Annotated in this window: 48 protein-coding genes; 19 read left to right on the top strand and 29 right to left on the bottom strand. The window is 58.3% G+C overall.

Annotated elements, in window-relative coordinates; translation table 11 throughout:
* Positions 1 to 177: 177 nt before the first annotated feature.
* Positions 178 to 1,629 (bottom strand): NAD-dependent succinate-semialdehyde dehydrogenase, encoded by a 1,452-nt coding sequence (locus ACN0XM_RS11795; protein WP_417567140.1) that lies wholly within the window; start codon positions 1,627 to 1,629, stop codon positions 178 to 180.
* Positions 1,630 to 1,800: 171 nt separating this feature from the next.
* On the opposite strand from ACN0XM_RS11795, the gene ACN0XM_RS11790 reads away from it, so the two are divergent.
* The gene (locus tag ACN0XM_RS11790; RefSeq protein WP_417567139.1) at positions 1,801 to 2,814 is read left to right on the top strand and encodes a histone deacetylase family protein; all 1,014 of its coding nucleotides are present in this window, start codon (positions 1,801 to 1,803) and stop codon (positions 2,812 to 2,814) included.
* 4 nt (positions 2,815 to 2,818) lie between these two features.
* On the opposite strand, the gene thiI is transcribed toward ACN0XM_RS11790, so the two are convergent.
* Complete coding sequence (thiI, locus tag ACN0XM_RS11785) at positions 2,819 to 4,270, bottom strand: tRNA uracil 4-sulfurtransferase ThiI (RefSeq protein WP_417567138.1); 1,452 nt, start codon at positions 4,268 to 4,270, stop codon at positions 2,819 to 2,821.
* A 110-nt stretch (positions 4,271 to 4,380) separates the two neighbouring features.
* On the opposite strand from thiI, the gene ppnN reads away from it, so the two are divergent.
* Entirely contained in the window at positions 4,381 to 5,763 is a 1,383-nt protein-coding gene (gene ppnN / locus ACN0XM_RS11780; protein ID WP_417567137.1) for a nucleotide 5'-monophosphate nucleosidase PpnN, read from the top strand.
* A gap of 29 nt (positions 5,764 to 5,792) precedes the next feature.
* Here ppnN and ACN0XM_RS11775 read toward each other — a convergent pair whose 3' ends face one another.
* A complete protein-coding gene (locus ACN0XM_RS11775) occupies positions 5,793 to 6,128 on the bottom strand; it encodes a c-type cytochrome (RefSeq protein WP_417567412.1) in 336 nt (111 codons plus the stop codon).
* Positions 6,129 to 6,345: 217 nt separating this feature from the next.
* Between ACN0XM_RS11775 and ACN0XM_RS11770 the strand changes: the two genes are divergently transcribed.
* Positions 6,346 to 7,449 (top strand): enoyl-CoA hydratase/isomerase family protein, encoded by a 1,104-nt coding sequence (locus ACN0XM_RS11770; protein WP_417567136.1) that lies wholly within the window; start codon positions 6,346 to 6,348, stop codon positions 7,447 to 7,449.
* A 15-nt stretch (positions 7,450 to 7,464) separates the two neighbouring features.
* Here the strand turns inward: ACN0XM_RS11770 and ACN0XM_RS11765 are convergent, their stop codons facing one another.
* The 3 genes from ACN0XM_RS11765 to ACN0XM_RS11755 form a co-directional block, all read right to left on the bottom strand.
* Positions 7,465 to 7,962, bottom strand: a complete 498-nt coding sequence (locus ACN0XM_RS11765; protein WP_417567135.1) for an ankyrin repeat domain-containing protein — start codon at positions 7,960 to 7,962, stop codon at positions 7,465 to 7,467.
* 72 nt (positions 7,963 to 8,034) lie between these two features.
* Positions 8,035 to 10,194: a tRNA(Met) cytidine acetyltransferase TmcA gene (locus ACN0XM_RS11760; RefSeq protein ID WP_417567134.1), complete on the bottom strand. Its 2,160-nt coding sequence runs from the start codon at positions 10,192 to 10,194 to the stop codon at positions 8,035 to 8,037.
* Positions 10,194 to 10,571 carry a DUF2237 family protein gene (locus ACN0XM_RS11755; protein WP_417567133.1) on the bottom strand — a complete coding sequence of 126 codons (378 nt, stop codon included), beginning with the start codon at positions 10,569 to 10,571 and terminating at the stop codon, positions 10,194 to 10,196. Before ACN0XM_RS11755 ends, ACN0XM_RS11760 begins: the two co-directional genes overlap by 1 nt.
* Before the next feature lie 287 nt (positions 10,572 to 10,858).
* On the opposite strand from ACN0XM_RS11755, the gene ACN0XM_RS11750 reads away from it, so the two are divergent.
* Together ACN0XM_RS11750 and ACN0XM_RS11745 are read left to right on the top strand one after the other, a co-directional pair.
* A complete protein-coding gene (locus ACN0XM_RS11750) occupies positions 10,859 to 13,180 on the top strand; it encodes an ATP-dependent helicase (protein WP_417567132.1) in 2,322 nt (773 codons plus the stop codon).
* Between the two features lie 161 nt (positions 13,181 to 13,341).
* Positions 13,342 to 14,541: an OmpA family protein gene (locus ACN0XM_RS11745; protein WP_417567131.1), complete on the top strand. Its 1,200-nt coding sequence runs from the start codon at positions 13,342 to 13,344 to the stop codon at positions 14,539 to 14,541.
* Positions 14,542 to 14,603: 62 nt separating this feature from the next.
* Here the strand turns inward: ACN0XM_RS11745 and ACN0XM_RS11740 are convergent, their stop codons facing one another.
* From ACN0XM_RS11740 to ACN0XM_RS11730, 3 genes are read right to left on the bottom strand one after another with little or no spacing between them, the layout of a single operon-like run.
* The gene (locus tag ACN0XM_RS11740) at positions 14,604 to 15,866 is read right to left on the bottom strand and encodes a methyltransferase (protein WP_417567130.1); all 1,263 of its coding nucleotides are present in this window, start codon (positions 15,864 to 15,866) and stop codon (positions 14,604 to 14,606) included.
* A complete protein-coding gene (locus tag ACN0XM_RS11735; RefSeq protein WP_417567129.1) occupies positions 15,863 to 17,134 on the bottom strand; it encodes a D-amino acid dehydrogenase in 1,272 nt (423 codons plus the stop codon). The genes ACN0XM_RS11740 and ACN0XM_RS11735 overlap by 4 nt, the downstream gene beginning before the upstream one ends.
* A gap of 17 nt (positions 17,135 to 17,151) precedes the next feature.
* Positions 17,152 to 17,982 (bottom strand): polyphosphate kinase, encoded by an 831-nt coding sequence (locus ACN0XM_RS11730; RefSeq protein WP_417567128.1) that lies wholly within the window; start codon positions 17,980 to 17,982, stop codon positions 17,152 to 17,154.
* A gap of 129 nt (positions 17,983 to 18,111) precedes the next feature.
* Between ACN0XM_RS11730 and ACN0XM_RS11725 the strand changes: the two genes are divergently transcribed.
* From ACN0XM_RS11725 to ACN0XM_RS11715, 3 genes are all read left to right on the top strand, one after another.
* Positions 18,112 to 18,921 carry a TatD family hydrolase gene (locus ACN0XM_RS11725; protein WP_417567127.1) on the top strand — a complete coding sequence of 270 codons (810 nt, stop codon included), beginning with the start codon at positions 18,112 to 18,114 and terminating at the stop codon, positions 18,919 to 18,921.
* Positions 18,918 to 20,126: an HD-GYP domain-containing protein gene (locus ACN0XM_RS11720; RefSeq protein ID WP_417567126.1), complete on the top strand. Its 1,209-nt coding sequence runs from the start codon at positions 18,918 to 18,920 to the stop codon at positions 20,124 to 20,126. The genes ACN0XM_RS11725 and ACN0XM_RS11720 overlap by 4 nt, the downstream gene beginning before the upstream one ends.
* Before the next feature lie 70 nt (positions 20,127 to 20,196).
* Complete coding sequence (locus tag ACN0XM_RS11715; RefSeq protein ID WP_417567125.1) at positions 20,197 to 21,813, top strand: Na/Pi cotransporter family protein; 1,617 nt, start codon at positions 20,197 to 20,199, stop codon at positions 21,811 to 21,813.
* Here ACN0XM_RS11715 and ACN0XM_RS11710 read toward each other — a convergent pair.
* The 6 genes from ACN0XM_RS11710 to ACN0XM_RS11685 form a co-directional block, all read right to left on the bottom strand.
* A complete protein-coding gene (locus tag ACN0XM_RS11710) occupies positions 21,783 to 24,062 on the bottom strand; it encodes a diguanylate cyclase domain-containing protein (RefSeq protein ID WP_417567124.1) in 2,280 nt (759 codons plus the stop codon). The genes ACN0XM_RS11715 and ACN0XM_RS11710 overlap by 31 nt on opposite strands.
* Positions 24,059 to 25,018, bottom strand: coding sequence for an ABC transporter substrate-binding protein (locus ACN0XM_RS11705; protein ID WP_417567123.1), 960 nt, complete (start codon positions 25,016 to 25,018; stop codon positions 24,059 to 24,061). The genes ACN0XM_RS11710 and ACN0XM_RS11705 overlap by 4 nt, the downstream gene beginning before the upstream one ends.
* Positions 25,019 to 25,122: 104 nt before the next feature.
* Positions 25,123 to 26,031 carry a lysine exporter LysO family protein gene (locus ACN0XM_RS11700; RefSeq protein ID WP_417567122.1) on the bottom strand — a complete coding sequence of 303 codons (909 nt, stop codon included), beginning with the start codon at positions 26,029 to 26,031 and terminating at the stop codon, positions 25,123 to 25,125.
* A gap of 30 nt (positions 26,032 to 26,061) precedes the next feature.
* Entirely contained in the window at positions 26,062 to 26,433 is a 372-nt protein-coding gene (locus ACN0XM_RS11695) for a hypothetical protein (protein WP_417567121.1), read from the bottom strand.
* Between the two features lie 12 nt (positions 26,434 to 26,445).
* Positions 26,446 to 26,766 carry a DUF2288 domain-containing protein gene (locus ACN0XM_RS11690; protein WP_417567120.1) on the bottom strand — a complete coding sequence of 107 codons (321 nt, stop codon included), beginning with the start codon at positions 26,764 to 26,766 and terminating at the stop codon, positions 26,446 to 26,448.
* Between the two features lie 273 nt (positions 26,767 to 27,039).
* Positions 27,040 to 27,279 carry a hypothetical protein gene (locus ACN0XM_RS11685; RefSeq protein WP_417567425.1) on the bottom strand — a complete coding sequence of 80 codons (240 nt, stop codon included), beginning with the start codon at positions 27,277 to 27,279 and terminating at the stop codon, positions 27,040 to 27,042.
* Between ACN0XM_RS11685 and ACN0XM_RS11680 the strand changes: the two genes are divergently transcribed.
* Both ACN0XM_RS11680 and ACN0XM_RS11675 read left to right on the top strand, forming a co-directional pair.
* On the top strand, positions 27,250 to 27,558 hold the full coding sequence (locus ACN0XM_RS11680) for an ATP-binding protein (protein WP_417567119.1): 309 nt from the start codon (positions 27,250 to 27,252) through the stop codon (positions 27,556 to 27,558). The two genes, ACN0XM_RS11685 and ACN0XM_RS11680, sit on opposite strands and share 30 nt — an antisense overlap.
* Positions 27,555 to 29,612, top strand: a complete 2,058-nt coding sequence (locus ACN0XM_RS11675; protein WP_417567118.1) for a GAF domain-containing protein — start codon at positions 27,555 to 27,557, stop codon at positions 29,610 to 29,612. The genes ACN0XM_RS11680 and ACN0XM_RS11675 overlap by 4 nt, the downstream gene beginning before the upstream one ends.
* A 91-nt stretch (positions 29,613 to 29,703) precedes the next feature.
* Here the strand turns inward: ACN0XM_RS11675 and acnA are convergent, their stop codons facing one another.
* On the bottom strand, positions 29,704 to 32,466 hold the full coding sequence (acnA, locus tag ACN0XM_RS11670; RefSeq protein WP_417567117.1) for an aconitate hydratase AcnA: 2,763 nt from the start codon (positions 32,464 to 32,466) through the stop codon (positions 29,704 to 29,706).
* A gap of 232 nt (positions 32,467 to 32,698) precedes the next feature.
* A complete protein-coding gene (locus tag ACN0XM_RS11665; RefSeq protein ID WP_417567116.1) occupies positions 32,699 to 34,522 on the bottom strand; it encodes an ABC transporter ATP-binding protein in 1,824 nt (607 codons plus the stop codon).
* Positions 34,523 to 34,665: 143 nt separating this feature from the next.
* Here ACN0XM_RS11665 and ACN0XM_RS11660 point away from each other — a divergent pair, with 143 nt between their 5' ends.
* Positions 34,666 to 36,120, top strand: a complete 1,455-nt coding sequence (locus tag ACN0XM_RS11660; RefSeq protein WP_417567115.1) for a hypothetical protein — start codon at positions 34,666 to 34,668, stop codon at positions 36,118 to 36,120.
* A 123-nt stretch (positions 36,121 to 36,243) separates the two neighbouring features.
* Here ACN0XM_RS11660 and ACN0XM_RS11655 read toward each other — a convergent pair whose 3' ends face one another.
* On the bottom strand, positions 36,244 to 37,692 hold the full coding sequence (locus tag ACN0XM_RS11655) for a rhomboid family intramembrane serine protease (RefSeq protein WP_417567114.1): 1,449 nt from the start codon (positions 37,690 to 37,692) through the stop codon (positions 36,244 to 36,246).
* A 326-nt stretch (positions 37,693 to 38,018) separates the two neighbouring features.
* On the opposite strand from ACN0XM_RS11655, the gene ACN0XM_RS11650 reads away from it, so the two are divergent.
* Positions 38,019 to 38,459: an OmpA family protein gene (locus ACN0XM_RS11650; RefSeq protein ID WP_417567113.1), complete on the top strand. Its 441-nt coding sequence runs from the start codon at positions 38,019 to 38,021 to the stop codon at positions 38,457 to 38,459.
* Between the two features lie 90 nt (positions 38,460 to 38,549).
* On the opposite strand, the gene ACN0XM_RS11645 is transcribed toward ACN0XM_RS11650, so the two are convergent.
* The 5 genes from ACN0XM_RS11645 to ACN0XM_RS11625 form a co-directional block, all read right to left on the bottom strand.
* Complete coding sequence (locus ACN0XM_RS11645) at positions 38,550 to 38,951, bottom strand: MAPEG family protein (protein WP_417567112.1); 402 nt, start codon at positions 38,949 to 38,951, stop codon at positions 38,550 to 38,552.
* 2 nt (positions 38,952 to 38,953) lie between these two features.
* Positions 38,954 to 39,196 (bottom strand): GlsB/YeaQ/YmgE family stress response membrane protein, encoded by a 243-nt coding sequence (locus ACN0XM_RS11640; RefSeq protein ID WP_117618732.1) that lies wholly within the window; start codon positions 39,194 to 39,196, stop codon positions 38,954 to 38,956.
* 95 nt (positions 39,197 to 39,291) lie between these two features.
* A complete protein-coding gene (locus ACN0XM_RS11635) occupies positions 39,292 to 39,990 on the bottom strand; it encodes a lysophospholipid acyltransferase family protein (RefSeq protein WP_417567111.1) in 699 nt (232 codons plus the stop codon).
* 48 nt (positions 39,991 to 40,038) lie between these two features.
* Positions 40,039 to 40,635 (bottom strand): class GN sortase, encoded by a 597-nt coding sequence (locus ACN0XM_RS11630; protein WP_417567110.1) that lies wholly within the window; start codon positions 40,633 to 40,635, stop codon positions 40,039 to 40,041.
* Complete coding sequence (locus tag ACN0XM_RS11625) at positions 40,632 to 42,632, bottom strand: marine proteobacterial sortase target protein (protein ID WP_417567109.1); 2,001 nt, start codon at positions 42,630 to 42,632, stop codon at positions 40,632 to 40,634. Before ACN0XM_RS11625 ends, ACN0XM_RS11630 begins: the two co-directional genes overlap by 4 nt.
* A gap of 341 nt (positions 42,633 to 42,973) precedes the next feature.
* Between ACN0XM_RS11625 and pdsR the strand changes: the two genes are divergently transcribed.
* From pdsR to ACN0XM_RS11610, 3 genes are read left to right on the top strand one after another with little or no spacing between them, the layout of a single operon-like run.
* A complete protein-coding gene (gene pdsR / locus ACN0XM_RS11620; protein ID WP_417567108.1) occupies positions 42,974 to 43,675 on the top strand; it encodes a proteobacterial dedicated sortase system response regulator in 702 nt (233 codons plus the stop codon).
* A 3-nt stretch (positions 43,676 to 43,678) separates the two neighbouring features.
* Positions 43,679 to 45,715, top strand: a complete 2,037-nt coding sequence (locus ACN0XM_RS11615; protein ID WP_417567107.1) for an ATP-binding protein — start codon at positions 43,679 to 43,681, stop codon at positions 45,713 to 45,715.
* Positions 45,716 to 45,731: 16 nt separating this feature from the next.
* Positions 45,732 to 47,039, top strand: coding sequence for a DUF3422 family protein (locus tag ACN0XM_RS11610; RefSeq protein WP_417567106.1), 1,308 nt, complete (start codon positions 45,732 to 45,734; stop codon positions 47,037 to 47,039).
* Between the two features lie 6 nt (positions 47,040 to 47,045).
* On the opposite strand, the gene ACN0XM_RS11605 is transcribed toward ACN0XM_RS11610, so the two are convergent.
* A complete protein-coding gene (locus ACN0XM_RS11605) occupies positions 47,046 to 47,831 on the bottom strand; it encodes an ATP-binding protein (RefSeq protein ID WP_417567105.1) in 786 nt (261 codons plus the stop codon).
* Positions 47,832 to 47,918: 87 nt separating this feature from the next.
* On the opposite strand from ACN0XM_RS11605, the gene ACN0XM_RS11600 reads away from it, so the two are divergent.
* From ACN0XM_RS11600 to cysK, 3 genes are all read left to right on the top strand, one after another.
* Positions 47,919 to 48,362 carry a methylglyoxal synthase gene (locus ACN0XM_RS11600; protein ID WP_417567104.1) on the top strand — a complete coding sequence of 148 codons (444 nt, stop codon included), beginning with the start codon at positions 47,919 to 47,921 and terminating at the stop codon, positions 48,360 to 48,362.
* Between the two features lie 68 nt (positions 48,363 to 48,430).
* On the top strand, positions 48,431 to 51,346 hold the full coding sequence (locus ACN0XM_RS11595) for a transporter substrate-binding domain-containing protein (protein ID WP_417567103.1): 2,916 nt from the start codon (positions 48,431 to 48,433) through the stop codon (positions 51,344 to 51,346).
* A 43-nt stretch (positions 51,347 to 51,389) separates the two neighbouring features.
* Complete coding sequence (cysK, locus tag ACN0XM_RS11590) at positions 51,390 to 52,361, top strand: cysteine synthase A (RefSeq protein ID WP_417567102.1); 972 nt, start codon at positions 51,390 to 51,392, stop codon at positions 52,359 to 52,361.
* A 38-nt stretch (positions 52,362 to 52,399) separates the two neighbouring features.
* Here cysK and ACN0XM_RS11585 read toward each other — a convergent pair whose 3' ends face one another.
* The 5 genes from ACN0XM_RS11585 to ACN0XM_RS11565 form a co-directional block, all read right to left on the bottom strand.
* Positions 52,400 to 52,978: a porin family protein gene (locus ACN0XM_RS11585; protein ID WP_417567101.1), complete on the bottom strand. Its 579-nt coding sequence runs from the start codon at positions 52,976 to 52,978 to the stop codon at positions 52,400 to 52,402.
* Between the two features lie 171 nt (positions 52,979 to 53,149).
* On the bottom strand, positions 53,150 to 53,665 hold the full coding sequence (locus ACN0XM_RS11580) for a hypothetical protein (RefSeq protein WP_417567100.1): 516 nt from the start codon (positions 53,663 to 53,665) through the stop codon (positions 53,150 to 53,152).
* The gene (locus tag ACN0XM_RS11575) at positions 53,665 to 53,988 is read right to left on the bottom strand and encodes a DUF883 family protein (protein WP_417567099.1); all 324 of its coding nucleotides are present in this window, start codon (positions 53,986 to 53,988) and stop codon (positions 53,665 to 53,667) included. The genes ACN0XM_RS11580 and ACN0XM_RS11575 overlap by 1 nt, the downstream gene beginning before the upstream one ends.
* Before the next feature lie 434 nt (positions 53,989 to 54,422).
* A complete protein-coding gene (locus ACN0XM_RS11570; RefSeq protein ID WP_417567098.1) occupies positions 54,423 to 54,680 on the bottom strand; it encodes a YdcH family protein in 258 nt (85 codons plus the stop codon).
* Positions 54,681 to 55,004: 324 nt separating this feature from the next.
* On the bottom strand, positions 55,005 to 55,775 hold the full coding sequence (locus tag ACN0XM_RS11565) for an SH3 domain-containing protein (protein ID WP_417567097.1): 771 nt from the start codon (positions 55,773 to 55,775) through the stop codon (positions 55,005 to 55,007).
* A 444-nt stretch (positions 55,776 to 56,219) separates the two neighbouring features.
* Between ACN0XM_RS11565 and ACN0XM_RS11560 the strand changes: the two genes are divergently transcribed.
* Entirely contained in the window at positions 56,220 to 57,464 is a 1,245-nt protein-coding gene (locus ACN0XM_RS11560) for a competence protein CoiA family protein (RefSeq protein ID WP_417567096.1), read from the top strand.
* Positions 57,465 to 57,671 lie beyond the last annotated feature (207 nt).

The raw sequence follows: 57,671 nt of genomic DNA, 5'->3' as shown, positions 1-57,671 counted from the left end.
TTTCTTTTGGGCTTGGGTTAGCCCTTTTTTTGAGGGGAAAAGCACGAGGGTGGGCCGCTGTTCAGGACACGCTACGAGCACATCCATGTGCGCTTGGGTGTGGCCATCCATGGCCACAGACAGTCCTGAACAGCAGCCCGCCCCCGCGCTTATCTCGCTTTTGAGATAGCTTCTCTACTAAAAGCCTCTTGGCACTGTTTGAGCTTCTACAAACTCAAACAGACCTTCCAGGCCACCTTCCCGACCAATACCTGAGGCCTTCATGCCACCAAACGGCGCTTCCGGCGTCGGGCCGGTGCCGGTGTTCCAGCCACAATGGCCGAAGCGAAGTCCGGCAGCCACGCGCTGGGCGCGCTCGGCATCGTTCGTGAACACGTAGGAGGCCAGGCCAAACTCCGTATCGTTACCAGCTTCGATGACTTCTTCTTCCGTGCGGAACAGGGCCATAGGCACCAGCGGACCGAAGGTTTCCTCGCGGTAGCAGCACATATCGCGGTTAACGCCGCTGACCACGGTCGGCGGGAAGAACAGATCATCGCCGAGGTCTTCCGGTTTTTTGCCTGCCACAAGACTGGCGCCTTTCTCCAGTGCGTCCGCAACGTGGCGTTTTACCTTGTCGTAGCCGGCCTGGTTAATCAGCGGGCCGAGATCCACATCACCGTTGATGCCGTCGCCGATGGTCATCTTGTTCACCCGCTCGGCCAGTTTTTCACCGAAGGCATCGGCCACTTTCTCGTGAACGAAGATGCGGTTGGCACAGACGCAGGTCTGGCCGCCGCCGCGGAATTTGTTGGCGATCAGGTTGTCGGCAGCGGCGTCCAGGTCGGCGTCGTCGAAGACAATGAACGGCGCGTTGCCGCCCAGCTCGAGGGCCAGTTTCTTGACCTGTTCGGCGGTGTCGATGATCAGCTTGCGACCCACTTCGGTGGAGCCGGTGAAGCTGAGCATGGGCACGTCCGGGCTTTCGCACAGCACCTTGCCGATCACACTGGCCTTGCCCATGACAAGGTTCACCATGCCATCGGGCAGATCGGTGTGTTTGTCCATCAGGGTGAACAGGGCAATCATGGTCAGCGGTGTTTCGCTGGCCGGTTTGATCACCGACGGGCAACCTGCCGCCAGAGCGGCGGAGAGTTTCTTGGCGATCATGCCAATGGGGAAGTTCCAGGGCGTGATCAGGCCGGTAACGCCAACGGGCCGGTAGTGGACCGTCCAGGTGCAGTCCTTGGGCTTTTCCGGGATGGTATGAGCATCCAGAGCCTGAATGTGCTTGGAGCAGTAGTCGAAGAAGCCGGCGGCGTAATCCACTTCGCCCTGGGCTTCCTGCAGTGGTTTGCCGTGCTCCATGCAGAGAATCCGACCGACCTCTTCCTTATTGGCCTTGAGCGCATCCCGGATGTCTTCCAGCCATTTGCGGCGGGTCTCGATCGGGTAAGGGCTGGTCAGTTTCAGGGCCGACTTGCCGGCGGCCACGGCCGCCAGGATGTCCTGCTCCGGCATGGACGGCACTTGTGCGATGACTTTACCGGTGGCGGGATTGTAGACATCAAAGGTGTTGCCTTCGGCGTTGTCTGTCCAGCGACCGCCAATGTAGCCAGTCATCTTTTCCAACAGGGGGGACTCGATCATATTGGCTCCTTTTCGATATTTGGCGGCGTCCCTTGCGGGACGGCATTGCGTCAGTAGCTTATGTCTTTCATAGTGAGTGTTGTAGCGTAGCCTGTAAAGTCAAGGGTGGGCTATTGATCATCCTCCGACTGTGCCTATACTCGGAGAATCAGACACTCAAGAGGCCGGACAATGAAAGCATTTTTCCATCCCGCACAGGACCAGCACATTCCACAGACTTACTTTACCCGGGGTCAGATGCGTCAGCCCCAGGAAGTGCCTGACCGCACCGGGCAGATGCTGGATGGCCTGAGGGAAATGGGCGTTTCAGTGCTTCAGCCGGCGGATCAGGGCGGCGGCCCGATCTCGAAGGTTCACGACCTGGGTTACCTGCGCTTTCTGGAGTCGGCCCATCGCCGATGGAAGAAGATGGAGGACTGGGGTGACGAGGTAATCTCGAACATTTTTGTCCGTTCCCCCAATCACCTGACCGGCATTTTGGCCGAAGCCGCCCGTTACCAGGCCGATGGCAGCTGTCCGATTGGCGAACACACCTGGCATGCCGCTTACTGGTCTGCCCAGAGTGCCCTAGGTGCGGCCGACGCGCTGATTGCCGGTGACCGCACGTCCTACGCCGTGTGCCGCCCGCCCGGGCACCACGCGCGGAGAGATGCTGCAGGGGGCTTCTGCTACCTGAACAATGCCGCCATTGCTGCCGAACACATGAAATCCCGGTTCCCGAAGATCGTGATTCTCGATACCGACATGCACCACGGTCAGGGCATTCAGGAGATCTTCTACGATCGTAGCGACGTGCTTTATATTTCGATCCACGGCGACCCCACCAATTTCTACCCGGTGGTCACCGGCTTCGAGAACGAGCGGGGCGAAGGCGACGGTTTCGGTTACAACATCAACATGCCAATGCCCCATGGCTCATCCGAGGACGATTTCTTTGCCAAACTGGACGACGCCCTGGCCGCCATCAAACTGTTCCAGCCGGATGCGCTGATCCTTGCCCTCGGCTTTGATATCTACAAGGACGACCCCCAGGCCAAGGTGTCTGTAACGTCAGAAGGCTTCTGCAGACTCAGCACCCACGTGCGAAAGCTGGGGCTGCCGACGCTGGTGGTTCAGGAAGGGGGTTATGACCTGGACACCCTCAGTGAGAATGTCCAGCAGTTCTTCAAAGGTCTGGCGGGCTGAGGTTTCAGGCGGGCGCGTAAACTTTCACGTTTTCGTGCCCTTCGGCCTTCAGGTGCCCCGCATGCATGCGGCTCATGGTGCCTCGATCGCAGTACAGCAGATACTGTCGATTCCCCGGCAGGTCCGCCATCTGCTGGTTCAGTTCGTAGAACGGAATCTGCAGGATTTCGTTGTTGGTGAGCTCCAGCGGCGACTGTTCCCCCTCTGAGGGATGGCGGAGGTCAATAATCACGTCGTCGACCGCCGGCGTCTGCACCAATTCCACCTCCTCGGGCGTAACGGTCGTTTCCAGCAATCGGTTCACCGGGGTTTCCTCACGGGCTGCAATGGCATTCGCCAGAACGGCTGCGTCCATCTGGGCTTCGTCTTCTTCGACCCGGTGCAATTTGGCACGGGTTGTGGGCTTCTGGGATATTACGCCGCAGTATTCCGGCATGTTGCGGGCGTAGGATTCGGTGCCGATTTCCCGGGCGATGCGGATGATCGATTCCTTGTCCATGGACACCAGCGGACGCAGGACCACTTCGTCACTGGCCCGATCCACCACATTCAGGTTGCTCAGGGTCTGGCTGGATACCTGGGCCACCGCATCACCGGTCACCAGCCCCATGGCATTGTTCTTGCGGGCAATCTCCGCGGCGGCCATCAACATCTGCCGCTTCAGCACCACCCCCCAGTGGCGGTGACTGACCGAACGCATAATCTCGGCCACAACTCCCTCGAAAGGTACGGAAATGAACTTGGCACTGTGGGAGGCGCCGTACCGATCCCAGAGGTAATGCACGACCTGGCGCACGCCAACCTCGTGGGCGGTGCCGCCCAGATTGAAAAACAGGAAGTGGTTCCGCAGCCCCCGCCGCATCATCAAATAAGCCGCGACCGAGGAGTCGTAACCCCCGGAGATCAGGGTCAGCACATTCTCAACACTGCCCAGCGGATAACCACCCAGCCCCCGATGCTTGCGGTGGGCAATGTGATACTGGTCGCCCTGCACTTCGATGCGTACTTCCACCTGGGGTGACTTCAGATTAACGCCAGTGGCCCCCGAAGCCTGCATGAGTGCAGCGCCGACCATCCGCTCCAGATCGATTGAGCGGAAGCTGTGCTCGCCATGGCGACGGGCCCTCACCGCAAAGGTCTTGCCGTTCAGTCGCTCAGAGAAGGCCTCAACGGCTTTTTCGGCAACATCCTCAACACTGACAAGCGGAAACGCCGCGATTTCCTGGATGGTGGAGATACCCGGAATACGCAAAAGAGCCTCAACAACCGGGCCAGACAGGCTACGGCCATCCGGCACGTCCACGTCCACCCGGTCCCAGCTGCCTTCAACACGAATGTCCGAATCCACCCGGGCAAGCAGCTTGCGGATGTTCTGCCTCAGATGGCGCATCTGTTGGCGGCGGACGGGCTTGCTTTTAATGGCGACTTCCGGAGCGGGACGAATCAGCAGTTTCATAAATTGCAATTTTGTCGGGTGGCGTATGAAAGGGAACGCTCTTAGTGTAACGTTTTGCCTCTGTGCCTCAAAATCAGGCATTGCCGCAACACTCAGGAGCTTCACCGTTAATGCAGGAAATGACCATCAATGCCCTGGTCTCCCCCGAGGGCAGCCTTGAAATTCTTTCCAATCACGAGGTCAACCGGCTAAAGGACCGCAGCGAAGGTGGTCTCTACCGTTTGTTCCGCCAGTGCGCACTGGCGGTTCTGAACACCGGGATAGAAACCGATGACTGCAAGGCCCTAATGGAATCCCATGCGGATTTTGACGTTCGGCTGGTACCGCAACCGCGCGGCCTGAAGCTGGAGCTGATCAATGCCCCCGGCCACGCCTTTGTCGACGGCCAGATGCTCAGGGCAATCCGGGAGCACCTGTTTTCCGTGCTCAGGGATATTATCTACTCACACTCTATTCCCCAGTCGGCGGCCGGGTTTCGCCGGGACGATCCGGAAGATCTCACCAACCTGGTGTTTCATATCCTGCGCAATGCCCGGGTGCTCGAGGCTGGCCGCCAGCCGGACCTGGTGGTGTGCTGGGGTGGCCACTCCATCGGCCAGGCAGAGTACCAGTACAGCAAGGAAGTGGGCCATCAGTTGGGCCTGAGAGCCCTGAGCATCTGCACCGGTTGCGGACCCGGCGCCATGAAGGGCCCCATGAAAGGGGCCACCATCGGCCATGCCAAGCAACGGGTGAAAAACGGTCGCTATATCGGCATCACCGAGCCCGGCATCATTGGCGCAGAAGCGCCGAATCCCATCGTCAATGAGCTGGTGATCATGCCAGACATCGAGAAACGTCTGGAGGCGTTCGTCCGCTGCGGCCATGGTGTAATTGTGTTCCCGGGCGGTGTCGGCACCGCTGAGGAAATTCTCTACCTGCTGGGCATTCTGCTGCACCCGGACAACGTCGACTTGCCCTTCCCGGTGGTGTTTACCGGCGAGAAGGAGAATGCCGAATATTTCGAGATGATCGACAAGTTCATCCGCAACGCCCTGGGCGATGAAGCGGCCAGCAAGTACGAAATCATTATTGACGATCCGGTGCTTGTGGCGCAGACCATGAAAAAAGGCATGAAGGAGGTTGAAACCTTCCGTCGCGCCATGCAGGACGCCTATTATTTCAACTGGATGCTGAAAATCGATCCGGTGTTCCAGTTACCCTTCGAGCCGAATCACGACAACATGCGCGCTCTTGAGCTCCACCGGGACCAGCCAGTGCATCTGATTGCCGCCAATCTGCGCAAGGCCTTCAGCGGCATCGTTGCCGGCAATGTCAAGGAAGGAGGAATCCGTCAGGTTCAGGAGAAGGGGCCGTTTGAAATTGCCGGCGACCCGAGCCTGATCAAACCACTTGAAGCAATGCTGGAACAGTTTGTGGCGCAAAACCGGATGAAGTTGCCAGGCTCTTCGGCTTATCGACCCAGCTATCGAATTGTCAGCGGAGCGGCCTGAGCCGCAACGCTGACAGGAGGGCAGGTCGCTTACTTGCCGCCGTCTGCCGGCAGGCTGGCGAAGTATGCCGCCAGATTCGCAATATCCTCATCGCTGAGGGCTGCCGCCTGACCCTGCATAATGGCGGCCTGGCCACCAGAACGCTCCTTGTTTTTGTAAGCCTTCAGGGCTGCTACGAGGTATTGCTCGTTCTGGCCCGCCAGGTTCGGATAGGTGGGGATCTGTGCCAGACCGTTCTGGCCGTGGCATGCAGCGCAAACCGCTGCCTTGGCTTTGCCAGCGGCGACGTCTGCCGCGGAAACTACAGCAGGGACTGCCGTGCCAAACGCGAGAATTCCTGCAACAGCGTAGTGTTTCAGATTCATTGTCATTAACCTCTCATCATCATTTTCAGATTTTCGACCGGCATTGAAACCGGACAGTAAACTGACTGGAACTTATAGCATAGAGCCGAAGAACCTCAAATGCGATAGATCAAGGACTTCTCTTCGACGTTGGTCCTCTTTTCTGCCGTGGCTATTAAAGTGACAGTACGACTGATTCCGTGCCAAAGATTATTTTCATTTTCCGGAGATACCCTCGATGTCTATAGAGGCCCAGGAACTTGCCTGTCGGGAAGGCCACATCGGCCTGCTGACACTGAACTCGCCCGCCACCCTCAATGCGCTTTCCGAAAGCATGATTGAGCAGGCCCAGAGCACCCTGGATCGCTGGGCCAGGGACGACCGGATCTGCCTGGTTGTTCTGCAGGGCGCCGGTGACCGGGCGTTTTGTGCCGGCGGCGACGTCCGGGAACTCTATGGTGCGATCATTGATCCCGCCGATCCCGAAAAGCCGTCCCGCTTCTTCACCCGCGAATACCGGCTGGATTACAGCATTCACCGTTTCCCGAAGCCGGTGGTTGGCATTGCCCGGGGCGTGGTTATGGGGGGCGGCCTTGGCCTGTTTTCCGGCTGCCGTTATCGCCTGATTACCCCGGACATTACTCTGGCCATGCCGGAAATCGCCATTGGCCTGTTCCCGGACGTGGGTGCCAGCTGGTTTCTGAACCGGCTTCCCGGTCGGCTTGGCCTGTTCATGGGATTGACCGGTGCTCGCCTGAATGCCACCGACACCCTCCGCGTGGGCCTCGCCGATCTGGCAGTCCTGCCAAAGGACTGTGACACTCTGCTGGCGCGGCTGCAGGAAGAGCGTTGGACCGGCACGACCGCCGCCGATGACAATCGCCTGTTCCGGCTGCTCAACCAGATCCAGACCCCCAATTACCGGACGCTGCCCGCCAGCCAGCTCGAACAGCACGAGCAATACATCGCCCGGCTGAGTTCCGGCGACGAACTGCCAGAGATCGTCGATCAGCTCTTGTCGGCAGAGGTCGACAGTGAGTGGTGGAATACCTGCATGAATACCCTCAGGACTGGCTGCCCGGTGTCGGCATGGTTGGTGTGGACACAGCTAAAGAAAGCCCAGCAGATGTCACTCCGGGATATTTTCCGGATGGAGCTGGCAATGGCGTCAGAATGCACCCGCAGACCTGACCTTAAGGAGGGTATCCGGGCCCTGGCCATCGACAAGGACCGCAACCCCCGATGGACCTATGAGCGGGTTTCGGATGTACCGGAGGCAGTGGTTTCAGCCCATTTCATGCCGGAATGGACCGATGAAAACGATCCAATGAGGCTGGAATAGCTACGCGGCATAAAGCTAGAGTGTAGCGCCTGCCTGTACCAGCAACATCTCCAGATCCCGGTGGTTGGTGGTGCGGGCCATGTCCAGCGCTGTCTTACCGCTATCAGCCCGGTAATTCACATCGGCGCCGGCGGCCAACAACATTTCAGCGGTCAGCAAGTCACCGCTGGCGACGATCTTCATGAGCAGCGATTCTCCGCCCTGGCTGACATTGACGTTGGCGCCGGCCGACAGCAACACCTTGACCACAGACAGATGCCCGTTTTCGGCGGCGCGCATCACCGGCGTAAAGCCGTCACGGTCGCGAGTGTTCACATTGGCACCGGCCGACAGTAACAACTGTACACGCCTTTTTTCGCCATCGCCGGCGGCCGAAGCAAGAAGTGCATCAGCTTCGGCCAAGGCCTGCGGGGTGAGTTTTACCGGCCGGCTCTGGGACGCACAGGCAGACAGAAAAGTGAGCAGAACAAACAAGATCAGCAAAGAACGGGGAGAGCCGGTTCCCTTGGCCATAACAAACAGTCTCTGAGGAAGGATACGTGGACCTATTCTGGTCAGGCGCCGCCAGGAATTAAATCGAGCGGATCACAACTCGGGCCCCTTTTCCAGAAGATCGCGAACCAGTTGGCGTAACCGGTCTTCGCCATCCTTTTGGCCCAGGCAAAGCTTCTCAGCCTGAAGCGAGGGCCATGACCTACCCTGAAGCACCGCGCGACACCACAAAGCCAGCGATTCCTGATCGCCCAGCCACACCATGACCCCCGGTGCCCGGCTCAGATCCCGTAACACAGGAACCGTCACCTGGAAGCCCCGGTGGCCGTTGGCAAAATGGTGCAAGTCCCTCAGGTCGTCGTTATCGGGCACCGGACCCGGTGGCAGATCGGCGGTAATGCCGGCCAGCAACCGTGGTTCAAGCTCCGGCCAGTTCGCCGGCACCAGCGTCAGCCAGTGGTCGGCCAGCCGATTGCGTATGCGCTCGGCCAGACCCGAACCTGCCTGACTGAGGCCCCTTAACATCTGCAACGGGTACTCACCGCTGGAAGCCTCCTGCTGCAGGCCGGCTCGCACCACCTTCAAGCCGCAGCTCTGCCAGAAGGCGAGTAAATCGGCGCTGCCGCCAAAACTGGTGCCGAGATAATCCAGTCCCTGGTCGCTGGCAAAAGCCCGTGCTGCCTCCACCAGACGGTTCCCGATACCCAACCGCCTCGACTGGTCCGCAACCGCGATACGGACTACCCGAAGGCATTCCAGGGAGGCTGCTTGGGGATAACCGCTGTGGCTGGCCAGCGACTGGGGTATCAAATGGCCCCTGATTCGGCGGGTACCGAGGCTGACTTGCTCTGCCAGTGCCGGTTCAAGCCCGCCTTCCTGTGCACACCAGAGCACACCGACCGTCCGGTCGCCGATCCGGGCACGCCAGCTACGGGCGGTCGGGTCGTCCATCCATTGCCGAAGGTCGGCAGGCGTAGTCCGGTAATGGGCATCCACCAGCAGACCGAAGGCCTCAGAAAGATCGGAATCATCTGCCTCTGACGGTTGCCAGGGTTCGATGATCAATTCCTCGGACGGGTCGGCGAGTTGCAAGGATTCGCCTTTACCGTCCGCCGCCAGCATGAACAATTGCGAGATCAGGGCGTCCAGGGGATCGTGCTCGGCCCAGCGCACGGGCTCGATCAGGTTCAGGGACTGCCAGTGCGGCGTTGACTGGTCCAGTACCTGGCGGAAGCGGATGGCAAAGCCACGGCCGGCGCCCTCATAACCGTGAACCGTGGTAGAGAACGCCACCCGGGGCCAGCCCAGAAGAACGGCCTTGAGCAGGGGCGCGGGAATGGCAGCAGCCTCATCCACCATGACCACCTCGGCCTCCGGGCGCGAAGCCAGCAGCGTCCGGATCGGGAGGTACCTGAGGCGCCCACCGTCGCGAGTCGTCAATTCCCCGGATCGGGCGCTGGCCAACTGATTCCCCAGTGCGTCGCGGGCATGTCGGAACAGGGTTTCCACGTTCTGTTCCGAGGGGGCAGAAACAACAATGTCCTGTCTGCCTTGTTGCAGCAATTCTGCTGCTGCCATGCCCAGGGCCGCGGATTTCCCTCGGCCCCGGTCCGCAGTCACCACCACCGGTCGGCGTCGGCGGCCTAGGCCAAAGCGAACCAGGCGCTGGACCAGTTGTTCCTGATCAGAGGTGGCTTTAATGGTAAAAGCGGTTTCCGGGATGGTGAGGGAGGGTAAAGGTGAGGAGAGCGCACCATTCGGGGTGATCCGGATCACCCCCTCGTGGTCTCCCAGAATGCGGGCCATTCGGCCAGCAAAGGGATGTTCGCCATCATGGTCAAGACCGGTTCTGGAATAATCCGGATCAAAAAAACGGCGCCACTGCTCAAGCGGAGGCATCAGCCAGAACAGTAAGCCGCCAGCGGTAAGTGCTCCGGAAAGCGCGGCGAAGGTATCCGGCGGATTGCCCTGCCAGCCGTCCCAGACAATCACCGGGAGTTCACGGCCGAGCCACTTTCGGGCGGCTGATGGCGCAAGCGGGGTCAGGCGATGGTCAGGCGTATCCGCAGCCGGTCCAGTCCAGACGCCGGCCCGGAAGTCCAGACCGGGCAGCAAGCTCGCCAGCCACTGAATCGCCGTATCACGTGTACCTTCGAGTAAAACAAGCCGGCGCTCGCCGTTGGCAGCGAGGGTTTGCTGGAGGTCACGCCAGGGTTTTGTGTCCGGCGCGTTGTTGTTGCCGACATGGTTCATCAGCTGAGGTCGGTACCCTGCGCCTTGAGGTCGTCGAGGGCGCACTTTTCGAGGGCGGCCTGGTGGGTGGCCCGCAACCGTACTCTTGGCGCGCAGCCAGCGTCGAAGGCTTCCTGCCAGCGGGCGGCGCACAGGCACCAGCTGTCTCCGGCTTTGAGGCCGTCAAAGCCGAATTCGGGCCTTGGGGTGCTGAGGTCATTGCCCTGGGCTTTGGAGTATTCGAGGAACTGGTCGGTGACGACGACGCAGACGGCGTGCAGGCCGAAGTCATCGGGGCCTACGTTGCAGCAGCCATCGCGGTAGAAGCCGGTAATCGGGTCTTTGCCGCAGGTTTCCAGTTTTTCGCCCAGTACGTTTACGGATTCTGACATTTCCATCTTTATTTAGGCCTTCTGGCTTGGGAGTTAGCGGGGCTTGGCGGGCAGCCAATTGGTGAGCGGCCTTCCAAAACACGCTCCTTGCGGCACCCCTCCGGGGTCCAGCCTGCAATCATAGATTGCAGTCGTTCGGCTGTCGCATGAAGCTTCGCTTCATAAACGCTCGGTCTCACCCATGTGACGCTTGGGCTCCGCCATCCATGGCTGCGCACAGTTTTGGAAGGCCGCTCACCAACTGGCTGTCATACCTGTGAGTTAACGTCCCCGCACTTCGAATTCTGGCAATTATGCGGCAGCGGTATCCGCTCTACCAGCCGCCCGGTACAATACCGGCCATGCCGACCGAACCCCAAATGCCCGATACCACCAACCTTCCGGATTATCTCACCGATGAGCAGCGGGCGATTATTACCGCCGGCTATGAGCATTCGGTGATTACTGCCGTTGCCGGGAGTGGCAAAACATCGACGCTGGCCTGGCGTATCCGGCACCTGCTGGAGCAGGGCCATGATCCCGACCGGATGCTGGTGTTGATGTTCAATCGCAGTGCCCGGGTGGATTTTGAGCGGAAGTTGCAGGAAGTAGGCAGTCAGAGTGGACTGGCTTTGCCGGAGATCCGGACCTATCACGCCATGGGGCTGCGTTTGTACAAGCGGTTTGTCCGGGAGGGGTATCTGCCGGGGTTTTCGGAGAAGATTCTGACGGATCAGGAGATCAGTTTTCAGGCCTGGCAGCTGACGCGCCGATTGGCGCCGGAGGATCTGGCGGATGAGATTCGGCGTAGCAAGAAGGATTTTGTGGAGACCGCGACGGGTTTTATTGATCTGGTGAAGACGACGCTATCTCCGGCTGAAATCGTGTTTGAGGAGCTGGGGTATTCCGACAAGCATCGGTACCTGATTGACCTGTTTCACAGTTTCGAGCAGTGGCGCAAGGGCCAGGGGCGGATCAGTTATGCGGATATGCTGTATGAGCCGGTGATGGCGATTCATCAGAACTCGCCGTTGCAGCGGCTGGTGGGTAACAAGATGGATCTGATTCTGGTGGATGAGTATCAGGACACCAATGAAATCCAGCACCTGCTGTTGCGTTATGTAGCCGGAGATCGGGCGCGAGTGACGGTGGTAGGAGATCCCGACCAGACGATTTATGAGTTTCGGGGCGCCAAGCCGGAGTTTATTCTCAAGCGGTTCAGTGACGAATTTGAAAGCCCACTGGAGCAGACGCTCAGTTACACCTTTAGGTACGGGCATCGGGTGGCCCTGCTGGCGAATCATCTGATCTGTCACAACACGGGGCGTAAGGATGTGCTATGTCACTCTCACCCGTCCACGCCGCAAACGGAGATTACCCTGCATCGGGCGGAGAGCGATGCCGATACGGTGTTGCAGATTCTGCAAGCCCAGTCTGAGCCTGCCCTTGAAGGCACCGCGATTCTGTTCCGGGTGTGGAGTCAGAGTGTGCCCATTGAGCTCAAGCTTTTGGCCCGGCAGATTCCCTACCGGATTGATGCCGGTAAGGGCGCCCTGTTCAGCCGGGAGGTGCAGGCCATTACTGCGCTGCTGACGGTCGTGACCGGGAAACTGCAGAACTTGCCTGACGAAGACCGGCTGGAGCTGGCCCGGCAGTTGTTGCGGTTCCCCCACGTCGGCCTGAAAGAGCCGGAGCTGGAGCAGCTGGCGCGGTTTCTTTCGGGTTTTTCCGGTGGCTGGCACGAGAGGTTGCTGGCGATGGATTTTGAAGCCCTGGCGCCAATGGCGGCCCGCAAACTGCGGAAGCTGGGTGAAGTCCTGGCCCAGCTGCGCAGCTACGGGGGCCCCGTGGCAGGTTTGATCAGCGTCTATGCCGAACACACGGACCTCTATGAGGGTATCCGGAGCCTGGCGCTGACCCATGAGAGTGCCGAGGAGCGGATCGATACCATCCAGGGCTTCCGGCAGTACCTGAAAGGCCTTGATGTACCCGCCGAGGGCGCCCTTGAACATCTGAAGGCCCTGAAGCAACAGGCCGGTGCAAAGCAGGATGGGGGTGTTCTGCTGTCCACCATTCACCGCACCAAGGGGTTGGAATGGCCAACCGTGGTCATTCCTGGTCTGCAGGAAAAATACCTGCCCTACAGTCCGCGACCCCAGGAGAATGCTCGGGCGTTTCTGGAGAGTGAGCGGCGGCTGTTGTACGTTGCCATGACCCGTACCCGACAGAACCTTCACCTGATCACCCGGCCCACCAGTGCACAACCGCACCTGGACGGCGATCAAGGCCCCAGTCGGTTTGTGGACGAGTGCTGCTTCGGGCTTGCCGAAGAGTTCGGGCGATGGCTGGATGAGCGCAATCCGGCCGAAATCGGAACCATCCGACTAATCGCGCCCCTGACCCCAGTCAGCCAGCGATATGCGACCCGTGAAGAGGTTACTCTTGAAGGTCAGGCAGCGACATCCGCGAACTCGATGGAACCTCTCTGGCACTGCAAGCGTCTGAGTCACGCAATTTTTGGCGCCGGTACGGTCGTTACCGAAGATGAAAGCTCGTTCGAGGTTTATTTCGATAACGGCGAGACCCTGAATTTCAGCAAGAAGAGTGCACACCTGTACTTCACCGCTCTGACCTGAACCGACTTCCGACACGTAAACGTCAGGGAAGTACAATTGCTGATGTAACAGCTTGTATCATTTTTTTGTTTTTTTTGGCCTACTGGCCTAAATTCCTAGGAAACAAGCACTTTTTAAAAAAGAAGTGCCGCTCCACAACGACAATGAACAGGAGGTTCTGCATGAACATCATGCGTCCGATTACCTTGGCTGCCCTGGCCGCCGTCCTCGCGACCCCGGCCATGGCCGATCGCCAGGAAACCATCTACATCAACCCATTTGCAGGCTTCCAGCTGTTTGACGACAAACGGGATCTGAGTGAAACCGGCACTTTTGGTGTCGGCGTGGAATACCGTTTTCACCCAAACTGGTCTGTGGAAGCGCTCTACTCCCGGGCCGATGCTGATCGCAAGTACGTCGCTGGCGAGTCGGAATTTGACGAACTGCGCCTTGACGGCACCTACTACTTTGCAGGCCCGGATGAAACCTGGAACCCGTATGTGTCCCTAGGGGCCGGCAATGCAGATTTCGGCACTGATGCAAGCGGTGTGCGAACTGCCGGCAGCAACCACGATGAAACCCGGGTAAACGTGGGCACCGGTTTCCGCTACAACGTCAGTGACGCCGTGTCGCTGCGCGGTGACCTCCGAGAGTTCCACGGCATTGACGAAAGCACCTTCGATACCCAGGTTTCTCTCGGCATCAGCTTCGCCTTTACCCGGACCATTGCCGAGGCAGCTCCCAAACCCGCGGATTCCGATGGTGACGGCGTTCCCGACTCCAGGGACCAGTGCCCCGGCACACCCGCGGGTACGGCCGTTGACAGCTCAGGTTGTGAACCAGATGCCGATCGCGACGGTGTGATAGATAGCCGCGACGATTGTCCGAACACGCCACGCGGAGCCGAGGTGGACAACCGTGGTTGCGAACTGGACAGCGATTACGACGGCGTCGTTAACAGTCAGGACCTGTGCCCGAACACCACAGCAGGTGCAGAAGTTGACGCCACCGGTTGTGAGGGTATCGTCGAAACCATCCAGACCTTCACCATCGAAGTTCAGTTCCCGACCAACAGCTCTGTTATCGGCAATGCCTTTGATTCAGAGATCCGCCGGGTAGCTGATTTTCTGAAGGAAAATCCGGAAACGATCGTGGAAATCGCCGGCCATTCCGACAGCCGCGGTGCTGCCGACTACAACCGGGCACTGTCCCAGCGCAGGGCTGAAGCCGTTGCCGGCCGCCTGACCGGCCCCCTGGGTATTGACCCGTCCCGGGTAAGCGCCGTCGGTTATGGTGAAGAGGCTCCGATCGCTTCCAATCAGACCGCGGATGGCAGGGCGGCCAACCGCCGGGTAGAAGCGCGCATTCAGATTCGCCGTTAATCAACAGCAAAGACCTGAATGAACCAAAAAGGCGCCTCCGGGCGCCTTTTCTGTTTTGAGGATCAGGCAGGACTGTCAATTACGGAAACTCGGATCGCATCAATAAGCAGATTTCGAGGCGTCAGGGCCCGATCACAGAATTGCCCAAGCCGCACCCGATAGCCCTGCTCCTCCAGAAAAACCGCGTAGTCCCAAACCACCCACAGCTCCAGCGGGCGTCGGAACAGGTGTCGCACCAGTTCATGGCGGCGAACCTGCGCCTGACGTTCTGCGCCAAACTCCAGCCAGGCATCGAAGTCCGTATCCCCGGGCATTTCAATGTGCCTCTTTTCGGCCGCCCAACGACAGAAGGCCGGAAACCCCTCGTGCATTAGCCGGGCGGGATGGGACGGCACCGGGAGATACTCGTCGCACCCCCTCAGGTCGCGCTGCAAGCCATCAAACCCCAGGCGCCACTGGCTCACCAAACTGGTCTGCGCACGCACCCGTGCCGGAGCCGTGACGGTCTCCCGGACCGCCAGGCGCAGGTCGCTACGGCTCGGCTGAAGCAGACCGCCATGGCCGGACGCTTTTTCCGAAAGCGGCCGGTATATTTCTTCACCGGCCAGATGGTAGCAGCAGGGTGAGATGCTCAACCTTGGCAACCCCGCTTCGCTGCCCCGCCGCAGCAATTGCCGATGCAGATCGCCGCACGCGTGCAGGGCAACCCCGTGTAGATCACCCGGAAGGGTCAGTTCCGAACTCATGACATCCTGACACGCAATCGATACCGGATCCCCGAACTGACGGGCAAGGCGGTTGCCGTCGCGAACCAGTTCCGGATTCCATTCATAACCCTGTATGTCGCCGGGGCAAAGCGGTGCCAGCGTCCGTGACAAGTGTCCCTTGCCGCAGCACCAGTCCAGGGCCGGGTGCTCTAGAGGCGCCAAGGAAGCTGAAAAAGCACCGGACTGGAGCCGTTTACGACCCGGCATATCGGTTGCCCGGACCTCCGGAAGAGTCGCTTCCGCCACCTTTGCCCCGGAGGGCGAGAGCTGTGGCACCTGGATCAGTTCGGCATAACCTGTCAGTGACGGGACAAACCTGGACGTCTGCCTCGCCAGTTCCTCCGGGGCCTCATTCAGATGTTCGCAGTCACTGTCGGAAAGCCCTGCCACCATGGCAGCCAGCTCCGGGTAGCTCCCAGCCCAGGCCGGTTCTGGAGTCATAAACGGGGCTGGCTGCCAGAACTCACGATGCTGCACCAGCCAATTGTTCAGTTCTTGCCACCGCTGGAACGCACTGTATAAAGGGGCCTTGGGCCCCATGCCGTGCTGGCCAATCACTCCCGGAACCGCCCGGGCCTGAAGGCGTCCAGACAGACCACGGGCTCTTCTCCGTCAATTACCTGAGCAATCACATTCGCACTGCCGGCGGATAGCGTCCAGCCGAAGGTTCCGTGGCCCGTATTCAGATACAGGTTTGCTCTTGGCCCCCTTCCGATAATCGCGGGACCGTCTGGCGTCATGGGGCGGAAGCCGGCCCAGGTTTCTGCTGCGTCGAGATCGGCAGACCCGGGGAACCTGGACTCCACGGATTTTCGGATAGTCGCCAGGCGGGCCTCGGGGATATCGCGATTGAAGTCGGCCAGCTCCACGAACCCAGTCGCCCGCAGGCGGTTTCCCAATCGGGTCGATACGACTTTGTAATTGTCGTCATGGATGGTCGAGACCGGCCCATGCTCGGGATCTTTCAGGGGAACGGTGATGCTGTAGCCCTTCACCGGGTAGATTGGCATTGTCAGCCCCAGAGGCTCGACCAGATGATTCGACCAGCAACCGGCGCTGATCACGAAGGCATCGGCATCCAGAGTTTCCGGCGTGCCGTCCCCTGCTTTCAGAATGATCGAGTTGATCCTGTAATCGTCGGCCACCAGTCGATCGGCTTCAACGTTGTAACGAATCGTCACGCCCCTGGTTTCGCAAGCTGTTGCCAGCTCGCGGGAGAACAGGTGGCAGTCGCCGGTACCGTCGGTGTCGTAACTGAGGGCGCCATAGAGTGGACCGTCGCCGACCATGCCCGGTTCGGCTTCCCGAACCTGCTCAGGGGTCAGCAGACGGGAAGGGATGCCCAGTTCCTTCAGAAGTTCATGCGTGGCTTGATAGCTTTCCAGCGCCCCCGGTGAGCTGGCCAGATGCAAGAGGCCCTGGTGGGCGCCATCGAACGCCAGGCCCAGTTCCTTTTCCAGGGCCAGAAAACGTTCCCGACTGTGGATGCCAAGACGAAGCATGGCACGCCGGTTCAGCCCGAACAGGCCCGGGGACCAAGCGTAACGCAGGGTCGCGAACATGAACTTGAGCGTCTCCACCGAAGGCGGTACTCGCAGCTTCAGGGGGCCATCCTGCTTGAACAGCCAAGGCAGTGCCTTGAGCACCATGGCTGGGTCTGCCCAAGGGTAGACCACACCATAAGAGCGCTGGGCCGCGTTGGCCTTGCTGGTTTCGCTTCCCGCAACGCTGTGGCGCTCCAACACCGTCACCTTGTGGCCCCTGCGATTCAACTCATACGCGGTGGTCATGCCCACTACGCCGCCTCCAACAACAACAATGTGCATGTGCCTCTCCCTTTTATTCACTTCACGCCATTTTTGGCCAACAGGCGGCGGTACTCTTGCAGCACGCCCTCGTCTTCTTTCGGGTACTCCGGAGCCAAGTGCTGCAACTGCTCAGCCAGTATTGCTGCAACGATGGCCCGGGCCTGGGGTTTCCTGTCACCCGGCACGATGAACCAGGGCGCCTCCTCGGTGTGGGTCGCGGCCATGGCTTCCTCGGCAAACGCCTCATACTGGTGCCGTTTGTCCCAGCCATCGATATCCGACTTATCGAACTTCCAGCGTTTGCGGGGTTTGTCGAGACGCTTCAGAAGGCGTTCGCGATGCTCGTCTTCAGACAGGTTGAGCCAGACCTTGATCAGCGTGGTGCGCTCTTCCACCAGGTGGCCCTCGAAGTTCCGGATTGACTGATACCGATTCCGCCAGTTGTAGCTGTCAGGCTGGTGAACCGGCCATACCCTTTCGGCAATGACCGCCTCGTGATGGCTGCGGTTGAACGCAACCATTTCGCCAAAACCCGGCAAAAACGGTGTTACCCGCCAGAGAAAGTCATGACGGGTTTCCGCACCCTGGGGCCGGCTGAACGACCAGGCATGGAAACCTGCAGGATCCGCGTAGGTTGCCAGGGTGCGGATCAGACTGTCCTTGCCACTGGTGTCCGGGCCGTGGGCGACCAGTAACACAGCCCTTGCCCGGTTGGCCCACAAGCGACGCTGATACTCACCAATTTGTTCGAGGCTGGCTTCGAGTCCGGGAAGTTCCTCATCATCGTCCCGTAGGGTCGGGTAATCCCGAAACCGGGGTTTCCTGGGTTCGAAAACAAAGGAACTGGCAAACGCCGATAATTTCATCAAAATGCTCCGTGTTACTGCCTATGGAGTTAATACAGGTCAACAATCGTACAAACTGGTAAACTCGCATGATCAAATTTTCAGAATAGCAGCCACAACGCTGGTTGCGATGGAGTGTAGTAGCTGGCAATGAGCAAAAAACGTCGCGAGATTCCCGTATTTGATCACCCAATCATTGAGACCCACTGCCACCTGGATTACCTCAAGGACCGTCCCCTGGAGGACACCCTTGAGCAGACGCAAGGCGTGAACATCGAGAAAGTGATCACCATAGCGGTGTCGCCGGACAATCTTGCCCGTGTCCGCGAACTCAGCCAGATTGCACCCTGGGTCTACGGCACACAAGGGATTCATCCCCATGACGCCGAAAGTTATTCTGATGAGGTGGAAGCTGAAATCCGCGCCCATGCTTGTGACGAAAAAATCGTTGCGGTTGGTGAAATCGGGCTGGATTACTTCTACGACAACGCCGACCGTGAGATTCAGCGGCAGGTTTTCCGGCGCCAGCTGCAGATTGCCTGCGATACCGACCGCCCTGTGGTTATTCACAGCCGCGACGCGGACGACGACACCATTGCTATCCTCACCGAATTCGAGGCCAGCCTCAAACGCCGGGGCGTGATTCACAGCTTCACCTCCGGCCCTGGCCTGGCACGCTATGCTCTGGATCAGGGCTGGTGCCTCGGTTTCAATGGCATCACCACCTTCAACAAAGCGGAAAACGTAAGGGACATCGTTCGAATGGCGCCCATTGACCAGATTCTGTTAGAGACGGACTCGCCGTTCCTAACGCCGGTTCCCTACCGTGGCAAGGAGAACGCTCCCTTCTACCTGCCGTTTGTTGCGGAAAAAATTGCCGAGGTGAAAAATCTGCCTCTGGATGAGGTTATTGCCCGGACCTATAACAACAGCCTGCGGACATTTTTCCCCGGACAATGATCAAACGCGTTCCTATCTCGGCACTCAAGGTCGGCATGTACATCACCGACCTGAACAACGACTGGATTCCCCATAACAGCCAGCGCAAGCGCGGCGTTATCAAGAAAGAGGAAACCGTCGAGAAAATCCGCCGGATGGGCGTGCAGTTTGTCTATATCGACGCTTCAAAGGGCGCCGATACGCAGGATTCCGAAACCGCCTCCGATGTGGACCACCGCAACGAATCTGCCCTCCAGCGTGCTGGCGAGCAGACACCGGGACTGCGACCACATGTCCCCCTTGCCGAAGAAATTGTGGTTGCCCAGAAGATTCACAGCCAGGCCCAGGGGCTTGTGGGCGATTTCATGAATAATGTCAAGATGAGCGCCGCCATCGACATTACTCCGATCCACCAGCTGGCCGACGAGCTCCAGCACTCGGTGTTTCGTAACGCTAACGCCCTGAGTTGTCTGGGACGGATCCGTGAGAAAGACAATTACCTGCTCGAGCACTCGGTCAATCTCAGCGTACTCATGTCCCTGTTCGGCAATCACCGCGGTCTGTCTGAGGATGTCCTGCATCAGACCATCGTCGGCGCCCTGCTCCATGACCTTGGCAAGATCCTGACGCCGGACGAGATACTGCACAAACCCGGCCGCCTGAGCCCGGAAGAGTTCGAGGTAATGAAGCTTCACGCCCAGCACTCCCGGGATATCCTGGCCAGCACCGAGGGAATTGGTGAGCTGACGGTGATCACCGCCGCCCAGCACCATGAGCGTCTCGACGGCACCGGTTATCCCGAGGGCCTCAAAGGCGAGGAGATTTCAGAATACGGTCGCATGGTGGCCATCACCGATGTCTACGACGCTATTACGGCAGACCGGGTCTATCACAAGGGCATGACCCCGACACAGGGCCTGAAAAAGCTGCTGGAGTGGAGCGGTGACCACCTGGACCCGGTGCTGGTCCGGCAGTTCATCCGCTGTATCGGGCTTTATCCGGTGGGTTCCATGGTGCTTCTGGAGAGTGGCCGGCTAGGTGTGGTGGTGGAAACCAACGAGGCGGACCAGAGACTGCCTGCGGTCCGGGTGATGTACCACACGAAGTTCCGGATGCCGATAACCGTGGCAACCATCGACCTGGCCAAACCCGGTACCCAGGACCGCATCCTGCGGGCGGTCGATCCCGAGGAATACCGGATCGATGTCCGGAAATTTCTGGTCTGACGGCCAACGGAGCCAGCCCCGGCTCTGCTAAGCTCAAGGTAATTCCACTTCAGGATCCGGGCATCCGGAAATGACAGCAACCATCTTCCAGATTCTGGGCGGCCTTGCCCTCTTCCTGTTGGCCATGGAGATGATGACCAATGGCCTCAAGAGCGCGGCGGGTCATCACCTGCGTCACATGCTTGGCCATTGGACCAAGACTCCTCTGCGAGGGCTCGCTTCCGGCTTCCTGATTACCGGGCTGGTTCAGTCCTCCGGCGCGGTCACCGTGGCCACCATCGGCTTTGTGAACGCCGGTCTGCTCAGTCTCAGCCAGTCCCTGGGCGTTATTTTTGGTTCCAATATCGGCACCACGATGACCGGCTGGCTGGTCAGTCTCGTGGGGGTCGGCTTCAACATCGAGGCCATTGCCCTGCCCATTCTCACCGTCGGCGTCGGGCTCAAGCTGGTGTCGGGAAGTTCACGCAGCAAGGCCTTCGGTGAAGCACTGGCCGGGTTCGCCCTGTTCTTTCTCGGACTGTCCATCCTCAAATCTTCCCTGGAGTCTCTGACCGGAGGACTGGACAACGGCCTCCTGCTGCAAAACGGTTATGGTCTGCCCGCCTTCATGTTGATCGGGTTTCTGGCGACGGTACTGACCCAGTCCTCCAGTGCTGCGCTGGCCATCGTGCTTACCGCTGCCGCCGGTGGTCTGATTCCGCTGGATAATGCAGCTGCGGCGGTCATTGGCGCCAACCTCGGGTCCACCTCAACTGCAGCTATCTCTGCTCTGAAAGCAACCGCTAACGCCCGACGTCTGGCCATTGGCCACATCCTGTTTAATGCCGTAACCGGTATTATTGCGCTCACTATCCTGCCAGTGATGCTATGGGTGGTTGCCCTGCTGACAAAATGGTTGGAGCTGGATGCCAACATTGCGGTTTCCCTGGCTCTGTTCCACACCCTGTTCAACGTACTCGGCGCCTTTATCATGCTACCGTTTATCCCCCGCTTTGCGAGGTTGCTGGGGCGGCTCTTCAGAAGCAAGGAGGAGGACAGCGCCGAGCCGCGGTTTCTGGATAATACCCTGGTAACCACACCGGAACTTGCGGTGGGCGCGGTTGACCAGGAGATGAAACGCCTCATCGGGCTTACCCGGGGTCTTTTGCGCGTCTGCCTTGACCGTGAAGACCTGAAACCTGCCCAGATAGCCCCGAAATCGGATGCCTGCCTGAGCCTCAATCAATCGATTGCCGACTATATCTCCAGGCTCCGCGCCGAGAAGATGCATTCCACCACAGTCGACGCTCTAACCAGAACCATTCGTACCTGTCGTTATCTGGCCGAGGCGACGGCCCTGGCACCTGCCCTGTTGCAATTGCGGGAATCCCGGAAAATGCCCCAGCTGGCGCCAATTTCGGCAGACCTGGAGGAGTATCTGGCTTTGCTAAGGAGCCTGGTGGCGGCCGATGAAGCGGTTCCGGAGTCGTTCAATAGGGCCGAAAAAACCTACCACACCCTCAAGTCACGAATGCTCGCCATGATCGTCCGAGGGGAGTTCTCTTCGATTGCCGGTGAGCGCACCCTGGACAGCCTGAGCTCAGTACGGCGGCTTTGCGACCAGTGGTACAAGTCCCTGGCCTGGCAGCCAGCAACGGAACTGCTTAATGGAACGCCTCAGGAGGCGAAATCGGAAAACCGGACATAACGATTGCGTCCTGTTTGCTTGGCCTCATACATGGCTTGGTCCGCCTGTCGCAGAAGCTGGTCGCCGTCGAGATCAGCGGTTTGCGGGAACAAGGTGCAACCGATGCTCGCCGATACCTCCACGCTGTGATCCACCACCCAGGCAGGCTCAGCTACCCCGGCAAGCAGGCGCACCAGTAAACTCTCCAGCGATACCTCGTCCTGGACATTCATGATAATGGCAGCGAACTCGTCACCTCCCAGTCGGGCCAGGGTATCCTCTTCCCTGAGGACAGCGCGCATGCGAGAAGCAATCTCAACCAGCAACTGGTCACCGGCCTCATGCCCAAAGGCATCGTTGACCGGTTTGAACTCGTCGAGATCTATGTAGATCACCGCAAGCTTGCCGCTCTGCCGACGGGTCAGGGCCATGGCTTGCTGCAGGCGATCTGCAAACAGCACCCGGTTCGGCAATCCCGTCAGCGCATCATAATGGGCCAAAATCCGAAGCCTCTGCTCCTGTTCCTTGAGGCGGGTAATGTCACTGAAGATGCCGACGAAATGGGAAACTTTGCCATGATCGTCACGGACGGTGCTGATGGTCATCGAAAGCTCCAGAGGCTCGCCATTGTACCCCCTGGTGGCAAACTCACCTGACCAGAATCCCTCCGCACGGGCACTGGAAAAAACACCGCTGCCCTCATCCAGCGGCAAGGGGGGTAAACGCTGATTGGTCCGCTTCCGTGAGCGACCGGTGATGGCGAGATAAGCGTCGTTGGCATCGATCACCATACCGTAGCTGTCGGTGATGAAGATCGCCTCATGGGCGTATTCGAAAACACTCGCGGTAAGGCGCTGGCGCTGTTCGGCCCGCTTCCGCCTCGTGATGTTGTACCAGGAGCATAGGATAAAGACTTCCTGCTCACCCTCACCGTGAACCGGCGCCATGGTTATATCAACCCACACCTCAGAGCCGTCGGAGCGGTGCAGCACCCACTCAAACTGCTCTACATGGCCATCGCCCACCCGGGTAATTATCTGCTCCATTTTCTGTCGGGATATCTGCCCATCGGGCTGGAATTCCGGAGAGAAGACTGCGAGATCCTTGCCGTAAATTGAAACGCCTGCGCTGTATCCCAGAAGATCGACTGCTGCTCGGTTGGCGTTGACAAAGACACCCCCCTTTATAAGCAACGCTGGCTGCGGCCAACCAGAAACCAGCTGTCTCAGACGCCTCTGTTCCGACGCGAGCTGACGCTTGCTCTTACCGAGCCACGCGGAACTGGCGAGCAACAGAATAACCAGAATCGCAACCGTGAAAACCCAGAGACGATATTGTTGTAGCACATCCACCCAGGTGACCTGTGACATCTGGTCGTAGGGTGCTACACGCAACGTCCGGGCCAGATATTCCACCGACTGATAATCCGCAGGCGGCGAAAACCCGGCAATGCCGGCTGCCAGCGCTACTTCGTCGTCCGGCTCGATGGAAAACAGCGCCGATGCAACCCGGCGGACAACTCGTTCGTTGACATGGGGCAAAGCCACCAGCGGCCACTCCGGGTATAGCCGCGTGGAGACAACGTAGGGGAAACCTGCCAGTTCCTGGCCGTTCAGGATTTTGATTTGCGAAAAAAGATCGGGGTTGGCTTTCGCCATTTGTTCCAGAATGCTGGTCCGTACAAAACCGACATCCGCATCACCCGACAATACCGCCCGGACCACCCTGTCGTGGGTACCGAGAAACCGAACCAGGTTCACCTTGCGGATATCAATGCCGGCATCCTGTAATTCCAGAACCTGAGTTTGGTATCCACCCAGAAAATGCATCCCCGGCGAGGCGATACTTTTGCTTCGCAGATCCTCAAGGCTGTTGATGTCTTGGCGCTGGGCGCCGGTGAAGATGACGCCACCAAGGCTGGACGTAGAATGGTCTCCGGAACGTCGAACGAGGGTCGCCAATACGCCGGTCAGGCTGCGTTCACTGCGGATTAACAGGAAGTGGCTTGGATTGGTCAGAAAAAAGTCCAGGTCGTTCGCGGCAACTGCGCGATTCATATTGTCCTGACTAAGCACGACCAATCGTACCTCCGCCCCCACCTCCCGGGAGAGATAGCGTGCCAAAGGCTCAAAGCGCTCACGGACAATGTTGTCAGGCCGATAGGCAAAGATTCCGAATGTCAGTGTTTCCCGGGCACTGGCAGCGGTGGCGGTCAGGCACTCAGTGACAACCAGTAGAATCAGGATCAGCACACTGCGGCGAGCCTTCAAGACAGACTCCTCGGGAGAAAAGATGGATCACATAGGCGTTGGAAGCCGGGCTCGTTCCGGATCATCCCTGTTCGGAGCATCAGTTCCGACAGAGAGCGGGCCATCGCTTCCACCCGGCCGGCCCTGGAGAGATAGCGCTGGTTCGCTGCCAGATCCGGCAGCATCACGGTCGCCAGTGCACTCTGAACATCCTCTGGCCGGATACCCTGATGGCCGGCTACCCGATACACGGCATCGTGCATGCTGCGAACCAGATGCTGTAACCCTCGGAAGTGGGCCATGACCAGATCCCGAACAGCATCCGTGTTTCCGTCCGCTGTTTCCCGAGTAACCACCAGCAGATCAAAAATGGTTTCCGGTATATCACTACTGTCAAAAAGCCGAACGCCACCATCCCGCTCCAGTTTCATCGCGAACGGTTCATAACAGACCGATGCGTCAACCTCGACCCGGGACCAGGCCCCTGCGTGCTCGCTGACAGGCAAATCGACCGGACTGACATCGGTCCAGGCGAGTCCCACAAGCTCAAGAATTTTCAATAACATGATGCCGGAGACCCCGCTAACGTCAACGGCGATCCGTTTACCCCGGAGTTCCGCCAGCTCGGTAATATAAGGCCGGGTGATCAGGGCATCCGCGCCAGCAGACACATCGGCTACCGCAACAACGACCAGCTCGGTACCTTCCGACCAGACCCGGATGGTTTCATCCAGCGTTAGCGCTGCTCCATGGAGCTTGCCTGACAATAGCCCGGCCATGGAATCCTTGGAGGAGGCGCCGGAACTCAGAACCACAGACTCCGGCAACCAGCCGAAATCCCGGGCGAGATACAGGGGTTCGTACCCAATCCATGGGTGGACCCCGAAGGCCAGGGGATCGGAGGTTCGGCAACCGGACAGTCCAGTCGCAAAGAGACCGGCGGTTATCGATAAACCAAGGAAGTCACGGCGCTGCATCGGGTTTCCGGGCAAAGTGAAGAAATTAACTTTTATCAATAACCACTAGTTTACTGTGTGACATATTACCGGCAAAACCGCAACTTGCCTTGCACCGCGTCAATTTATCCCAGAGCCAGAAACACCCCCATCAGTATCGGCGACAGAAACGACAGTAGAAAGCCCGAGGCAATGGCAACCGGCACGCAGGCCAGGCCACCGCTGCTGCGGATCACCGGAAGTGTGAAATCCATGGCTGTTGCACCACCGTAGCCAATTGCCATTGCCGGCCGGCCGGCGATCAGCAGGGGAATAATGGCCAGCGCAACAATCTCCCGGATAACATCGTTCAGGAACGCAACGCCGCCCCAGGCTGGCCCCAGGGCATCGCCAATCACGATACCGGACAGCGAATACCAGCCGAAACCGGACACCAGGGCCAGGGTGTCGTGCCAGGGCAATCCCAGCCAGGGCATGAGTGCGACTCCGGCCAACAGCGAACTGAGGGTCAGAGAGAGCGCAATACCCAGGCCCTGGCGGTTCATCAGCAGTTTGCGCAACGACAACCCCGCATTGCGCAACTGAAGGCCGATAAGAAACAGCAGCAGCATCAAGGCCCAGGTCGCCACCTGTTCCGCCATCGGCACGTCCGGCAACAGGTAATATCCGGCAAGCAGACCAGCCGTCACCGCCAGCAAGGGTTTCAGGCCGGCGAGAAACAGCCTTCGATAACCTGGGCTGATATCCCCCTCCGGGCGCTCAAGCGCCATCGGCTGCCAACGGTGGAACAACCACAGGCCAATCATGTTTGCGACAAACAGAACCAGCACCAGCGCCAAAACCTGGACTGCCATGCCACCAAGCTGTGACGCCAGGCCCTCCATCTGGCCGAGGCCAAGACCGAGCAACGCCAGTATGAAATAGACCAGGATCTCCACCGCGTAATGGATCACCGTCATGAGCCTGCGGTTTTCAAGCGAAAGGGCGAACCCCAGGAACAGGGGTGCCAGAATAAGCAATGCTCCGGTCAGCATGGGGTCCTCAAAAGGGGGTAAAGGCGGTTGTCAGGCCAGCGGATCGAACGGATCGGAATCGGCGTCAGATCTGCCTGCGTGCTCGGCGTCAGCCGTTCCAATCGTTCGAGCCAGTCGTTGGGCAGTAACAGACCAGACGGCATAATCGCCGGGGCAGGGCTCGTAACCCTTGCCCATCATGGTGCCAGCGACACTGCGCAATACCGATTCGGCGCGGGCCTGGGTTTTCCAGGGACCCCGGCGGAACTGGCCATCGGGGCGACCCTGGTCGGGTCCTGCCAACGCCACCAGGCCCCAGAGACCTTCGCCGACAGGGCGGATATGCAGCTCAATACGATGACCATCCATGACCATCACAAGCTCCCTGAGCGGACCGCGACCGTGAAAATAGTGGAGTTTCATGGCGCTTGGCGATCAGTGCAGAACATGGCCGGACCGATCCTGAACCAGCACCCAGGGCGCGATGACCACCGCCCACAGCTCGGCATTGCGGTCATACCAGGCTTGTGCGATGTCAGGCGCAACGTCGCCAACCCGGCCCTCATTCATCCACTGTTCAAAACGGGTCTTGTTGTCGGCTGCCAGCTCGGTAGCGACCTCCAGCAGATCCAGCTCCGGGGCCACTCTCACCACCTGGCCTCTGGCAAAATAGGTTTGCAGGTCATGCCAATGGATGCGGGAGGTTTCGAGATTCAGTTTGGCTTTAAGTTCGTCCCGGGACGGGGAGGATGACATGGCTACCTCTTTCATCAAACGATGGCTCAGACCGGCCAGACTACCGGAAATTACCCCCTGCCGCATCTGCCAGAATCCCTGCCATCTGTTCCGACAGGGTCATTGGGGCGAAAGGCTTTGGAATCACACCCACTGCGCCCAGGGCCCGGTACTCGTCGATTCCCGATAGCAACGAATGCGCATCGCCCGAATGAGATCATCATCGGATACTGGTTTCGTCAGGAACTCGTCCGCGCCCTTCGACAACGCCTCCAACTGATTATCCCTGTCGTCCTAAGATGATAAATAGATGATAGGAAGACTCAGCCAACGCGGTTCAAAGCGGATAAGGCGAGCCAGGGTTACCCCGGAACAGTCACCGATCTGTTCGTCCATCAGCACGATATCCGGCTGAAGGCTGAGATCAATAGCCAGAGACTCAATTCTCTGAGCCAGTTCAGGAATATCCGCCGGTTCCGGGAAGAAGCTGGCAAAGAGAGGTTCATGATTGCGGACCCTCTGCGACTCAGGCAAATCCTGTATAATTTCATCAGCAATGCCATCAAATCTTCTCCGCTGAATGGTTTTGTCCGAATCTGGTTCGAGTTGTCATCGGCTGGCCGCATCCGGGTAACGGTTTCGGATCAGGGCACGGGCGTTCCCAAACATTTCCTGCCTCGGGCTTGCCATTACCCGCGAGCTCTGGGCAGTCATGGAGGGGCAAGTCGGCTACAATTATCAGAAGGGTGCTCACTTGTGGGTGGAGTTGCCCGCCGCCAATCAAGAAATCCCAGCATGCGGAGGCAACCATGAAAACGCCTGAAATACCTTCAGACGAAGCTCACCGCCTATCGGCGCTGGATGAGCTGCAGCTGCTGGACACGCCTCCGGAAGAGCGATTCGACCGACTGACGAGGCTGGCGGCACGCACGTTCAATATTCCCATTGCGTTGGTGTCATTGGTTGATAGTGACCGGCAATGGTTCAAGTCCAGACATGGCCTGGAAGCACCGGAAACCGCGCGGGATATTTCCTTTTGCGGCCATGCCATTCTTCGCGAAGAAGCCCTGGTTATCGAGAATGCCCTGAACGATGACCGGTTTTCCGGTAACCCCCTCGTAACCGGAGCTCCCAATATCCGGTTCTACGCTGGCGCACCGCTACACGACCGCCATGGTTACCGAGTGGGCACCCTCTGCGTGATCGATGACAAGCCCCGGACCTTTAGCGAGGATGACAAAATCACCTTGCGGGATCTGGCCGATCTGGTTGAGCGCGAGTTCGGTTTCGGCGAACTTGGCAATTACTACGACGAACGAAATCGGGCCATGAACCTTTTGACCGAAATCGCGCTGGATAACGAGGGCGATGCCGGCCAGAGAGCAACTCGTGCACTGGAGGCCGCCTGCGAATATCTGGGAGTTGAGACCGGAATCATCAGCCGGATCACCGGCAATGCCTATACAGTTCAGTGGCATTTCACACGCCTCAGAGGGACTCTTGAAAACGGGACCACCTTTCCGCTCGAGCGAACCTACTGTTCTCTGATGCTGGTTTCCGGGGAGGTTTTAGCAATCGACAAAATGGGCGGATCCCGGCATCAGAACCACGCCTGCTATCAAGCATTCGGCCTGGAGAGCTATTTGGCGGCGCCCGTCTGGATTGACGACCGGATTTTCGGAACCGTCAACTTCTCGTCCCGGCATCCACGACCTCGTCCCTTCACGGCAACCGAAAAAATGTTCGTCACTCTACTGGCAAGGTGGGTAGCGGATATCGTGCATCAGCAGGAACATACGGAAACCCTGAACAAGCTGACGAATCAGATCCCCGGGATGTTATATCAGTACCGGCTCTGGCCTGACGGTCATAGCGCTTTCCCATATACGAGCCCTGGCATTCAGACGATTTTCGGCATTACCGCCGAGGACGCAGCCAAAGACGCGTCACCGGCTTTCGCACAAATCCATTCCGATGACGTTGCCGACGTTGCCGAATCCATCCGGGTTTCTGCCAGAAGCCTTGAGACATGGCGGCACAGGTACCGTGTCCGCTGGCAAGACAATGCCTGGCACTGGGTCGAAGGCTATGCCAACCCGGAGGCGCTGCCCGACGGCAGCGTACTCTGGCATGGCTATATTGCCGATATTCATGAGCGCCAGATGGTCGACGAAATGAAGAACCAGTTCATTTCCACCGTGAGCCACGAATTAACGACACCGCTTACCTCGATTGCCGGCTCCCTTGATCTGATATTGAGCGGAGCTACCGGCCCATTGACGGAAAAAACGACCAGAATGCTGGAAATCGCAAAGCAGAACAGCAAACACCTGAAACACCTTATTGGCGACCTGCTCGATATTGAAAGACTGGTCAGCGGCAACATGCCCATTGAGCCTGTGGAGCAGGAATTGGAGAGTGCTGTCCGACAAGCGCTGGAAGAAATTCAGCCCCTGGCTCACCGACGGGGTGTAAAGGTCGAACTGAGCCATGCCGATCACGAAATTTATGCAAGGTTTGACCGAAAGCACCTGGCTCAGGCCATTGCCAACCTTGTCTCCAACGCCATCAAGTTCTCGCCACAACAGGGTTTGGTTCAGATCACCGTCCGGCAGCTCGGCCAACAGGCAAGGCTGGAGGTGAGGGATCACGGAGCCGGTGTGCCGGAGAGCTTCCGGGACCAGATCTTCCAGAAGTTCGCCCAGGCGAACGCGTCGCCCTCACGGCCTCAGGAAGGAACCGGACTGGGTCTGGCCATTACCCGGGAACTAATGCATGCCATGGGGGGTGAAGTGGGCTTTGAATCCGAGGAAGGGCACGGCGCGTGCTTCTGGCTTAGCCTGCCGGTGGCCGCTGGCCAGGCCTGAGCCGTTTCCATCACAAAAAAACCGGCAGCGTTGGCTGCCGGTTCTTGGTGTCGGCCAGAAGCCCTAAAGGCCATCTGGCTTTCGGTTACCCTCAGGCGGACTTGAGCATTTCCCGCACCACGTAATGCAGGATACCGCCATGCCGGTAATACACCGCCTCGTTGGCGGTATCTATCCGTGATTTCAGGTCACAGGTCTCGGTTGCACCATCCTTGTATTTCACGGTCATCTTCAGGGTCTGGCCCGGTTTGATATCCCCCGACAGGCCTTCGATGCTGATGGTTTCCTCACCCGTGAGCTTCAGGCTCTTGCGGTCTGTGCCTTCGGGGAACTGCAATGGCATCACACCCATACCGATCAGGTTGGAGCGATGGATGCGCTCGTAGGACTCTGCCACCACGGCTTTGACCCCCAGCAGGCGGGTACCCTTGGCGGCCCAGTCCCGGCTGGAGCCGGTGCCGTATTCCTTGCCGGCAATCACCACCAGCGGAGTGCCCTGCTCCTGGTACTTCATGGCCGCATCGTAGATGGCCATCTGCTCCCCATTCGGCACGAACTTCGTGAAACCACCTTCTACGCCGTCGAGCATCTCGTTCCTGATCCGCACGTTGGCAAAGGTGCCTCGCATCATCACCTCGTGGTTACCCCGGCGGGAGCCGTAAGAGTTGAAGTCTTTCGGCGCCACACCATGCTCCTGCAGGTATTTGCCGGCAGGGGTATCCGGCTTGAAGGAACCGGCCGGTGAGATATGGTCCGTCGTCACCGAATCGCCCAACAGAGCCAGAATATTGGCGTCCTTTATGTCTTCGATGGCCTCAGGCTCTTCGCCCATGCCTTCGAAGAACGGCGGATGCTGGATGTAGGTGGATTTGTCGGACCATTCGTACACCTTGCTTTCCGGCACCTTGATGGCTTTCCAGGTAGCGTCACCCTCAAACACTTCACCGTATTCCTTGCGGAACATGTCGGTCTTGACCTTCTCCACAGCCTCGGCAATTTCCTGCTGACTGGGCCAGAGGTCTTTCAGATACACCGGGTTGCCGCTCTTGTCAGTCCCCAATGGGTCTTTCGACAGATCCAGCCGGACGTTGCCCGCCAGCGCATAAGCCACCACCAGGGGCGGCGAGGCCAGCCAGTTGGTTTTCACCAGTGGATGCACCCGACCCTCGAAGTTGCGGTTCCCTGAAAGCACCGACGCGACGGTAAGATCGCCATCCGTGACCGCTTTTTCAACTGCCTCCGGAAGCGGACCGGAATTGCCGATACAGGTGGTGCAGCCATAGCCCACCAGGTTGAAACCGAGTGTGTCGAGATCATCCTGCAAATCCGCAACCGCCAGGTAATCGGTGACCACCTTGGAGCCAGGCGCCAGGGAGGTCTTGACCCAGGGCTTGGTGCTCAGACCCTTTTCCACCGCCTTTTTCGCAATCAGGCCCGCAGCCATCATGACGCTGGGGTTCGAGGTGTTGGTGCAGGAGGTGATGGCGGCAATCACCACGGCGCCCGGGTCCAGCCGGAATTTCTCTCCGTTCATCTCCAGCGGCTGGCTGGCCGGGTGTTCGAAATAGGCGCTTTGGGCGCCAACCGCGGTCCCGCCGCCCTCGGATTCCAGCTTGGATTCCCGGTTGTCCGCAGGGCCTTCTGACGTCTCCATCAGCAGCTCAAAAGACGATTTCATATTCTTCAGAGCAACCCGGTCCTGCGGGCGTTTCGGGCCCGCCAGGCTGGCTTCCACCTCACCCATATCCAGTTCCAGGGTGTCGGTGTAGACCGGTTCGTGGCCGGGCTCGCGCCACAGACCCTGGGCCTTGGCATAGGCTTCTACCAGTTCCAGCAACTCCTCATCACGGCCGGTCAGGCGCATGTACTTGAGAGTTTGTTCGTCGACCGGGAAGAAGCCACAGGTAGCGCCATATTCCGGCGCCATGTTGGCGATCGTGGCCCGATCGGCCACCGGCATGTCTTTCAGGCCGTCGCCATAGAACTCAACAAATTTCCCGACCACGCCTTTCTTGCGCAACATTTCGGTCACGGTGAGCACCAGATCGGTGGCGGTGATGCCTTCACGGAGCTTGCCGGAAACCTTGAAGCCAACCACTTCCGGGATCAACATGGAGACTGGCTGGCCCAGCATGGCCGCTTCGGCTTCGATGCCGCCGACACCCCAGCCCAGGATGCCGAGGCCGTTGATCATGGTCGTATGGGAGTCGGTGCCCACCAAAGTATCCGGGTAGGCAATGGTCTTGCCGCCCTGCTCTTTCTGCCAGACGGTCTTGCCCAGGTACTCCAGGTTCACCTGGTGACAGATACCTGTACCGGGCGGCACCACGCGGAAATTGTCGAAGGCCTGTTGGCCCCAACGCAGAAACTCGTAGCGCTCCTGGTTGCGCTCCATCTCGATGGTCACGTTGTCCTTGAACGAGGAGGCATCGCCAAAGTTGTCCACCATCACCGAGTGGTCAATCACCAGATCCACCGGCGACAGCGGGTTGATCATGGCCGGGTCCTTGCCGGCCGCCTTCACCGCCTCACGCATGGCGGCAAGGTCGACAACCCCGGGCACACCGGTGAAATCCTGCATCAGAACCCTGGCCGGGCGAAACTGGATTTCGGTGTCGGAATGGCGATCTTTCAGCCACTGCATCATGGCATCGATGTGGCTGCGGTCGACCGTGGTGCCGTCCTCGTTGCGCAGCAGGTTCTCCATCAGCACCTTGAGAGAAAAGGGCAGGCGATTGAGGTCGCCGAGAGTGTCCGCCGCCTTGGGCAGGCTGTAGTAGTGAAAGGTCTTGCCGCCAGCATCCAGGCTGGAAAGGGTATTCAGGCTGTCTTTGCTGAGACTGTCATTCGACATGTGGTGCCTCCTTTTTCGTCGTTATTCGAACATTGCGGAAGGCTTTGGTGAAGCCCTTTCATCAATGTTCCAGCCGGAAAACCGCTCGGTACCCGAGAAACAGACTGATGGAAGGACTCCTCAACGTGAAGTCTCCTTTAACTATTGCAGCAATTAATGAGAGTTCAACCGCAGGCCGATGAATGTTTGGAATCACTGCGGTGAATATCAGACCAATGTCGGACGCCGATGACTACAGTTGCCGCTCGCCATAGAGTTGGGCATACAACCCTTCCAGGGCGATTAGCTCATCGTGATGCCCTTCTTCGATGATGCGCCCGTCTTCAAAAACACAGGCGCGATCTGCCCGCTTAACGGCACTGAGCCGGTGGGCGATGATGAGTGTGGTTCGCTGCTTGAGAAATGCTTCGAGATCCCGGTGCAGCTGGAACTCGGTTTCCGCATCCAGGGCCGAGGTCGCCTCGTCCAATATAACCACGGAAGGATCTGACAGAATCATCCGGGCAATGGCCAGCCGCTGACGCTGGCCGCCGGAGAGTCGGACACCCTGGCGACCAATGACGGTGTCCAGCTTATCGGGCATCGCCTCGACGGTGGGGTGCAGCTGCGCAATCCGCAAGGCTTCCCAAAGCTCTGCGTCCGGTTTGTCCCTGCCCAGGGTCAGGTTCTGGCGAACGGTGTCATTGAACAGCGCGGGGTGCTGGAGCACGGTAGCGACATGCTCACGGAGGCAGGGTAGACCGATCCGCTGAACCGGCACGCCGTCAATCAGCACCTCGCCCTGTTGCGGTGTGTACATGCCAAGAATGATCTGCACCAGGGTTGATTTGCCACCGCCGCTGGCGCCAACCAGCGCCACTTTCTCTCCCGGCGCCAGGTCCAGATTAATGCCCATGAGCACCTGCTCGTCGCCATAGCTGAAATGGATATTTCTGAGCGTCAGGCCAACGGTGTGGCGGTCGCGGAAGGGGTTTTCCAGCGCCGGGTAACGGGGTTCTTCTTTCAGCTCAAGTAGCCGGTTGATACGCGCCAGGGCCGCATTGGCGGCAAACCAGGCGTATTGCATGTTCAGCATTTCCTGAACCGGCGTCAGCATGAACCAGAGGTAGCCAAATATGGCGAACATCATGCCGATGCTCAGATCGCTGAACAGCACCGTAATCATCGCCGCACCCCGGAAGGCATCGACACCGAACTGGAACAGCGCAAAGCTGGCCCGGCTGGCGGCATCACTGCGCCATTCGAACTGGATCGCGTGGTCCCGCACGTTTCGGGCCCGGTCAATCAGCTGTCGCAGGTAGTGTTTCTCCCGGTTGGCGGCCCGCAGCTGATGGATGGCGTCCAGGGTTTCCGTGAGATCACCCTGGAATTCCTCGTAGGCACTGTTCTCGAGCCGTTTAAGTTCCTTGACCCGCTTGCCGATCAGAATCGTGGCAAAAATCACCAGCGGATTGAACAGCAGAATCAGCAGAGCCAGTTGCCAATGCACCCAGAGCAGTACGATCGCCGTGCCAAATACCGTGAGGCTGGCCACCAGGAACCGGCTGATGGTGGTGCCGAGAAACTGATCAATGGTGTCCAGATCGGTAATGAAATGGCTGCTGATACCACCGGAACCCCGGGTCTCATATTCCGACATGGCCACCCGCTGCAACCGACCCAGCAGGCGCGAGCGGACACGGAACACCACATCCTTCGAGACCTTGGAGAACTCCCGGGACTGCAGAACATTGAACGACAGCGCCCCAACCCGGAGCAGGAACGCGGCCAACACCATCAGGCCGATGTAAACCACCGGTATTTGCCAGCCAGCCGGCAACAGGGTATTCATCACCGGCAACACCGGGCCCGGCTGATCCAGCAGCACTTCATCCACCAACACCGGCAGTAGCAGGGGCACTGGCACGCTCAGGATGGTTGCCATAACGGCCAGCAGATTGGCGCGGACCAGCCGGGGCTTGTGCTTGAGCGCAAGCGCAAAGATCTCCCGCCAAGTGTATCGCTGCCGGGAACTGCTCGTGCTGATACCGGTTTCGCTATTCTGCTGGTGTTCCAAGAAACCTCCGGATAAAAAGCCTGATCGTTGGAATACGCCCGGGAACTGACAATAGTCTACCTGTTAACTGGTTTGCTGCGATCACCACCGACATCTGTCATCATGATCCACCGATTTTCTGATGGACCAGGACGCACGCACCTGTGAAACACGATTGCCACTATCACCCCGGCGAACCCGCCAAATGGCACTGCGGAGAGTGTCAGATTCACTACTGCAGTCGCTGCATGCCCGATGCCGACATCCGCCAGCGCCGCGCACTGTGCCCCAACTGCAACAAGGCCATGCGTTACCTGGGGGCGGCCACTGAAGTAGTCCCCTTCTGGCAGCGGCTCGGTGCGTTTTTCCGCTACCCCTTCCATACGGACCCGCTGATCGTTATTGCCATCTGCACCCTGGTGCCGGTGATTGCACCGGCCAACCTGATTGGCATCCTGATCTGGCTGATGCTTGCGCTTGCGCTTTTCAAATACACCTATGCGGTGATCAATCACACGGCGGAAGGCCACTTGAAACCACCGCCGGTGTCGGTTGCGTTTACCGGCAGCGGTTTTGATATCGTCATCCTGCAGCTTCTGGTTTTCGTTCTGATGGGCGGACTGGTGACTGCGGCGGCCATGCTCGGGGGCCCGATTCTGATGATGTTGGCCCTGGCCTTCGTGGTGCTGGCTCTGCCAGCCAGCATTATGGTTCTGGCCATGGAACGCTCGGTGGGTGCGGCGGTAAACCCTATGAATCTGGCGGTACTGATCTCCCGGATTGGCACCCCCTATTTCCTGCTTTATGGCTACCTGATCCTGCTGACCCTGGCCTCCGGCGCCGCCCAGGACTTTGCGGTCAATCAGTTCCCGATGTGGGTGGCCCAGCCACTGGCCGGCTTCCTGAACAGTACCTTCACATTGATCCTTTTCCACATGCTCGGGTACCTGCTGTTTCAATATCAGGAAGAACTGGGGTTTGCCTCGGATCTCCAGGATGAAACCGCCGGTCAGGATACCCACCAGCGGGACCGTACCGCACGTTTCGACGCCGACATCGACATGAACCTGAAAGACGGCAACTACGACCGGGTTCAGAGCATGCTGAAGGAAGTACTCAAGCGGGACCGGGACAACGCCATGCGGATTGGCCAGTTGTATCAGCTGCTTGCAGCACGTAACGATACCGCCGAACTGTACCGCTACCACCCAAGAATCCTCGGCTGGCTGGCTGATCGCAACGACGGTGAAGGCATTGCGAAATTGCTGAATTCCCTTCAGCAGGCGGAACCGGGGTTTAAGGTGGAAGACCCCGAACTGGCCGTTCGGTGTGCCCGTTCACTCTACTACCGTGGCCAGTTCAAACCGGCCCTGCGGCTGCTTCAGGATTTCCACAAACGGTTCCCGGACAGCGAACAGCTTGCCCCGGCTTATTTGCTGGCAGCTCAGACCTTGGCGAACGGTTTATCTCAGTGGGAGAAAGCGACGGCCTTTTTGAGGTTCATCCAGAAACGGTGCGTGAATCATCCACTGCATGAGCAGATCGCAACTTATCTCAGACAGGCGGAAAACAAAGAGCCTTTGAAGGGGCCCAAGGCTTCGTTTTCTGTTCAGGAGTAGGGCCGGGGATTGGAGGAGGCTTCCCAAAACCGTGCGGAGCCATGGATGGCGGAGCCGAGCGTACAGGGACGTATTCACAGCGTGTTTTGGGAAGCCTCCTCCAATCTCCGGCTTCCCCCAAGGTCAGCCCGCTTGCAAAAACTGCCGATAATGGCGGGCTTTGGGCGCCATCTGGCGTTTTTCAAACTCTTCCACCAATAACCGGCAGGCCTCCGTGGTCAGCACTTCATCGCCGGTGCTTCTGAGCCGTTCAAACGCTTTCTCCGCAACTTTGAAATCGTGTTGCTTCAGGCTGGTGAACAGCACGCGGTTGTGGTCTTCGGCTGCTAATGGCTGATAGCTCTCCCCTTTACCCAGGTATTCCTGCCAGATGGCAATCATCTGCTCTGGCTGACGTCGACTCAGGGCGTCATTCATCAGTTCCCGGGTGCGCTCACAGTAGTGCGGCAGGTCTGGCCGAAGTTTGGCCAGGTGGTAGAGATGTTCCAGCAGGATGGGTCGTTCCGGATAGTGCTCGCGCAAGGCTTCGAACTGGCGACGGGCCAGGTCGAACTCCATTCGTCCGAGGCTTGCCATGGCCTGGGCGTAGCCGGTGGTGAAACGGGCATCCTGTTCATCCTCTTCAGGCTCGAAGAATTCTTCGCGGACCTGCAGCCAGCTTTTGCCAAGCAACCAGACCAGGCCGGCGCCGGCTATCAGGCCTCCCGCATGAGCCATGTAGGCAATTCCGGTGGCACCGGAAAACCAGTAATCGTAGATTTCCTTGCCCAGCCAGACCGGCAGTATCGCAATGGCCGGCGCCCGGAAATAGTTGAAATAAACCCCGAGGAAATAGAAAAACCGGATTTTCTGTAAACCGTAAATGGCCACGTACATGCCCATCAGGCCAGATATTGATCCGGATGCGCCTATCAGAGGAGCATAGCTTCCGGTGGAGAACGCAGTGAATACCAGGCCGGACAGGACTCCGCACACCAGGTAGGCAAGCAGGAACTTGCCCGGGCCCAGAGCCTTCTCAACCGTGAAACCCAGCAGAAACAGGAACACCAGGTTACCGATGATGTGACCCCAGCCTCCGTGCAGGAACTGGTATGTAACCAGACTATACAGCGACAGGTCAGCGGGTATCAGCCCGAGTTGCTGTGCGCTCAGGGTCTGGATGTATTCCTGCTCAATGGCAACACGCCGCTCCTGCCAGTAGACCCGTTCTTCCGGCGCCCAGATCACATTCTGGTTTTCCTGCAGATACTGGTAGAACTCCCGGTCCATCAACAGGTTGATCGCCAGCCAGAACTTCTCGTTCTGCTCCCGAAGTTGCCGGAACTCCTGAAGTTCGTAAACCCGGCCCTCCTCGCCTTCGAACTGGATCTGGCGTTGCAGATAATCCTCGTAGGCCGGTGCCTCCAGGAGCTGGAGATCGGCATCCAGATATTGCTCAACCGCCAGCTCAAGCTTGCGGCTGTCGCCTCCCTGGTAGAACAGGAAAACCAGCAGACAGGCCATCATCAGACCCAGGGTGACCCAGGGCGGGCGTTTCCAGTTAACGGAGTTCTCGGCCGGGATAATCAGCATGGGCGGTCACAATTCATCATAATCTGTCCCTGGAAGTGTGTTTTTTACCACAGCCACGCCTTCTTTTCGCGCTCAAATGGAATCCGGCGCAACGGTCACCCTGGGTCATTACCAGAAATGTGCACTGCCCCACAGAGTCGTTAGGGCTGAAGGCACCGCCAATGGCTGTCATTCCATCGTCACAGAAATGACATTAAATCGATGCCACCAAGGGTGGTGTGCCAGGGACCTTATCGACCATTCGCCAATTGCCGTTATTCCTGCTCCAGCCAATAGTAAACAGGAATAACAAGAAAAACCGGATACCCGAAACAAGGATTCTGAAAATGACCGTACTCGTACTGGACAACCCGGAGCTGATTGCCAAAGCAGCGATAGCAGCCGGCTTCAACCCCGCGGCCTTTGAGGCCGGCAGCAAGCGACCACACCGGATGAAGTTTCATTACGGCTTCAACAAGCATTCACTGGACACCGATGACATTGCTTTCCTGGAACAGCATGCCGCTTACCTTAGGCAGCATCCTTCGGTCAGCGTCAGGATTCATGGCCACTCGGACAATTTCGGCACCGCGGACTACAACGCATTTCTGTCCCGGTTACGGGCCAACGCGGTCGCACGAATTCTTATGCAGGAAGGTGTGGCTGAATCCCGGATTTTAATGGCCCACTGGGGGGCATCCCGCCCGCTGGCAACACCGGAAGACCACGCAGCAAATCGGCGCGTTGAGCTGGAGTACCTGACCCTGGATGTTGCAAGGGCGCTTTAGCACGGCACCTATCGAATCAAAACTCTTGACCAAAAAGGGGGCCTGAGCCCCCATTTTGTAATCTCTACGGCCTTCCCCACAGCACAATGTTCAGCCGTATACCTGCCAGACATTCCACAGCAATAGTACCGCAGTAATCAGTATGGCCAGCCAGGTCAGCATAATACCGACCATGCGAGCCTTGTGAGGACCGCCCCGGCCATTAATCATACCAAAGGCGTGTAAAAGACGGCCGACGACCAGCGCCATCCCCGTCCAGTAGATCAATCCACTGGCCACACCGTTTAGCTCTGCGATACCCAGCATGATCAAACCAAGAGGGGCATACTCGATCAGATTGGCATGAGCCCGCACTGCGACCTCAAAATCCCGATCGTCGGTAACACCAAGTCCCTTGCGGTATTTCAGGCGGAATTTAACGACCTGAGCCGACAACACCAGCAAAAGAATGCCAATAACTGCGGCAAACACTCCGGTTATGGGTACGATCATACTCAGGCCTTCTTGATTGCGCTAACGATGGCCAGCAGCAGTATTGCACCAACGGTTGCGGTCACCAGTTCACCGACGGCGCCCTGGGCTGCCAGGCCCAGCAGGCGAAATACGAAACCGCCGAGAAAGGAGCCCACAATACCAATACCGATGTTGGCCAGCACACCAAAGCCGCGGCCTTTCATGATCAGTCCGGCCAACCAGCCGGCTACACCGCCGATAATCAGAAACAGAATCAGATTCATCTCTTGCCTCTCCCTGAGGGTCGTTGAACGAAACGAACATTCCCGCAAAGACTGCCCTGTTTCCTCTGGTGCTTCAAGCACTTCCGGCGCCCGGATCAGAGGGCAGCGATGGCTTCCGCCATCTGCTGGTGACACCGCGCCATCAGCTCGGGAATATCGTCAACGGTCAGGCCTTCGGTCTCAATCGGAGGCAGTATCCGGACCGCCACCGATTCACGCCGTCCGCTCCAGCCGATGGCTTTGTCCTCATATTCCTGGGCACACACCATGGTAATCGGCGCTCCGGAGGCAATGGCGGCGTGGAAGGCACCTTTCTTGAACTTCTGTAGGCCCCGGCCCCGGCTACGGGTTCCTTCGGGGAACACCCAAAGACTCTTGCGGTCTTTCGCGATGGCACTGCTGGTGGCCTGCATCACGGCGATCGCTTTATGGGAGCGGCCACGATTCAGGATGACGTTGCCACCAAGCCAGAACACCTGGCCAAAGAACGGCACCCAGACCAGGGCTGACTTTCCAACCGTCACGGTGCGTGGCGGCAGCAAGTCGCCCACCACAAACAGATCGTCATTGTGCTGGTGGTTGGCGATGACCACCGTCGGCCGGTCGGCCGGCATGTTTTCACGCCCTTCCAGGGGCCTTTCCATGCCAAGAATTGTCCGACCTACCCGGGCCAGAGCCCCGGCCAGCAAACGGTTGTTATCCGGGTTGAATGGCCGGGCAACGTACAATATCAACGCAAACAGACAGATAACCGGCACGCTGAACCATGCCAGGAATTTTCTAATAACGCCCATGTAACACAACTCTGCAACCAAATTATGGCGCACAAGTGTACGCCAACCTTATATCCCGGCAACAGTATCAATTTGTTCCGTCCGGTCACCGTTCCCAGCGGCCCGGGCCTTCACAACATACCTGAGCGGCCCCCCTGCATCGATGCTGTCGAACGGGTAGCAGGTCACCAGCAACAGGGTCCCTTCCGCCAACTGCTGGGTGTCGATCAGCTCTGAACGGCTGTCCACCACCCTGGCGCTTTCAACCCGATAACTGCGCCATCTGCCCATGCGGTCCTGTAGCCTGAGTTCATTGCCAGTTTCCAGCACCTTCAAAACGCGAAAATGGGTGTCCCGGTGCCCCGCGATGATCACCGCCCCGCCATCCTCTCCGGCGCCAGTTAACTGGCCGGGCCCGAACGCCAGACTCTCACCGTGAGTGTCGGCCAGAACGATCATCGAATCGTTCAGCTCCGGGATGGCCAGGCGGGCAACCGGCCAGGTATCTGCCCAGGGCCAGGGCCGGGATTCCGTTTGTCGGGCCTGACTCTCCGCCCAGGCAATCTCCAGCAGCTCCTGTGCAAGGACTGCCTTGAGGGGAATCCACAACCCGAATACCAACACCGTCGCTGAGCTGGTCAACAATAAAAGCAGCAGTCTGGTCACTGGAATGCCCTCCTTTGCAGCAGCACAATCGCGACAGAGAACATCAGCCCGACCAGGCCAAGAGCGATCAGTAAGGGCGCGGCGGTTGCGGTTTGCGGATAGCGAAGCATGCCCGCCTGGCTCCCCGCCGGCAGCAGGGTTGGCAGGTTGTCCGAGCTCAGCGGCGACTCCGAAGTTCGAACCGGCGTTGTATCTACCGCCACAAAACTGGTGTAGGCCGACATCACTCCGTGCGCGAGCGCCAGCGCCGTAATAGCGGCTTTATCCGGCTCCCGGCCAGCGACTCTGGCTTCATCCTGCAGACTGTCGATTTTCTCCCGGGCCCAATGGCGATCGAGCCCGGTTGCCGGCGCTGCCTGCTGCAGATCCAGAGTTCTCACCCAGCTCTGGCCACCCGGCAGCCGACCCGACACCTTAAGCTCACCCATGGCCGGAACGCCACGGGCCACATGAATCAACGGTTCGCCCTGAAACAGATCACCCGCGCGCCGGGGCAGACTCTCAATACCCGTGTCCTCGCCGGGCCACTGCACCTGGATATCGGTCAGAACCGGCGACTCCATGGCCGAGAACAGCGCTTGCAGAGGCCCACTCACATCCGACGGCGAATGAATCGCGGTGTAGCTACCTCGCCCCCAGCGTGCGGCTTCCCGCATGAAATGCCGGTTCGGGGCTGAACCAATCCCTACCGTAAACAGCCGCTGGTTACCCAGCTGCTGACGAATCTGACGAAACAGCCTTGCTTCATTGCCCACCGCACCGTCGGTAATGAAAATCACCTGGCGCACCCGTGGGGGCTCCTCCTCACTGCCCTGGCGATCCTCCAAAGCCAGGGACAGCGCGGGTGCCATTTCGGTGCCACCATCGGCCCTCAGACGATCCACATACTGACGGGCACGGGCCAGGTTGTTCGCGTCGGCAATCTCCGGCTGCATGAACAGAGCGTGGGTCTGGCTGTTGAACTGGATAACATTGAACCTGTCCCGGGGTGTCAGGGTCTGCAGCCCGGCCTGCAAGGCACTTCGAGCCTGGCGGATGGATTCTCCGGCCATGGAGCCGGAGGTGTCGATCACGAACACCAGCTCCCTTGGCAAAACGCTTTTGCCGGTTTGACCAGGCACCAGCATTGCCAGCAGATAGTCCTCTCCCTGGGATGACTGGTGAAACACCGCCGCAGAAGGTTCCCGCCCCGACAGCGGCCGCCAACGCACCACAAAATCCCGATCCATCAGGATCTTACCCTCAGCCGGGTGCACCGTGACCGCCTGACCCTCCTGACTGGTTACCAGTGGGTGGGATGGACTGGAAACCTCCTCAAGCGGCAGTCCGGCATCAACCAACAATTCAATCGACGCCCGATGGCTGCCCCTTGCCACATCCCCGGGGTTGACGGTAAAGGGGCTGATCGCATCGGCATCTGCCACCTGCGTCGTGGCCACAGCCCAGCCACTTTGCCACTGACCGGATGAAGACTGGATGGGTGCTCCCGGCATATAACGGGGAGTCAGCGTGGTCGGAAGACTCAGCTCAAATACCCCGGCCTGATACCCCACCAGCTGCTGATACTTTAACTCCACCGTCACCGTCTCCCCGGGTGGAATATTCGCCACCCGGGCGGTAAACAGATTCGGACGCTGCTGCTCAACATTCACCGCATGCTTTCCAGCGCTCTTCGCCTTATCGTAGGTCTGCTTCGCAACCTCCTTCGGCTGAACCTTCCCTTCAATGGTCCGCTCCCCCACCTTCATGGTCAGGCCATACACACTGGCCTTTTCCGGAAGCGGAAACACAAACACCCCCTCCCGCCACTGGTCACTGGTGTTCCGGAAACTTCGCAACAGCCGGGTGTCGGCAATCAACCCGCTGACCCGAATGTCGAACTCACTGTCGAGCACCAGCGCCGGTTCCTGCCATTGACCCTGGCCGTCTACGAAGTGCAACTGTCCGACGTTGGCTGTTTCATTCGCCTCGGCATAGAGAGGGTGAACAAACAACATCAACAGGACCGAAAACCATAGGCTGATCCCCTCCAAGAAGCGCTTGGATCGAAGTCGCTGAGGGCCCGCAATAATAGAGGCAGGTCTGCGGAGCGTCGAACTCCTACTTAAAACAGGGGAGTTAAGCCGTAAACAAGAGAACATCATGAGAGAATCCTTTTGACTGCATGACTGAGCGAAACACCCCTATTTCAGCAATCCGGAAAGGAACTCCCATGGCAGAATGTGACAAACCGGCCACAAAAAAATGACGAATTATGACAACAACCCCATCCGCCCTTGTTCTGAACACCTGCCGTGGTTAAATAGACACTCACCGGCCAGGGGAAACAGCCGACACCATGAAGAAACACGTTGTTCTGATTGAAGACGAACCCGCCATCCGCGACAACTACCGCGCCGCTTTCGAGCGCCGGGGCTACCGGGTGTCGGCCCATGGCGACCGGGCATCGGCGTGGCAGGTACTGCGACTATCACTGCCGGATCTTGCCATTATTGATGTCGGTCTCGGAGACGAGCCGGAAGGCGGCTTTGCCCTTTGCCAGGACCTGCGTTCACTGTCACAAACTCTGCCCATCATCTTCCTGACCGCCAGAGACAGTGACATTGATTCCGTGCATGGCCTGCGCCTCGGTGCCGATGATTACGTCACCAAAGACATGAGCCTGGACCACCTGCTGGCCCGGGTTACTGCCCTGCTGCGCCGGGCAGATGCCTGGGCCGAGGCCCTACAGAAACCAGACGACGTTCTGCAACGGGGCCAGCTCACCCTCAACGTGGATCGCATGACCGTCGCCTGGAATGATGCGCCCATCGACCTCACCGTGACTGAATTCTGGATGCTGTATTCGTTAGTCCAGCACCCGGGCCATGTCCGCAGCCGTGAACAGCTGATGGAAGCCGCCAGCACCGTGCTCGATGACAACACCGTCACCTCCCACATCAAACGCATCCGGCGCAAGTTCCTGCAACTGGATGACACCTTCGATGGTATCCAGACCGCCTACGGTATGGGCTATCGCTGGAATGCCCGTGAGGTCTGAGCTTTGAACCTGAAGCGCCAGCTACTCGTTGCCAGCCTGCTGATGCTTCTGATTCCCTGGGCAGGCCTGCAGTTTGTTCTGGAGCTGGACGATGCCCTGCGACAACAGGCCCGGCAACAACTCCGGGAACAGGCTGAACGACTGGCCGAGACCGCCGGCGATCTGATGATCGGCATGCCCGCGGTGGCCTCTGGTGAACCCGCGATTTACGTTGAACCTCTCACCAGCACTATCAACCTGGACGGCTACGGCGACGACTGGCCGGGATACGACGACGTAAACCCACTCCGCAACTGGCAGAGCAGCAACGCGTCCGGCTCTGGCCTGCCCGCCCTGCATTGGCAGGCCGCCACGGATCAGCAAAACCTGTATCTGCTCATCCGTATCAGTCCACGTCAGCCGGTGTTCTTCAACCCCGGTAATCCGGACCAGCCCCACGACCGGCTCAGCCTGTGGCTCAAGCCCGATACCCAAAACGTTTCGCCGGACCAGCCACCGCTTTCCTGGCTGATCCGCACGCCCGCGCCAGGGCAGGTTTATGGCCTTATCGGGGCCACCTTGAAACCGGATTACCGGGTTTCCAGTTACTGGCAGGGGGCGGGCGATGGCTGGCAACTTGAGCTGAAGCTACCCATGCCAGCGGGCCGCAGCCGGCTTGGCTTTGCGGCCCTTTGGGGAGAGGGAGGGGCAGAGACGATGACGGTCTCAACGCCAACCGATCCTCTGCCGGTGCTGGTCAGCCGAAATCTGGTCCTTGAACGGCAAATTGAATCGCAGCTGAACCGGGGCCAGCGCGCCCGTCTGGTGGAGCCGGCAGGCTGGATTATTGCTCGGCAGAGTGCCGCTTCTGCCACCTCAGGACCGGAATTCGACGCCCTCAGCCCGCTTCAGGTAATTGAACAGATCAGTCTCAATGCACTCCGGGCGCTGGTGCGTTTTTATCAACCGGAACCTACCGCCATCAAGACCGGCGGCAACCAGATAGACACTGACACCCTGCCCAGCGAGGGTCTGGTTCGCCACGAGGACGACAGCGTCTGGTTAGTGACCACCCGGCCAGTATTCGGGGGCCGCACACTGGTACTGGAGCAATCTCTTGATCAGCTCCTGACGCTGTCAGGCTCTACGCTCGGCTCAGTCATTGCTCGTAGTACCTTCATTATCGTGGCTCTGACACTGGTGCTGCTCGGCTACGCCAGCTGGCTGTCCTGGCGAATAACCCGGCTGCAACGGGCGGTCAGTGCCAGTATTGACGAAGATGGTCGGATAACCGGTACGGTACCGGATTCCCACGCCAAGGATGAACTGGGCCAGCTGCAAAGGCATTTCAGCCTGGTGGTGGATCGCCTCCATGGCTATAACCGCTACCTCGAAAGCTTTTCCCGGCGATTATCCCATGAACTGAAAACACCGGTTGCCGTGGTGCGCTCGTCGCTGGAAAACCTCAGCCATTGCGAAACCGAGGGGGAGCGCAGGCAGTATATTGAGCGGGCAGCCTCCGCCACCGAACGGCTCCGGCAGATACTGCACGGCATGAGTGAAGCCGCCCGCCTGGAGCAAAGCCTGGACCACGCCGACAAGGAACATTTTGACCTGGCCGAGGTCGCAGCTCAGGCCACTGCTGCCTACCAGGCACTGGATAGCAGCCACAACATCCGCTACTCGGGTCCGGAAACGGGCCTGCAGCTCACCGGTTCGCCGGAACTGATCGTGCAACTGCTCGACAAACTGGTGGATAACGCCCGGGATTTCACACCGGAAGGTGGTTTGATTGAAGTCGGGCTGGAAACCACGGCGGAAGGCCTCTGCCTGTCGGTTTTCAACGAGGGGTCCAGCCTGCCGGATAGCCCTGCAACTGACATTTTCAGCCCGTTCGTATCACTGCGGGAAGGACGGGAGCAGGGGCACCTGGGCCAGGGCCTGCTAATCGTCAACCTGATTGCCGACTACCATGGCGGGCGCGTTGATGCGCAGAACCGCACCCAAGGTGGCATTGACGGCGTCTGCTTCCGCGTTATCATCCCGGCAACCCATTCTTGAAACAGGACAGCACGCCGTGAGCGCACGACTGGACTCCCTCGACATCCATCCGCTTCGGAACGATCTCTATAAGGAGCTGCACTCACGACCATTCCAGGTGCTACCAACGCCGGCCCGGGTCACTCAGATAGCGGTGCTCACCACCCCTGAGCAGCGCCAGCAGCAGTTCCGACACCTGCAGGAGTTGCACCGGTTACTGGGCAAGCCAGTGCCGGAGCAGGAAGTCGGCTGTTTTGAGCACACCTTTGGTTCCCTTCGGGTGCGGCGTGAAATGCACATGGAGTTTGCCTCCTACACGTTTATTAACCTGGCCAGCAGCAGCGACACCCCCTTCACCGAAACAGGGATTACACCGCTGCCGGAAGGCTGGCTGGAACAGTTGGCCGGCACTGTGATAGCCGCCTTTCACCTGGAAATACGACCGGCCGCCGAAGGCACCGGAGGGGACCTGGACTATGTCCGCAAGCACTTCGAAGGTATGCGCCTGATTGGCAGCAGTCCCCAGGAGGGCGCGGCCCGGGTGTGGGGGACGTTCAGGCTGCACAGCGACGGATTCGGCCGATTCATGGTGATGAACCATCACATGTCCGACAGCCAGCTTGGGCGCCTTACCCAGCGGCTTATGGAGATTGAAACCTACCGCCTGATGTCGCTGCTGGCTCTGCCCGTTGCCCGTGAAATAACCCCATCGCTGAATGATATGGACGAAAAGCTGGCGGTGATCACCCAGTCTCTTGCCGAAAATCAGGACGTCGATGAAGAAAAACTGCTGGCCCAGCTGACCAACATCGCTGCCCGCATCGAGGCCTTCCGGGCCCGTTCCACCTTCCGTTTTTCGGCCACCCGGGCCTATCATCGGCTGGTGCTGACCCGGCTGGACGAACTTCGGGAAGATGAGCTCTCCGGCCACCTGACTCTTACCGAATTCATGACCCGTCGGCTGACACCGGCGGTAAAAACCTGCGAAGCAGTCAGCGAACGCCTGGAAGATCTTTCACGCCGGGTAGACCGCGCCTCGGACATGATGCGGACCCGGGTGGAGCTGGCCATTCAAAGCCAGAACCAGCAGCTACTCAGCTCCATGGACCGACGCTCCAAGATCCAGCTGATGATGCAACACACTGTGGAAGGCTTCTCGGTGGTTGCCATCACCTACTACCTGATTGGCCTGCTCAAGTTCGGCCTGGACTCGATTTACCAGGCAGGTTTTGCTTTCAATAAGACGATGGTTCTGGGTATCGCCATTCCGGTTGTGATGGCTCTGGTATTCCTCGGGGTTCGGCTGGTGCACCACCACTTTATCCGGATGGCGAAACGGCAATAACCCCGGCTAACGCCCGGAACCCTCGTCTCCGGCAAACTGCCGGTAAAACTGTTGAGCCGTACGGCCATTGCGGACCCCCTTGGCGGTGGCGAAGCGGATGGCCTCCTGGTGCAAACGTTCCCGGTCTGCCACCCGTGGAAACAGCGCATCCACCGCTTGCAGGTAAACCTCCTGTGAAAATGCGTAAAACGATAACTGCAGGCCGAAGCGATCCGCCAGGGACACCTGTTCCTCTATCGCCTCGGCCGGATGCAGCTCACCATCGCGCATCTCGCTTTTGAGATTATCAGACATGAATTCCGGCATCAGGTGCCGGCGATTTGAGGTGGCGTATACCCGCACATTCTCCGGAGGTAGTTCCAGAGAACCTTCGAGCACACTTTTCAGCGCCTTGTAGCCAGTCTCGCCGGCATCAAACGACAAATCATCGCAGAAGATGACGAACCGGAACGGCGAGTCGCAGATCTCATCGACGATTTCCGGCAGATTCACCAGGTCGTCCTTGTCGACCTCAATCATTCGCAGGCCGCGTTCCTGATAGCGATTCAGCAGCGCCTTGATCAGCGAGGACTTCCCCGTGCCCCGGGAGCCCCAGAGCAACGCGTTATTGGATGGCTCGCCGGCCAGAAAGCGCTCGGTGTTGCGGGCAAGGGCTTGTTGCTGCCGGCTGATACCGGTCAGATCCTGCCACTGCACCGGATCGAGCCGGCGAATGGCCCGCAGGCCCGAGCGATGACGACGCCAGACCGCCGCTGAAGTGGTTTGCCAGTCAATAGATACCGTTCCGGACATACACCTCTTTCCTATTCCGTCCCGTGTCAGCCTGTGAAACACTGAACACTCAGTTGATAACCGGTTGAATAGGAGACTTTACCCCAAATGGCCGTAAAATCCGTTGCTCTGGTGGCACACGACAACAAGAAAAAGGAACTGGTGGACTGGGTCGCGGACAACCGCACCCGCTTTGCGCCGCTCAAACTCTATGCCACCGGCACCACCGGCCGGCTGTTGCGGGACAACCTGGAGCGGGACGACATTCATTGCCTGCTCAGCGGCCCGTTAGGGGGAGATCAGCAAATCGGCGCCAAGATCGCCGAAGGCGAAATCGATCTGCTGGTGTTTTTCTGGGACCCCCTTGAGCCCCAGCCCCACGACCCCGACATCAAAGCCCTGCTGCGGATTGCCGCACTCTGGAACATTCCCGTGGCCTGTAACCGGGCGACGGCGGAATTCATCCTGACGTCCGCCTACATGACCGACGACCTGCATCGGCCGAAAAAGCCGGATTTCTCCGATTATACCGGCCGCTCGGTCAGCGCCTGAGACGGTAGGCAATGCTGGTGGATATGACTACACTGAAAACATAGTCGTATAGGACTGCCGGCATTGCAATGAGCTCCATCGCTACCCCCCTCCGATTCCAGTGCATGTACCTGGCCATCGCTGCGCTGTTCGCAGTGGCGTGTCTGCTTGTCGTTCCGGCGGCAAACGCCGGCCAAACAGCTGAGACGGTCACCGTAGGCATTGTGGCCGACAATAAGCCCTATTCCTTCAACGAGGGTCTGGGCGCCTCCGGTTTTTCCGTCGATATCCTGCGGGAAGTGGCCGCGCAATCTGGTCTCAACCTCACCTTCAGAGCTGGCAGCTGGTCCGAGGTTTACGGCGCCTTCATGCGTGGCGAACTCGACGTAATCGATGGCATCTCTTTCCGGCAGGACCGGGCGGAGCAGATCCTATTCACCAAGCCCTATCACATTCGCCAGACCTACCTGATGCAGGACACCAAGAACCCGATCGGCGCGGTAAATTCCCTTGAGGACCTTCGGGGGCTGCGGGTGGGAGTTGTCAGGGACATCTATTACCGTGACGTGCTCTCGGACAATGGCATCACGCCCAACAGCTACGACTCCCTGTACAGTCTCATCCGCGCCCTGGCATTCGGCTGGGTGGATGTGATTATCGGGCCGCGCCTGACACTCCAGTATTACGCCAACGAGGCCGACTTCCGGTTTCTCGCGATTGTCGGCGAAGCGCCGCTGGGAGAGCTATCCCGGGAAGATTTCCGGATAGGGGTGCTAAAAGACAATCCGGCCCTGTTCGAAAAGATCGATCGTGCCTTGCAGCAGATTCCCGAAGCCCGCAAACAGACCTTGCTCGAACGCTGGCAGGAGTATGGTGGGGCCAGTCTCTCCGGCTCGGAAAATTTCGCTCCGACCCCCGGGCAACGCCGATTCATCAATGAAACGGGGCCGGTACGTGTCGGGCTGATGCGGGATTATGCTCCCTACAGTTTCGAGAGCGGCACTCGCATCCAGGGCCTGACGGTAGATGTTCTCAACCGCTTGTCAGACCTCACCGGTCTGCAGGTCATTCCCGTCGGCGGTCAGTGGGTTGAGCTGCTGCAACTGTTTCGCAACGGTGAGATTGATCTGCTGGCAAACATGTCGGCCAACCCGGAACGTCAAGCCTTCAGCCGGTTCACCGAGCCCTATCACAACATACCCAATGTCGCGTTTACCAGAGACCAAACACTGACCCTGAACAGTCTTGAGGATCTCAAGGGGGTGCAGGTTGCCCTCGGCTCCGGCATCTATTACGAACATCCGGTACGGGAGGCTTTGGGAGACAACGCCCGGGTCTTTACCGCCCAGGATGCCATGTTCGAAGCACTGGCCCGGGGCCAGGTGGATGTGGTTCTTGCAGCACTGCCCAACGGCAACTACTGGATCAGGGAGCTTGGCATTGCCGGAGTCCGAATCGCGGGGGAGCTGGTGCTGGAGGACCTTCCCGGTGAGGACCTGCGCTTTGGCGTACGCCCCGAACTGGCGCCACTGGCCGACATCCTGGATCAAGCCCTGTCTGCCATCAGCGCCGAGGAAATGCGAACCATTGAGAACCGGTGGCTCGGGGCCAGTAACGGCAGGCAACATCCGGCCAAGGGCGAGGTTACCCTGAACGACGCCGAACTGGCCTGGCTCAAGTCCCGGGACCAACGCGTGTCCGTGTGCATCGATCCGGAGTGGTTGCCTCTTGAGGGCACCGATTCGGCAGGCAACCATGTGGGCTTGTCGGCCGAGGTGTTCCGGCTGTTCTCCGAGCGCTCCTTGATCCGGTTCGAGGTATTCGCCACGGATAACTGGCGGCAGTCCCTGAAAGCCGCAAGAAACCGCCAGTGTGACCTCCTCACCATGGCCATGAAGACGCCGAACCGGACCGAATTCCTGAACTTTACCGATCCCTACCTGGAAGTGCCCAATGTGGTGCTCGGCCGAATCGAAGCGCCCTTCATCGAGCGAGTGGGCGATTTACGAGGGCTACGGGTGGGGGTCGTCGAAGGTTATGCGTTTGCGGAGCTGCTCGGGAACCGTTACCCATCGCTGGATCTGGTTGAAGTACTCAACGAGCAGGAGGGATTGCGGCAACTGCAGAACGGTGTGCTGGATGGTTACATTACAACCCTGGCGACCGCCAGTTACCACATGCAGGAGCTGGGGCTGGCGGACCTGAAGGTTATCGGAAGAATTCCCGCCGACTGGTCGCTGGCTGTGGCAGTGCGTAACGACGAACCGGTTCTGCTTGGCATCATGCAAAAGCTCGTTTCCAGCCTGACGACTGAGGAACGGCAAAGCCTGGAAAGTCACTGGCGGAATATCAGGCTGGAACAAACGGTGGACTATACGCTGGCCTGGCAACTGCTGCTCGCCGGCACCCTGGTGACGGCCCTGCTGGTCTACTGGAACCGAAAACTGGGCCGCCTGAACCGGGAGCTGGCAGTGGCCAATGAAACCCTGGCCAGGCTCAGTATGACTGACGACCTGACCCAACTGGGCAACCGAAGCTACTTTGACCAGGAGTTTCGCAAGAGCTTTCAGTGGTGCCAGCGCCACAACTCCGGTTTCGCGGTTGCCATGGTCGACGCCGATCATTTCAAGAAAATCAACGATACCTATGGCCACGAAGCCGGCGATCTCTGCCTGAAAGCCCTGGCAAACACCATGCGCAAACACTTCCGCCGGGAAACCGACCGCTTGTCGCGGTTTGGCGGCGAGGAGTTTGTTGTCTTTGCCAGCTATGAAGACAGCGATGAAATCCGCAACCGCCTGGAACGCTTACGGGAGGCAGTCGCAAGTGCCTGTAATATCTGCGACAGCAAGGATATCCAGCTGACCATCAGTATTGGCCTGGCCACCGGCACTCCGGGGCCGGAGGACACTCCCGCGGAGTTTCTCAGGCAGGCCGACCAGGCCCTGTACCAGGCCAAGCAGAACGGCCGGAACCGGCTGGAGGCGCGAGCGATCCACGCCTGAGTGGTGATAAGATCTCAACAAAGACAAGGATAAGGAGAAAGCCATGGCACGTATCTACGAGGACAACTCACTTTCTATCGGCAACACCCCGCTGGTGAAACTGAACCGGGTCAATGACGGCGCCACCATCTGGGCCAAGATCGAAGGCCGAAACCCAGCCTATTCCGTCAAGTGCCGGATCGGCTCTGCGATGATCTGGGACGCCGAGAAACGCGGCACTCTGAAGCCCGGCATGACGATTGTGGAGCCCACCAGCGGCAATACCGGCATCGCACTGGCCTTTGTAGCGGCCGCCCGGGGTTACAAGCTGATTCTGACCATGCCGGCTTCCATGAGTCTTGAGCGCCGGAAAGTCCTGAAAGCCCTGGGGGCCGAGCTGGTGCTGACCGAGCCGGCGAAGGGCATGCCCGGCGCAATTGCCAAGGCAGAAGAGATCTTCTCCTCTGATCCCGACAACCATTTCCTGCCCCAACAGTTCCAGAACCCGGCCAACCCCCGCATTCACGAGGACACGACCGGCCCGGAAATCTGGAATGATACCGACGGTGAAGTGGATATCTTCGTGGCCGGCGTCGGTACCGGCGGCACGCTGACCGGCGTTGCCCGTTACATCAAGGGTACCCGCGGAAAAGCAATTACCACCGTCGCCGTCGAGCCCACGGACTCCCCCATCATTACCCAGGTAATGAACGGGGAAGATCCAAAACCCGCCCCTCACAAGATTCAGGGCATTGGTGCCGGCTTTGTACCCAAGAATCTGGACCTGGACCTGGTTGACCAGGTGGAAACTGTTTCAAATGAAGAGGCCATGGACATGGCTCACAGGCTGATGCAGGAAGAAGGCATTCTCTGTGGTATTTCCTGCGGTGCCGCCGTTGCCGCGGCGGTCCGGGTGAGCAAGCAACCCGAGCACAAAGGCAAGAACATCGTGGTGGTACTGCCGGATTCGGCAGAACGCTATCTTTCCTCGGCGCTATTCACCGACCGGTTTGGCGAGCTGGAAAACGTGCAGTAAGGGAAAAAGGCGCAGCCTTTCGCTGCGCCTTGCCCTCATCAAAACTGATACTTGAGGCCAACCCGGCCAGTATCGAACTCAGGCCCGCTGTTGGTCACCTGACCGTTAAAATCGCTTTCATCAACGTCAACGTTGTAGCGGTTATACTCCGCGAACGCCGTCAGCTGCCTGGTAACCCGAAAATCCACACCGGCACCCACAAACGGTGTCACCTCATCGTACGTTTCGCTTTCGTTGAAGGCATCCACGTCAAAGAACGAAGCAAAAGCGCCGGCTTTACCGTACACGCCAAAACTGTCAGTCAATGGCAGCCGACCAACCGCGCCCAGGCCAACCCCTTTGAGCTTGCCATCCACGTTATCATCACCGAAGTTTCCAAAATCGATGTACTCCGCTTCCAGAGCAAAAAACTCATTGAACTGGTAACCAAGGGCTGCGCCAAGCAGGTCGTTCTCGTCCTCAAACTCTCCACCATGGGATTTGTAGCCACCGTAGCTACCGCTGATGTAAGGCCCTGACTGGTCGCGCTCGACGCTACCCTGAGCGAGAGCGGCGGGGGCAGAAAAAGCAGACGCGGTGAAAAACGCGGCACAGGCTAAACGGGTTCCGGAAATCATAAGGCTTTCCTCCTAGTGAGTTCAGATGTCCTTCTCATTCCATGGGTAACCGGAAACTGTCTCTCGATTACCTGAACTCACCCTACTAGGGGTTGTGCCTCACGTGGGTTAAAACCGACCTAAGAATTAGTAATTCTGGATTAACCAAAAAGGAGGGGAAAGCCGATCACATCAAACGGCCGATCCTTGATCCGCCGGGGGGTTGTTCTCTGCAGCAGAAGCCTCAGCAGCGCCAGCTTCGCCAGACGGTTCGGACTCCGCGCGCTTCATCAGAATCGCGCCACCCTGCAGCAGCAGTGATCTGAGCCGGGGATCTCCCTGTTCCGCGACCCCGACGGCAAATGCCATCAGAGCTGCCTCCGTGGGATTCTCCCGAATCAGGTCCCGAAGCACATCAATGCCGGAACGCGATTTGCCACCGGCCCCTTTACCACGTTTGCTCGAAGAAGCTGGGCGGGTTAAACGCTGGAAAAAGAGCGCGAGCAGAAGCACACAAGCAAACCCGAGCAGCCCCATGGCCCCGGCCTCGCCAAGCCATGGGGAAAGCGCCAGAATTGCTGCCTCAACCAGAAGATAAAACCCGGTGAGTAGCAGGGCGGTGAGCAAAACCATTGCCAACACAAAACCTATGACGGCGGCAGCAGCCTTGCGCAACACACCCTGTACCTGAGCTGAATCAAGCATCATCAGCGATCAAGCAGTTTGCCCACCAGAATACCGGCCAGAAACATGATAATGATGCTGAGGAACGGCCGTTCCTCAATCTTGTGCTCAACATCATGAAAGGCTTTGTCTCCGGCATCCTTCGCGCGATTGAAGGCTGCATCGCCCTTTTGCCTGACCTGATCCAGGGCCTCGCGGCTTTCACGGCGGATCTCATCCCGCAGGCTGCTGATGTTGCTCTTCTGGCTTTCCGAAACGCTCCGGGTCAGCTTCGCCATATCGTCCCGGAGCGCTTGCAGATCCCGCTTTACCTGGTCGTAGTCTTCTTGGGTAGATTTCGCTTCCATTTTTTCCTGCCTCCTTGAACAATCGATTTACTGCGAATTTGGCGTTTCCTTAATACAGTACAACCTCCACCAGTTATTGCATCCAACAACGTACCTGCGAATCGCCTACCCTAAAGCTAGCACAGTCTATTCGAGGGCGCGTTACTGTCACTTAATCCATTCGCGGATCCCCGGACAGACCCGTGCCGTTGTCATAGCAAGTCGCAGTGGCCGGCCATGCGGGCATGAATGGCTGGGTGCATGGGGCGTTGAGTTCCGGAATGAGCTTTACCGGGAGAGGCGGGTACCAGAGAAAGGACAAATGTTCACAGCGACAGGCCCACCAGGGCCCGTAACGTCAAAACCCGCTCCTTGTGAAATGAGTGATACTGCATCATCAGAGTTCACAAGGAGGGTTGCGCCAGAATGACGGTTCGTTGACGAACCGGTTGCTGTCAGCTTGCCGCCGCAGCCTCATACTCACGAACCATGGCAGTCAGCTGATCCTTGAGGTTCAGCCGTTGCTTCTTGAGGTTTTCCAGGCGCTCGTCAGAGGTGTTCTCTGCACCCGTTTCGATGCGATGAACGGCATGGTCCACATCATGGTATTCATCAAACATCTTCGCGAAATGATTGTCGCTGGTCTTGAGATTATGAATGGCTTCTTTTGATTCGGGCATTTCGTGAATCAGATCGTGCTTTTCCAAGGACATACAGACAGTCTCCATGACTGGGATGGGTTTCACTGGCTTCAGTGTAGGCCTCCCACCCTACTCTGGTTTTGACTACGGTCAATGGGGGGCACTGTGGACTTACCCCGGTCCACTAGACACTACTAGCCTATGATTGGACTTACCCCGGTGGTCATGCCGCCATAATGTGGTCGGAAATTGACACCATAAGTTGGCCGATAAGGTCGCAAAGCGGACACTCAGATTCGGGCGTAACGCCTGCGCTTTGTTCTCAAAGCGGATCTTTTTGCTGATCCGAATTAGGCGATTTAAGTAGTATTCCGAATGCCCTTATCTTGTGAGGATTCACTCCATTCTAAGTCCGTAACTTTGCACAAACCCTTCCACGTCACCGAATTGAACCTTGGTCCATTGCTCGTTAGGTTCATCTAAAATTACGACGCGATGCCCAGCTATTAATCCTCTGAGAAGACGAGAATTGAGGTCTGGTTTTGCAAATATTGATAGGGTGCTGTGCCAAACCTTGGCGGTTGGAACGTTTTTAGCCTTTACAATAGCCCCGGCTTCCTGCGTGTCTTCATTGTCAAAAGAATCAGGTTGTTTAAATTGCGCGGGCTCCCCTCTGAAATTTTTGGCCCAGCTCCTCGCTATGTAGCCTGTTTTTCCATTGTAATTGACTCTCAGCCAGCTCCCCGAAGCGACGCTTAAAATTTCCACTTCTGTGTTTACCGGTGCAACATCGAGAAGTTGTCCACTAAAAGATGGCTTAGACAGAAGCTTTGTTTCATTCAGCGCTGTATCTGCTTTACCGAAGGCGGCCTGGTTCTCCTCCCATTCTTCAATATCCCGAACGTAAGAGGTTTTAGCTGGAGGACTAAGAGCCGCATTTAGAGAACTTCTGCGAGACACCTCGGATTGAGGGGTAAACCCTTGGCCCCTCATGCAATCGTTAAAAAGGTTTTGTCTTTGAATTGACTTCCCAAGGTTGGCAAAGGCCTGCCCTGTATTATTGTTGTAAGTAGTCGACGTCCCGCTGTAGGTGGCACTGTCGCCTCCGGAGCCATAAACGGTTCCCGATTGATAGGTCGTTGAAGTTCCAGAATTACTGTAGTCCATTGGTGTGGCACCAGTCGCTAGTGCTTGGCAATAGGAACTAGCCCGATAGTATTCGGTTTGGTTCGCTCCCGGCTTTGTCCAGGTGTATGTTTGAGCGCAGCCAGAAAGGACCAACAGAAAAGTAAATAGACATAGAAAAGAGCGAAAATGAGGCACAGCGAGGCTCCAGCAGAATACAGTAACGCCTATAACACTAGCACAGTGACCTGCCCCCAGCGATAAATGGCGTCGAGGTCTATTGCCGTGCGAATGTCCGCTTTTGTTTAGCAGCAACCGGTTGATAGGAGATGGTGGAGGAAGGCGGCCAAACTCCGAATCTATGGCACCATAATGTGTCCATTCCGGCCAATTTATGGTGTCACGACCAGTGGCATCGTAAGGTAATTGTCCGTCCTGGTCACAAGACTCGATTTTTTGCACATAAATAAGGATGTTTAAAGGGCCATGTCAGAGAGCCAAATGCTGTCCAATTTGCGCGTTCCCTTTGGCCAACGAGGTTCTCGGCTTTATGCCGCAAAGGACGTCCAGCGAGGCCTGGACTGCGGCTGTCACTGCCCTAAATGCGGGGCCAGGCTGATCGCCAATCACCCGAAGATCAAGCGTCACTATTTTTCTCATCACCAAGCAAAAGATTGTCCGGGGGGCTATGAAACGGCAATTCACCTGATGGCCAAACAGATCCTGCTCGATTACAGATGGGTTCGCACCCCCGGCAAAACCGTTGAGTTAATTGAGCGCCACTATTCTGAAATTGATGAGCTGACCGATCAGGTATCCTACCCCGAGAGAGACCTTCAACTGACGGAGATTGTTTCGGAACAAAAGGAGGAGCGCTGGCGACCGGACCTGACTGCTACCCTGAGAAATGGAGCTACGCTGTTCATTGAGATCAAAGTGACTCACGGAGTTCACGAAGAAAAAATGGTCGATCTCGATAACCTGCTTGAAATTGATCTGAGTAAGGTGAAAGCCTCGCAACTCTCCGACACTGAGGTTTTCGCAGAAATCGTGCTCAGGTCAGCGCCCCGTGATTGGCACCGCTGCTCCTTGTACGACAATCTGGAAAGGACGGAGACCAACAGGAAAAGGCTGAGAACGAGAGCGGAGGCCCAATATCAGCGCTGGCTGGAGGCCACGAAACAAGAGCGCGCAATGGCCGACGAAGAGCGTCGTGTCGCGGCGAATCGGCGACAGAAAGCCAAGGCCGACCAGAAAGCGAAATTCCATTCCCGGCAGTTAATCAAACCACTGCTGGAGCAGGCCCAGAAAGAACAGCGCGATTACCTGCCCTTGCCAAGCAAAGGGACTCCCTCGGATTGGCGAATCGAAGGCGAGGAAGTCTTTGCCGGACATCGCAGTGAATGGCAGGGAATGATCCATCGAACCTTTGTATATGGCAGGCCAATCAATTCCGTGTTTTCCGTGAACGATGTTGTTCGACATGTGTGCGCTAACATTCCGTTAGCGCCGGCGATGGCGGGCCTGATGAAACATAGACAAATACTGACCGCAGAAGAACTCGATACGATCCGGACGCCGGACGATGTGATCGCGAAGTATCTTTTTTTACTAGGTCTCAGTGCTTATCTGCAACCAGGTGCCCATGACGGCACCTACGTAGTCATTGATCGAGACCAAAATTGGGACCCTTCCACTATCTTGCGGAGACCTCGGGGCAGCGGCTATTAACAGATCAGCCTCATACTCCGCGTTCAACCCAGTTGCAGAGATAGATAAGACAGCCCCAGACACTTACACATAAGTGTTTGGAGTTGTGAGGAACCTGGTGACTTACGCGTAAGTGTTTCGAGGGTGCGTGTGACCTGCTCCCCTCTAGCTTAACCGTTTTCAGCTTAGTAATGTTCATCACAGCAGAGGACGATGAACATGAAAAAG

It is taken from the genome of Marinobacter sp. (genome assembly GCF_048269445.1).
Classification (GTDB): Bacteria; Pseudomonadota; Gammaproteobacteria; order Pseudomonadales; family Oleiphilaceae; genus Marinobacter.
Note: the sequence above shows the minus strand (reverse complement) of the source record. Positions and strands in the feature narration are given on the sequence as shown.

Bases quoted from the DNA above. Each gene is read 5' to 3' on its own strand.
- ACN0XM_RS11650 (WP_417567113.1), top strand. From the start codon at position 38,019: ATGACCGTACTCGTACTGGACAACCCGGAGCTGATTGCCAAAGCAGCG.
- ACN0XM_RS11635 (WP_417567111.1), bottom strand. From the start codon at position 39,990: ATGGGCGTTATTAGAAAATTCCTGGCATGGTTCAGCGTGCCGGTTATC.
- acnA (WP_417567117.1), bottom strand. From the start codon at position 32,466: ATGTCGAATGACAGTCTCAGCAAAGACAGCCTGAATACCCTTTCCAGC.
- ACN0XM_RS11795 (WP_417567140.1), bottom strand. From the start codon at position 1,629: ATGATCGAGTCCCCCCTGTTGGAAAAGATGACTGGCTACATTGGCGGT.
- ACN0XM_RS11645 (WP_417567112.1), bottom strand. From the start codon at position 38,951: ATGATCGTACCCATAACCGGAGTGTTTGCCGCAGTTATTGGCATTCTT.
- ACN0XM_RS11655 (WP_417567114.1), bottom strand. From the start codon at position 37,692: ATGCTGATTATCCCGGCCGAGAACTCCGTTAACTGGAAACGCCCGCCC.
- ACN0XM_RS11735 (WP_417567129.1), bottom strand. From the start codon at position 17,134: ATGCACATTGTTGTTGTTGGAGGCGGCGTAGTGGGCATGACCACCGCG.
- ACN0XM_RS11570 (WP_417567098.1), bottom strand. From the start codon at position 54,680: ATGTCCTTGGAAAAGCACGATCTGATTCACGAAATGCCCGAATCAAAA.
- ACN0XM_RS11680 (WP_417567119.1), top strand. From the start codon at position 27,250: ATGATTGCGGACCCTCTGCGACTCAGGCAAATCCTGTATAATTTCATC.
- ACN0XM_RS11565 (WP_417567097.1), bottom strand. From the start codon at position 55,775: ATGGACTACAGTAATTCTGGAACTTCAACGACCTATCAATCGGGAACC.
- pdsR (WP_417567108.1), top strand. From the start codon at position 42,974: ATGAAGAAACACGTTGTTCTGATTGAAGACGAACCCGCCATCCGCGAC.
- ACN0XM_RS11715 (WP_417567125.1), top strand. From the start codon at position 20,197: ATGACAGCAACCATCTTCCAGATTCTGGGCGGCCTTGCCCTCTTCCTG.
- ACN0XM_RS11600 (WP_417567104.1), top strand. From the start codon at position 47,919: ATGGCCGTAAAATCCGTTGCTCTGGTGGCACACGACAACAAGAAAAAG.
- cysK (WP_417567102.1), top strand. From the start codon at position 51,390: ATGGCACGTATCTACGAGGACAACTCACTTTCTATCGGCAACACCCCG.
- ACN0XM_RS11595 (WP_417567103.1), top strand. From the start codon at position 48,431: ATGAGCTCCATCGCTACCCCCCTCCGATTCCAGTGCATGTACCTGGCC.
- ACN0XM_RS11640 (WP_117618732.1), bottom strand. From the start codon at position 39,196: ATGAATCTGATTCTGTTTCTGATTATCGGCGGTGTAGCCGGCTGGTTG.
- ACN0XM_RS11705 (WP_417567123.1), bottom strand. From the start codon at position 25,018: ATGCAGCGCCGTGACTTCCTTGGTTTATCGATAACCGCCGGTCTCTTT.
- ACN0XM_RS11770 (WP_417567136.1), top strand. From the start codon at position 6,346: ATGTCTATAGAGGCCCAGGAACTTGCCTGTCGGGAAGGCCACATCGGC.
- ACN0XM_RS11790 (WP_417567139.1), top strand. From the start codon at position 1,801: ATGAAAGCATTTTTCCATCCCGCACAGGACCAGCACATTCCACAGACT.
- ACN0XM_RS11700 (WP_417567122.1), bottom strand. From the start codon at position 26,031: ATGCTGACCGGAGCATTGCTTATTCTGGCACCCCTGTTCCTGGGGTTC.
- ACN0XM_RS11750 (WP_417567132.1), top strand. From the start codon at position 10,859: ATGCGGCAGCGGTATCCGCTCTACCAGCCGCCCGGTACAATACCGGCC.
- ACN0XM_RS11765 (WP_417567135.1), bottom strand. From the start codon at position 7,962: ATGGCCAAGGGAACCGGCTCTCCCCGTTCTTTGCTGATCTTGTTTGTT.
- ACN0XM_RS11625 (WP_417567109.1), bottom strand. From the start codon at position 42,632: ATGTTGTTTGTTCACCCTCTCTATGCCGAGGCGAATGAAACAGCCAAC.
- ppnN (WP_417567137.1), top strand. From the start codon at position 4,381: ATGCAGGAAATGACCATCAATGCCCTGGTCTCCCCCGAGGGCAGCCTT.
- ACN0XM_RS11560 (WP_417567096.1), top strand. From the start codon at position 56,220: ATGTCAGAGAGCCAAATGCTGTCCAATTTGCGCGTTCCCTTTGGCCAA.
- ACN0XM_RS11605 (WP_417567105.1), bottom strand. From the start codon at position 47,831: ATGTCCGGAACGGTATCTATTGACTGGCAAACCACTTCAGCGGCGGTC.
- ACN0XM_RS11775 (WP_417567412.1), bottom strand. From the start codon at position 6,128: ATGAATCTGAAACACTACGCTGTTGCAGGAATTCTCGCGTTTGGCACG.
- ACN0XM_RS11580 (WP_417567100.1), bottom strand. From the start codon at position 53,665: ATGATGCTTGATTCAGCTCAGGTACAGGGTGTGTTGCGCAAGGCTGCT.
- thiI (WP_417567138.1), bottom strand. From the start codon at position 4,270: ATGAAACTGCTGATTCGTCCCGCTCCGGAAGTCGCCATTAAAAGCAAG.
- ACN0XM_RS11730 (WP_417567128.1), bottom strand. From the start codon at position 17,982: ATGAAATTATCGGCGTTTGCCAGTTCCTTTGTTTTCGAACCCAGGAAA.
- ACN0XM_RS11575 (WP_417567099.1), bottom strand. From the start codon at position 53,988: ATGGAAGCGAAATCTACCCAAGAAGACTACGACCAGGTAAAGCGGGAT.
- ACN0XM_RS11760 (WP_417567134.1), bottom strand. From the start codon at position 10,194: ATGAACCATGTCGGCAACAACAACGCGCCGGACACAAAACCCTGGCGT.
- ACN0XM_RS11675 (WP_417567118.1), top strand. From the start codon at position 27,555: ATGAAAACGCCTGAAATACCTTCAGACGAAGCTCACCGCCTATCGGCG.
- ACN0XM_RS11695 (WP_417567121.1), bottom strand. From the start codon at position 26,433: ATGAAACTCCACTATTTTCACGGTCGCGGTCCGCTCAGGGAGCTTGTG.
- ACN0XM_RS11585 (WP_417567101.1), bottom strand. From the start codon at position 52,978: ATGATTTCCGGAACCCGTTTAGCCTGTGCCGCGTTTTTCACCGCGTCT.
- ACN0XM_RS11745 (WP_417567131.1), top strand. From the start codon at position 13,342: ATGAACATCATGCGTCCGATTACCTTGGCTGCCCTGGCCGCCGTCCTC.
- ACN0XM_RS11720 (WP_417567126.1), top strand. From the start codon at position 18,918: ATGATCAAACGCGTTCCTATCTCGGCACTCAAGGTCGGCATGTACATC.
- ACN0XM_RS11725 (WP_417567127.1), top strand. From the start codon at position 18,112: ATGAGCAAAAAACGTCGCGAGATTCCCGTATTTGATCACCCAATCATT.
- ACN0XM_RS11690 (WP_417567120.1), bottom strand. From the start codon at position 26,766: ATGTCATCCTCCCCGTCCCGGGACGAACTTAAAGCCAAACTGAATCTC.
- ACN0XM_RS11755 (WP_417567133.1), bottom strand. From the start codon at position 10,571: ATGGAAATGTCAGAATCCGTAAACGTACTGGGCGAAAAACTGGAAACC.